Source organism: Vibrio cortegadensis (genome assembly GCF_024347395.1).
Classification (GTDB): Bacteria; Pseudomonadota; Gammaproteobacteria; order Enterobacterales; family Vibrionaceae; genus Vibrio; species Vibrio cortegadensis.
In genome coordinates this window covers 1,211,101-1,268,771 of record NZ_AP025473.1, presented here as the reverse complement: position 1 = coordinate 1,268,771, position 57,671 = coordinate 1,211,101, and the positions used below count along the sequence as shown (strand labels likewise).

Below are 57,671 nucleotides of genomic sequence, written 5' to 3'. Positions count from 1 at the left end.
ATCTTTGTCTACCGCGACTAGCCATTGACTGATGTTGGATTTTGAAGCGCTATGCTTAGCAATAGAAATCTCTTCAGCATCATTAATAGCCGATTTAGCAAGATCTCTTACAGGATTCGATAAGGTAGCTGAGAACAGTAAATTTTGGATATCTTGTGGTAAACGAGCGATGATTTTATTGATATCTTCAATAAAACCCATATCCAACATGCGATCTGCTTCATCAAGAACCAGAGTTTCTACTTCATCAAAATGAACCGCGCGCTGACCATAAAGATCGATCAAACGGCCTGGTGTTGAAACCAGAATATCGACACCTTCGATAAGACGCTGTTTCTGAGGTGCGTAGTCCACTCCGCCATACATCGCCATCGATTTAATATCTAAGTATTTACCGTACTCTTCGATATTTTTGCTAATCTGAATCGCTAATTCGCGAGTTGGGGTAAGAATAAGCGCTCGAATGCGTTTTGCTCTTACAGGTCCACGGTTACTTAGCATTTCAAGTAATGGCAATACAAAGCTCGCCGTCTTACCCGTACCCGTTTGGGCTGCTGCAATCAGGTTTTTTCCTGTTAGTACCGTTGGTATCGCTTTTTCTTGAATTGGCGTTGGGGTTTTATAGCCTAGTTCAGCTACTGCTTTTAAAATCGGATCGCTTAATCCAAGTTTGGAGAATGGCATTGTGAGTCTCAATAAATGGTGATTCAATAAATAGACGTTTAACTGCGGTGAGTGCTTATTGTTAAATTATCGTTTAACAATAAGCACTGCTTGTCTACAGTTATCGCCGAAATTGGCGGCATTCTAGCATGAAGAAGCATAGGCCGCTCAAAAAAAGCATGCGGTGAAATGGAATGGTTAACGAGTTCGACCATTACGCTCAATAATTTGTTCGAGTGTTGAATGTAAAATTGTTCTATATGGATATAAGAGATTGAAAAATAGAAATTTCTTTATACAATCAACAATGAAATTACGAATAGGATGTGCTTTCTAGTGAAGAACTTTGATGTGAATTTATTACGAGTATTAGCGGTACTACTAGAAGAGCGAAGTGTAACCGCTGCCGCTGCACGACTGTACCTTAGTCAGTCTGCGGTCAGTAAGCAGTTAGCAAAGCTAAGAGAAACCTTTAATGATCCCCTGTTTGAGCGGGTTGCTAAAGGTTTGCATCCCACACCGAAAGCATTAGCACTGCAACCCAGTATTCATGAAATTTTACGTCGTATTGATCAGCTTGCTATTCCAACTGAGTTTGAACCTGAAAAAAGCCAGCGAACTTTCAATTTTGATTTAGTTGAAAGTGCTTATGCCGCAACCTATTCCCGTTTTATGCCGAGTCTTCTTAAGCAAGCCCCAGGGATCAGCATTAATAGCCGAACTTGGAGTGACGAGAGTTTACATCGCTTATTGAGGTGCGAAATTGATTTTGCCATTGGAATTTACGAGTGGGATGAGCGCGCAAAATCTCACTACATGACGATTCCAGATGAACTTCGCTATGTTGAACTTGCTCGTGACTATTCTGTTTGTTTGATGCGAAAGGGGCATCCTGCACTAAATGAAGAGTGGAATATAGAAACGTTTTTGAAATATAGGCATTTAGAAGTGACTATCGGTGGTGTCAGTGGATGGCTGCTTAAAGAGGTGCTCGATCTTGAACGCAAGAAGCTAGATAGTGCGGTGAATGTGTCTGATCTTCAAAGCGCCATTGCTTTGTGTGAACAGAGTGATCTTTTGATGTGCTATCCGGCGTCTGCTGTGAAGATGTTAATCAAAAATAATAGTCTGGTGGCAAAACCTTTGCCGGTTCAATTAGAGCCGGGTGGTTATTCGCTGTTATGGCATCGACATTTTGATAATGATCCTAGCCACAAATGGCTACGTGAATTAATTATCGATTTGGCATCTGGTGATATTTCGTCATCAGATTGGGGGTTTTGATTCGATCAACGTCAGGCACAATAGAGCTTATTAAATATACAAATGGCCCTGAATTAGGGCCATTTGTATTTTGCTATGGAACTAAGCTCGTGCTGATTATTGAATCTCAAGCAGTTCAATATCGAAGATAAGTACCGTTGCTGGCGGAATTGGGCCAGAACCACTTTTTCCGTAGCCTAAGGTGCTTGGTACAAACAGGCGAATCTTTTCACCTTCAACCATATACTGCACACCCTCTGTCCAGCCTTTAATGACTTGATTAAGACCAAATGCGATTGGCTCATTTCGTTCTACAGAGCTATCAAAGACAGTACCATCCATTAGGGTGCCATGATAATGCACTTTCACGCGGCTTTTAGCTGTTGGGTGCTCAGTTCCAGTACCTTCTTGTAACACTTGGTATTGCAGGCCACTTTCCGTTGTGATTACCCCTTCTTTCTTTCCATTTTCTACCAAGAAATCTTGGCCAATTTGAAAGTTGATATCAGCAGCTTTGTGATTATTCCATGTGCGATAAATAAAGAATCCAGCAAGTAGGAAAATGATAATTGGGAATACAAACTTAGTCATAATGATGTCCTTAACTATTATGGTTGAGTCAGAAGGTAAGAGATGGTGTGAGAGATAGCTTCAATGTTGTCATGTCCAGCGGTCAATACTTGGTACTTTCCTTTAACAATAAAAGTTGGTACAGAATTGATTTCGCCAGCAACCGATACGTGTTGAGCTTTTTCTAAGTAAGTAAATAGCGTGGCCTGTTGCTCTTTATTTAGTTGGTAAGGGCTTACAAGATCACGAGTTTTGAAGGCATTTTCAATAGCGGCTTGACGCTCTGTATTTGTCGAACCTTCACCCATTTGTACGGCTGCAAAGAGTTCATCCATAAATGCGTGATCAGGTGTGGTGTCTAACTGCATAACGGCGGTGTAGTAGATCATTGCTGCAATTTGAGCATTCTCATTAAAAGTAACATGTAGCTTATCAACTTTTTGAGAAGTCAAAGATTCTATCTGAGGTATAAAGTTTTCCATTTTACGGCAGTGTCCGCAGGAAAGGGAGAATACTTCAGTTAAAGGGGCGACATCATAGCTGCTAACATCATTTGGAAGTCTTTGAAATTGAGAACCTTCTTGAGGGACACTGTTTTCTGAGCAGCCAAGTAATAATAAGCTAGCAAGAACAAGTGCTGACAATCTTGAGATTAATTTAAACATAGGATTCTTTTTAAAAAATATGATGCTTGGATTTTACCTACTAAGTCATTAGATCGATACTGGTTTTTTTGTAACTTGTTGCAAATGACGGCCTATTTTGTCATCTAAGAACGTTTGATTCGATCGGTTTAGAAACGTGATAAAAACGAACTAAGTAGCAAAAAAATGCTTAAAGTTTTACCGCTGTGGTCGATATATAAATAAGTCATTCATAGAGCTGAATTGGAATGTGGTGCATTATGAAATACATAGCTGTCTTTTTAGGTATTCTCTTATCAGGATGCAGTAGCATGCCAACCATGTATGGCGGATTACTGGATGCTGCGCCTCAACACGATGGAGAGTTGCTATACCCTGATCGGGGAGTGGTTTCGCCTACGAAAAAGAAACACACAGTAGGTGGCCCACAAGGTCAACAGCGTCCATCTGCCTACAGTTCATTAGAGAGCTTCTTAGCGACTCGTGGTATTGATTACGAAGTCCTTCCTGGTAACTACGTGATGGTTCGACTAAAAAACCGTATTCAGTTTGAATCGGGCTCTGCAACGGTTTCAAGTTACTCAGAGCAGTGGCTAAATGAGTTGGGAAGCTATTTAGCACGTCAACCAGGAATTGATATTGTTATTGATGGACATGCTGACAATACTGGGAGCAATAGATTAAACGATGGGCTTTCAGAGTCGCGAGCTAAGCAGGTGAAGCTGTCTTTGATGAAGCAAAAAGTCGCCATGAATTCAATTTACACCCGTGGCTATGGTGAATATGTACCAGCGTGCTCAAACCAATCTAAAGTGGGCAAAGCGTGTAATCGAAGAGTTGAATTGATGCTGATCGTTGCGAATTAGTAATGCTGATCCACTATTCCTTCCTAAAAAATATCCAAAAAAGCCAAAGAATTCAAAAAGCCCCTAAACGTCAGTCTAGGGGCTTTTTACTGAGTGGTTAATGAGTGTTTCGATTGAATGCTTTACTGTCTGCCGATGCACGAACTCTACGACTTAAGCAAACTCTTTCTCAAGGTAAGCAATGATGTCTGAAGATTCATACATCCATTGAGTTTCACCATTACTTTCAATACGAAGACAAGGCACTTTCACGCGGCCACCACCCTCTAACAACGCTTGCTTATGTGCATCATCATTCTTTGCATCACGAAGGTCAATATTGATAGATTGGCGTTTCATTGCACGACGAACTTTTACACAAAAAGGGCAAGCTTCAAATTGGTACAGTGATAACCCTTGAGCTTTGGCATCAAGTTGTTTTTGAGCTTCTGGATCTCGCTTCATTCCTTTTGGTGTGAAAACTAAATTGAGTACCAGAATAATTCTGCCTAGAAACCAACGGATAAACTTCATAATTACCTTTACCTAGTTTAAATACATATTGCATACAATTTGGCAACATTGTACCAGTCTTACTTTATCAACAAAACTATTTATATATGTTTCAGCATCATGATCTATAAACGTTCTATCTTGTGCGTTTTAGATAGGTTAAGCCCCAAACGTTTTGCGAGTCGGGTGAGGTTGGCTCGATCGGTTTGTAATTGTCTTGCTGCCTGTGCCCAGTTGTAATTGGCTTGCTCTAAAGCAGCGATGATAATGTGACGCTGAAACTCATCTGTCACCTCTCTCAATCCTTGTGATAAGTCTACTTCCGGCTGAGTGGGTGAGCTATCAACATGCGTCGGTTTGGTCATGACTTCATCAAAGTGACCACAATCATCGGCATTAATGACCGTTACTTTCTTGTTATAGTGCCTTGCTTTAGCTTTTAAAGCCGCTCGGTTTATGACGTGTTCAAGTTCACGCACGTTTCCGGGCCATGAATAACTCATAAGATGAGGCAGTACTGCGGGGCCAAATTTGATCTGCGCAATTCCAAGTTTTCGTCTCGCTTGCTCTAAAAAGAAACCAGCTAAAAGGGTAATATCACCATCGCGCTCACGAAGCGGGGGGATGGCAATAGGGTAGACACTTAAGCGATGGTATAAGTCCGCTCTAAATCGGCCTTGTTCGACCTCTTTCTTGAGATCTCGATTGGTGGCGGCAAGCACACGGACATCAATCGTTTGGATGTTATCTTGGCCAACCGGTTGGATCTCGTTATTTTGCAATGCTCGCAGAAGTTTGCTCTGTGCAGCAAGGGGCAGTTCACCTATTTCATCGAGGAAAAGAGTCCCGCCATCAGCTAATGCAAACTTTCCTTGGCGATTTTTGTCAGCCCCAGTAAATGCGCCACGGACATGGCCGAACAATTCACTTTCTACTAAATTTTCTGGCAAAGCTGCGCAGTTTACATAGACCAGAGGTTTGCGTTTTCTTTGTGACTGGTGATGAAGGGTTCTTGCGACAAGCTCTTTACCGACTCCCGTTTCACCATGGATCAAGATATTGAAATGGGAAGGCGCGACGACTTCGATATCATTTTTCAACGCCACCATACTTGAACTGTGGCCAATCATTTCACCGCCATCTCTTTCCCACGCTTCTTCGTTAAGCTCTTCTAGAAGTTGGCGAGATTGCTTTGCTTGTGTTTCAAGCTGGGAGAACGTGAAGGCCATTTTTACAGTTGAAGCGGCAATGGCAGAAAGGACTTCTAGACTGCGCGCAGGGATAGCATTGAAAACATCAGGAGTGAGGCTATCGAGAGTCAAAACGCCCAGCAGTTTATCACTGAAGATAAGCGGCAGTCCCATACACGCATGCATGGGAAGATCGCCGTCATGATCAATAAGAAGACCATCAAATGGATCGGGAAGTGGGCTGTCTGAATCAAAAATGATCGGTGTTTTTGATTCGCATATTTCATTAAAGCGAGGGTGTTCACTGATGGCAAAGTGGCGACCCAATGTGTCTCTGCTGAGGCCCTGCATGGCCAATGGGACGAGGTAATCACCTTGTAATGAAAGGAGAGCAACACAGTCACAATGAATTGTTTTACGTATAGCATCGATAAGCTTGTTAAACCTATCTTGATCATTTAAGCCGCTTGCTAAACCTATGGTCATTTCCATCAGCGTGGATGCTGTAATATCTTGCATGTTAATCATTCTCAAAAAGACATTTTGCTATAGTAGTGTCATTTCGACTCAAATGAAAGCGGTCATCTTGACTTGTTTTTCTTTAATTTGGCGGCTAAACACAAGTAGATAAAGGTTTTTTGTTATTGGCACTGAAAATGCAATGTGGGGATAACGAAGTGATAATGATTCTTCGTTAATAACAGAGTGAAGAAAATTCACCGTTAAGTGTTCACTAACACTAAATCTAAAGTCCGCCTCAAATCGAGTTCACATTGAACAATGTAACCGTTTTGGGCTTGTTTTAATTCTAACTTTCACTTGCTCAACAGGTGAAGTTCGGTGTGGCGAAGCCATATACCCCAAAGATGGAGCATTTCATGCTTAATGAACAACATATCAATATTATTAAGAGTACCATTCCACTGCTTGAAAACGCAGGACCTGCATTAACGCAACATTTCTATCAGCGCATGTTTTCTCACAACCCTGAGTTGAAAGATATTTTTAACATGACTCACCAAAAAACAGGCCGTCAAGGCGTCGCTCTGTTTGAAGCGATTGCGGCATACGCAAAAAATATCGATAACCTAGCGGCATTAACGTCTGCGGTAGAAAGAATCGCGCAAAAGCACACGAGTTTCAATATTCAGCCTGAGCACTATCAAATAGTAGGCCATCACTTAATTGAAACATTGCGAGAGCTAGCGACTGAGGCATTCACGCAAGAAGTCGAAGAGGCATGGACAGCTGCATACCTATTTTTGGCACAAATCTTTATTGATAGAGAAGGGGAGCTATACCTTCAGCGCAAACAAGCGATTGGCGGTTGGTCTGCTGCTCGTGAGTTTATTGTGAAAGATAAAACGATGGAATCACAGCTCGTGACCAGTTTTGTATTTGAGCCCAAAGATAACAACACAGTGTTGGATTTTCACCCTGGTCAATATATTGGTATTGAAGTGAAGCCAGAAAACGGTCATTACAAGGAAATACGCCAATATTCACTATCACAAAAACCGAACGGAAAGACCTACCGTATTTCAGTTAAGCGTGAAGGTGTTAACACTGACAATGTTGGATTAGTGTCTAATCATTTACACGATAACGTTGAAGTCGGAGATAGTGTAAAGCTTTATGCTCCAGCGGGTGATTTTTACTATGTGGAACGTGAGAAACCAGTCGTTTTGATTTCTGCTGGTGTAGGCGTGACGCCAATGCAGGCCATGCTACAGAGCTTATCTGGCGTTGAAGATAAACAAGTGACATATTTACATGCTTGTGAGACTCAAGAACAGCATTCCTTTATCGAAGAAGTGAATGATCTGATTTCAATCAATGGTTGGAATCAAAAGACATGGTACCGCTGTAGTCATGAGAAAATAGCCGCGAGTCACCAACATTTTGGTGAGATGAATCTTGACTCGATTACGAGTGAATTGCCGTTGGATAATGGTGATTTCTATGTCTGCGGCCCTGTACCATTTATGGATTTTGTTGTTAAGCAGCTTGATGAATTAAACGTGCCACGTGAGCGAGTACATTATGAAGTGTTTGGGCCTCATGCAAACTTGTAAATATGGGTTGAGTCTAACGCCTTATTGATAAACCAGTAATGAATAAATTGAGTCACATGAAAAGTTAAGCCGTGTGACTCACCTTCATTGGCGGCTCTTTATTTCTACTTTGCATCCAGCTGTAGATACCGCAAGTGAATGGATGTGACTGGTCCACACTAAAACCTTTGGGGCCGATTGAAGAGTTACTGCATACACTATGTAATATTAACTGTTAAATAACTTATTGATTAGTAAACTTTCATTACCACCTTCCTTTCTGTTGAATACGAGTAATTAATAGCCGAGTGGCAGCATTTTATAAGAAATAGGTTGCTAAAAGTTATAACTTATATACAAATACTATGATTCATTGAACAATGACGTAGGAGTTCAGCAGGATGCGGACGGCAAATTCAGAGTATTTATTAGCGGCGTTAAGAAGTGTGATTAAAGCGAAAGGGCGAACTTACCGTGATCTTGCCGATCGCGTTGGGGTTCCACTTTCAACATTTAAACGTCACTTATACAGCCCAAACATCACTCTGGATCGCTTGTTGGATTACTGTCGTGAAACGGACACTACGCTTGATGAATTGCAGAAAATTGCCGTTAAATTGCAGCATGATAACGAAAGTTTTTTTAATCATACGCAAGATGAAGTTTTCTATAAATTCCCACACTTATATGACTTTTATCGAGAGCTGAGACACATAAGGCATCGCGATAGCCATGATTATATGAAAGAGAAACATGGGCTAGATGTCGCTTCAACCTATGCTTACTCTCGTGCACTTGAAATGCTGGGTTTGGTGAAGCTAACCGATGAAAATAAGATTCAATTAAATGGCCCATTTTACTATCGCTTTTCTAACGACTCCAAATTGAGTGCGAAGTATAAAACCATTCTAAAATCTCAGGCGTTGGAAAGCCCTAACTGTGTTCGTGTTGGTTTTTCTCGGATGAATTTGAAAGAGCCTCAGATTGAAGCGTTGAACAAGCTTCTTACTCAAGAAGTACTAAAGTATCATTCTGAGAATATGAAGGAAGAGCAAGATGGTGAAATGCGCAATGTATTGTTGTGTGTCGCCCCTCATGAAACATTGAACTTTTCAGAAGGCATTCAGCCACTACCAAATACATTTCTAAAACAGATCAAAGATGAGATAGCTAAATTAGAAGGTTAACTGCGTTTTTTTAGAGTTCGCGCATCGTACACAGAGAAAACAAACATGCGGCTTCCCCTGTATACGCGTTGTTCTTCTGTTATATCGCTATTCTTTCGACTTCCAAATGACAAGCAACACTATGATTAGAAGATCTCACTTTGAGATCAGGGTAGTGCTCCAGACATTCAGGTGTTGAAAATCGGCATCTTGACGCAAAGTGGCAACCTTCTGGTGGTGAGATCGGAGAGGGGACATCGCCTTTTAAAAGCTCTCTCTTTCCCCTTAATTTCGGGTCTGGAAGTGGAATCGCTGAAATCAAAGCGCGTGTATAAGGGTGTTGTGGGTTAGCAAAGAGTGATTGTGTATCGCTCATTTCGACCACCTTTCCTAAGTACATCACAGCAATATTATCTGAAATATGACGAACAACAGAAAGATCATGTGCGATGAATACCAACGCTAGATTCATGGTTTTTTGTAGTTCTAATAACAAGTTAATAATTTGAGATTGAACAGAAACATCAAGTGCAGATACGGCTTCATCGCAAATAATTAATTTTGGATTGAGAGCGATGGCTCTTGCAATACCGATCCTTTGCCTTTGACCACCTGAAAACTCATGAGGGTAGCGACTCTCTGCGGATTCAGGTAACCCGACTTTAACCAATAGGTCTCGTACTTTTTGTTTCCGTTCTTGTTTGGTACCAATGTTATGTATTTCAAATGGTTCCTCTAAAATACTCCCCACTGTATGACGGCTATTTAAGCTTTCCATTGGGTCCTGGAAAATGATCTGCATTTCTTTACGAAGTGACACCATCTGTTTCTGAGTGAAGTGTGTTATATCCTGACCGCGATAGATTATTTGACCAGAAGTTGGTTCGTGTAGTTTAAGTAAAGATCGGCCGAGAGAGCTTTTCCCACAACCAGATTCACCAACTAATCCAAGGGTTTCTCCTGCTTTAACAGCAAAAGAAACACCATCAACCGCATATACGTACTGAGTTTTTGTGAATAACCCGCCTCGAAGCGCGTAATGCTGCTTTAAATTCAAGACTTCCAAAATAGTTTTAGCCACTATTTATCCTCCGAAATGAGAAAACAGCTGACAGCATGCTCGTCACTGACTGGTGTGAGAGTTGGCACTGATTCAGCACAACGTGATGTTTGGTATTGGCAGCGGTTTCTAAATCGACAGCCAGAAGGCATATCATTTAAACTCGGAACTGAACCTGGAATAGTGCCTAAAATGGATTTTGGGGTACCGTCTATTCTTGGGATGGACTGTAAGAGACCTTGTGTATAGGGGTGCTTCGGTGATTCAAATAGAGTGAATACGTCAGCCTTCTCCACCACATGCCCAGCATACATGACGACAACTTCATCACAGCTTTCGGCTACGACGCCCATATCGTGGGTAATAAGGATGATCGCCATGTTGCTCTGCTCTTGCATTTTTGCCATAAGGTCAAGAATTTGAGCTTGGACTGTGACATCGAGAGCGGTTGTCGGTTCATCGGCAATCAGTATTTCAGGCTCGCAGGCAAGGGCCATAGCTATCATGACTCGTTGACGCATCCCACCAGATAGTTCATGCGGATAAACATTAATGCGCTCTTCAGCCGCTGGGATACCAACTCGTTTCAGCATATCAATCGCGGCAGATTTTTGCTCAGAGGCTGAAAGGTCAGGGCGGTGAAGTTCATAGGCTTCGCACAGTTGCTTGCCAATCGTATGTACTGGATTTAATGCGGTCATTGGGTCTTGAAAGATCATTGAGATCTCATTGCCACGGGTTTTATACAGAGCTTCTGGTAACATTTTGACTAAGTCAGTACCTTTGTACTCAATTTGACCAGATGTGACTTTTCCGTAAGGGTGAGGCAGAAGTCCCATGATCGATGCCGCCGTCACGCTCTTTCCGCAACCCGATTCGCCGACAATACCAATGGTTTTTCCTCTGGTTATATCAAAGGAAATACCATCGAGTACTTTTACTTCTCCGTCATCGGTTGTGAACGTCGTTTCCAGATTTCTTACCGATAAAATACAATCGTTATTCATATTGCTAATACAGTCCGTTATTGGTTGGCGAAACGATTTTCGATGCGAGTCACTGGTGGGAATGACTGTCCCGATTTAAGCGCTTTTTTCGTCGCTTTTTTCTCTTCTAAATCAATCCAGAAGAGTCCATACTCCATGCTTTTGGCATCAAGAATATCGCGAGATAGTGCCGTACCAATTGATTTTGGAAGTTTGACGTAACGCCAATGTGCTGCTCTTGAGAATGGGACAGAGTAGGTTGGTATGACACAATCACAATCCGCTATTTTCTGCTGGATAAGACGCGAAAGAGCGGCTTTTTCTTTTACATCGAACTCAGAATCATATGCTTCAATTAATTTATCCATCTCAGGGTTTGAATAATTGGTGAAGTTGTTGGTTTGTGGTTTTGCATTACTTGAATGGAAGTATTGCCAATAAACAGGAGTTGAGGGTGCCCCCATTCCTAAGAATGCTGCTTGATGTTTCTTCTCTAGTAAAGATTTAAAACCAGTCGCGCCATCGACTAACTTGAGTTCAATTTCTAAACCCGTTTTTCGAGCTTCTTCTTTTAGGACAATAACGCGTGGAGAGTGCATTTTTGACAGATAAGTCAGAGTAATACTTAAGCGTTCACCTTTGTCATTCATACGGATTCCATCTTTGTCTAGAGATGAGTAGCCCGCCATATCGAAGTACTTATCTGCAAGTTCTACGTCGAAAGGTTTTGCTTTAATTTGTTTGTTATCGTACTCACCGAAACCAGAGCCGAACCCTTGCTGGTGGCTATAATCCCCACGTAGCGCGATCTCAATCATTTTAGGAACGTTGAGTGAGTGAGCAATACCGCGACGAAGGTTTTTGTTGTTCATTTTATCAGCCGCAAGGTTAAGCCAAACGCCTGCTGCACCTTGTGGTGATTCGTTGAAGAACCACTCTTTTTCAATAAAGCCGCGTTCGTAGAGTTCACCTTTTGCTTTGTCATGCCAAATTGATGGGAAAACCATGTAATACGCATCAAGTTCTCCTTTCTCAAAATATTTGATTGAAATATCTGAGTCGCGAATCACTTTTAGGAGAATATTGTCGACGTTGTAACGGTGTTGATAATATTTGTTGCCGTATCCCCACCAGTTATCAACTTTTGACAACTTAACAAATTTCCCTTTTTTGATTTTGGATACTTTGTACGGGCCTGTAACGGGTTCTGCTTTCCAGTTGTAACGCTTAACAAAATCTTTAGTGATCCCTTTTGGATAAAAATGAGCAGGTTTAGGCAAAATATTTAAGCGCATCAGCAGTTCATCATTGGCTAAAGCATCGGCAGAATGAAGTGCGAATGTGGTCTTATCAAAAATGGTAATACTGGCGATTTTGTTCGTGTAATAGTCCTTGTACCAAGGCGCTCTTGTGTTATCACTTTTCATATAATCGAAAACGAAGCGGAAGTCTTCGCTGGTGACTGGCTTTCCATCTGTCCACCGAGCGGACTCATCGAGTTTGAAGTAGATGGTTTTTTGATCTTGACCAAATGCCCATTGTTTCGCGAGTGCTGGAATGTATTGACGTGTGTTGGGGTGCTTTTGAAGGAGTGATGGGTTTCCATCCATAATGAAAGCACGAAAGCTACCATTAGAGTCTGGCCCAACGGTGCGCATAGTGAGTGGAAAACTCGATAGATGAAGGCGATAAGTTCCACCTTGCTTCGCATTGTCATCAGCAAAGAGAGGTTGATCGTTATTTGTGATCCAGTTGAGGTCCGTCGGCAGATCTTGGGCGATGGCAAAACTTTGATATAAAAAGCTGAAAATCAGCAATAGTGTCATTGATATTTTGTTCATTTTAGCTCCAAAGCTATTTGAATAGGAGCGCAGCCTTGCGCTCATAGCATGATTAAATGTACCGAGTGTATTTCTTTGGGTCGAATGCCTCGCGAACACCTTCACCGATAAATGTCACCATAGTTAAAACTGAAACAATGGCAAACACCACTGAACTGATGATCCAATACGCATCAAGGTTTGATTTTCCTTGCTGAAGGAGATCGCCCCAACTTGGTGTCGGTGGCATGAGCCCTAAGCCTAAGTAATCTAATGCTGTTAATGTTGTGATATTGGCGACGATGCCAAAAGGGGCCAGCGTGACAATCATCACCATTGTGTTTGGTAAAATGTGTTTAACGATCACCCGTAGCATTCCCGCTCCCTGAGCTCTTGCTGCGGCGACGTACTCTCTCGCCTTTTCTTTATAAGTCATCGTTCTCATATACCAAGTGATACTTATCCAACCGAAAAGAACGTTGATGAGAACAAATAGGAAAAAGCTCGGTTTAATGATTGAAACCATAATCATGATGACATACAAGAATGGAACCATAGACCAGACTTCGATAATGCGCTGCATGATCAAGTCAAATCGCCCTCCCATATACCCCATCAAAGAACCAACAAGGACACCTATCGTGTAAGAGATGGTAAGTGTGAGCATTGCGAACCAAATGGCGATTCTAAAACCATAGATAAGGCGAGCTAATACATCTCGGCCAGATTGGTCTGTGCCGAAATAGTGCTTGTCTGCTAATGATGGTGCTGTCGGTGGGTAGTTGACACCATCAAAATCTTGCTCATAAGGATCCCAAGGGATAATGGGTAAAAGCACCCAATTCCCTTTATCTTCTGTTTTAAAGATAGACTGCAGTTCCCGATAATTAGCTTCGTAATCATAATCTTGACCTAAGATTCTACCGCTTACGACTCGGCTGTAGGTTGGGAAATACCACTCGCCATCATAAGAGACCATTAAGGCTTTATTGTTGACAAAAATCTCAGCGATTGAAGATAAAAGTACCAAGGCAGTTAAAATGATAAATGAGTAATAACTGCGTTTTATTGAACGAAATCGTTTTATTTTTTTCTTTGTTAGCGGATCAATTTGCATACATTAACGTCCAAATTTCACTCTTGGGTCTACTGCCGCCACACATAAGTCTGAAAGAATATTGCCAAACATAAGCAGTAGAGATGAAATGGTAAGAATGCCCATTACAACAGGGTAGTCTCGTTCAACGATCGATTCGTACCCAAGTAAGCCGATACCATCAATGTTGAAAACAACCTCAATGAGAAAGGAGCCTGCGACAAATACAGAAACAACATTACCAAGATGGCTCGCGATAGGGATCAAGCTGTTGCGAAGTGCATGTCTTCTTACGGCTTTGCTAAAAGGTAAGCCTTTTGCGATTGCAGTTTTTACGTAATCAGCGGCTAAATTTTCGAGTAAGTTGTTCTTCATTGTCATGGTTAAAATTGCGAAGTCACCGATGATGTAGCAAATCAGAGGGAGGAAAGCGTGTGAGAAAACATCAGCGATTTGTTGCATCGATTCTAATTCATCAAATTCATCACTGACAAACCCTCCCATCGGGAACCAACCTAAATGGAAAGCGAAGAAGGATATTAAGAACACGCCAACGACATAATTAGGCAGCGCGTAGCCAAGAAACACCATGACAGAACTGACATTGTCGAATTTAGAACCGTGTTTGATGGCTTTAAGAATTCCAAGGGGAATAGAGACAAGATAGCTGATCACAAATGTCCAGAATCCATAAAACATGGAGACAGGAAGTCGCTCTTTGATCATATCCCATACAGGCTCGTAATAGCGTGTCGATTCTCCGAGATCAAATTGAACGAGCTTGAGTAACCACTCGTGATACGCTTCTAAAATGGGTTTGTCTAAACCATAGAATGCATTCAGTTCGGCTATTTGTTCTTCTGATAAGGATTGCGAGCCTTGCTGTCCAGAGCTGCCTCCATCAATCGATTGGCTCTGCATTTGGGAAATCATACGCTCTACAGGCCCACCGGGAACAAATCGTGTGAGTGCAAAAACGAGCAAGGTAACCCCGATGAAGGTCGGAATAATTAAAAGCAATCGCCGGCTAAAATAGGCTAACAATTCAAACTCCTTTATTGAATTCTTATCGTACGGAACGAAGAGAAGACTGGCTCAAATCGAACCAGTCTTTGTCACATTACAGTTGGTTAACTACTTATAGAACAGGCAGTTGTTCTAGTGCGTAACGGTACTGAATGTAATCTCTTGATTGCCATAACCAGATTGTCTCAGGGTCAATATCGTAAAGTTCTGAGGTTTCTGGTGCTCTCTGTATTTCATTTTCAACAATGGTCGTGTATTGGGTTGCCCAGTCGAGCAGCGCTGGTAAATACGCGTCATCATCTTCATTAGCTTGGAGAGATTTCCATGCGGCATGAAGGTTGTCTTTACTGTTACAGCGTGTTGGTGTCTCTGTCACGGTAAAACACTTATTATCTTTATCTTCCGTGAACTTCGCCGGAACTCGAACAGGGAACCCTGACGCTCTGAATAAAGATTCAAAGTAAGAGGCATCTTTCAATAGTTGCACTGCCGCTGGATCTCTTAGCATAACGAGTGTGAAATCGTTAAGCGTTCTCACACCATTGGCTTTAAGGTTCCTTTTCGTTGAGTAATTAGTGTCATCAAGTTTAATTAAATCATCCTGTTTGCCATTAATTAGAAGGGCCTTTTCAGCCATGTTCTTAGCTAAACCGTTACGACGTGTCACGACATAGTTTCGAGTTTTTAGGCTGAACTCAACACTGCCGACGCTATCAACAGAAGAGCCTGGATCCGTTAGGGAAATATCATCAAGAAGATCTTGTGAACTATCCGCTAGACCGTACTCTTCTGCATCTCCAAATGCGACGAAGTTGTTTAAGAGTGCCGAGAATAGAGGAGTAACCGTATTATCTGAAAGCTGGAAGAACGATTTCAAATTGTATAAATACGGAGCTACATCGACAGCTCGTTTAATGTCAGGTCGGTAAGGCGTTACCGTTGTTGCTCTTTCACCATCTTTGTTCACGAAGATTGGATCTGGGAAAGAATCCATACCGTAGCCTAAGTAACCTAAGTATGTTTTGATTTTTTGTGGTGTGCCTTGAGTGCCACTTTGGATGCTTGAAACATCGAGTAGAGCGATATTCGACTTATCACGAGCACGACTATAATCACTACGTTTAACAAGCATCTGTGCTGCGACGAGTTTGTCTGCCCAAATACCGAACTGATCAACAGCAGTTGAAGAGTTGTTGTATGGGTTATTTGCTCGCATGTTCGCGTATGGGCGACCATCTCGAGTCTCAGATAAGACATCTATATTATCGCGGCTAGATTTCATGATATTGACGAGATCTTCATCGAAGCATGATTCAGGTAACGTCGTTTTATCCGGAATACTTGGGCCATAAGAGCTCCATAAATCGGATAGTGGTACGAAGCGGCTAATAACACCTGAGTTCGTTGATACATTGATTTCACAGACTTTATCTGGTGTGCTCATTACTTTAACTAAAAAGTCTGCTGCTAGCAGTGACGCATCAAATGTGTCACAAACCATTTTCGCACCTTCCGGAAGGTTTCGGCGAATGTAGCTGCGAGTACAGTTGTCGGTATAGTAGTTAGCAACGCTCTTACCATAACTGTCTTCTGAGCCGCTGAGTTTCGACAGTTGGTAATCGATATCACCTAATTCATCTACAACAGAACGGATTTGGTTGAACTCATACCATCGAGAATAAGCGTAGCGTTGGATTTCGTATTCATAAAACTGCTCTCGACCATCACGTTTGTTGACGAGATCATAGCTGTCCCAGTATTTCTGAATGCGGAATTCTGTTTGCTCAAGAATGTTTGAACCTTCATCGAAGCGGTTACAAGTGGTTGTGCTTCTCACGTTTTCATCAGTACAGAAATCAAATGTTTTCATTACGGCATTGGCGTCTGCCGTGGTTAAGTTCTCTTTAAACTGGTGAACAGAACCAAGCAGATAGGCATGCTCATCTTTTTCTAACTCGGTATCAATGGCATCTAGGCTGCCATATTTAGTCACTCTTACCTCAGAGACCGCACCAGTATCCGGATCGGTGACTTGCTCTTTGGTTGAATAAGCGAGCTCACGCCCATAGCCGAACCTAAGAGCGGCAATATCGTATTTTCCGTAGGTTGGGAGTTCATCAAAAATGGATGCACCATAATCCATCACTGAGCTGTGTGCTGGAACTTTGTCATAACCAAAGGCCGCCACTTCATCCTCTTGATAGAAGTTCTCTTTATCCACTGAACCCATGAAGTTGTGGCGTAGACCTAAGTTATGACCAAGTTCATGTACAAGGGTTGATTTGTACATGTGTTTTGAAATTTGATTTGTCACAATTTCTTGTTGATCAGAAGAGAGTTGGCTCCACTTCTTCAGTTTAGTATTAACTTTATTGGCATAATCAGCATCACTAGGCTCTAAATCTGAGTTATCGAAATAGCCGCCTTCAAGGTAGTCGATGCCTTTAATTAAGCCTTTAGACTTAGTACTAACCCACATGAACTCTTCTGAGTACATGTTTTGTTCAGCCATTTTTTCTAAATTAAACTGATGTTTTGCAATGTTTTTGCTAAAACTCGCCGCTGGCTGCTGGTTGGGTGTTAGCCATTGTGTGCGGCCATTGGAAAATTTCGGTTCGCTCTCTACTGCAATAGGAAGTGCAGTCGTTAGGGCCGTCGTTTGTTTTGCGACTAAGCTATCTTCAATACCAGCAAAGCCAGTGCTGATGGTTGAACTTGCGTCGACAGGAGCATCAGTTGCAGGTGGAACTGGAATGAAAGCATCAGGTCGGTCAATTTCACCACGGTTGTAGTGCATGGTTAACTGATTCCACATTCTACGAGAAGATGCACGGATCACGCCTGCATACTGATTGACATGAGCATGGACAATTTCACCGGTTAATGGGTTAGTCGCAGAAGGTCCATAACCTAATAAGCCGCTATCAACAGGGTCTGTAATCAGGTTGAAAACATTGTAACGAAGATCACCTGTATGGATACCCGCGGGTTCGTTTTCGTTCACGATTTTAATTGTTGGAACGCCGGTGTCTTTAAGTACTGTATTGATTTCATGGATCGTTTCAATGGTCGTTTGACGGAACATTTCGCTGCCGTTTTCAAAGTAGCTATCACTTAGATAGTACTCAATCTCCTTATTTGGGTTAAAACGGTTTAACAGGCGGAATTTTTGACCTTGTAAATTGTTTTCACCTGTTGCTGAACGTTCAACTTTTTCGTCATTAAAAAAGCCATAGCGTAGTGAATCACGTCCAGGGTATTGAACGGTTTTGTAGTCTTTACTTGAAAGAGTATCTAGCTTCACAAGGGAATAGAAAAAGCGAGTTTTGAATGAAAGGTTTTCTAGCTGGTTACCAAATTCGTAGATGTCATCAGCACTTGCAGTGAAAGTCCGTTCAACTTCAACATTGATTACGCCCGTTTCAGGATCATACTCCCAATGAGTAAGCTGTGGATCGGCAGTCTCTTCGACATCTGTTGAGGTGTACGCCGCATCCACAACGTCTACCGCGAGAGATTTGATATTGGCGTAATCAGGTGTGAAGTGAGACGCCTTTTTCCAATCAGTGTCGGCATCTTCGTTCAGCTCTTCTTTGTTAGTACACTCATCGAAATTATTTTCAGCACAACGATATTGTTCAAATGTACCTGGAATTTTTAGTACAGGTGCTTGGTTGATAACGTTCGTGTAGCGAGAGTCCACACCTTCGCGAATGGTATCGCGATCAACCTCTTCGGCAATGATACCGTTGGTTTTGTCAAAACGAAGTTTAACAAGCTTAGGAGTACCTTGGAAAAATCCTCTTTGGCTGGTCGCATAACGCGGAGTCGCGCCAGTAGAAGGCATGTAGAGCCAAAGGGCTTCAGTATCGAGTGATTGTGTTGTGATTTGCTCTTGAGCGCGAGGCACTGCTTCATAGCTACGCTCTTCTGCGCCACAACCATAGAGAGCGATGCTCACCATAGATGCGATGGCCAGTTTCTTAAACATATTAATTCCCTGTATATGGTTAATAGTTATAATTTAATGTGACGTAATAGGTTGGGTTTTTTAGATCAAACAACGTGTTGAGTGGGCTTGGTCCTCTATCCGGATCGTAATAAGTTGCGCTATTAGTCATACCAAGAGCGGAACTAAAGTTATCCGTGAATTGATAGCCGATCTCTTCTGCATGAGTTAACTTTGGCGAATAGGATGTGCCTCGGTAACTCCAAGAAGTTGAGCTAACAAAATTGACATTGAAGAACCAATCATTTACCGAGTAATCAATTGATAAAGCATTGCTCAATCGATATTCCTCTAATGGTAAACTTCCTACAGTTGTATATTTATGAAAGTTCTTTCGTAAACGAACTGCATCGCTTATTTGAAGTCCATCTAAAATATTATCTAAGGCAAATGTAAATTTAATATTGCCCCGGATTGCTGTTTGTAGATCGGTGTTTTTTGATAAGTCAGAAACTGGAATAAGAATACGAGAACCAACAGACATTGCTAAATAATCGGTTGGGTTCCATAAGTTATTCTTATTTACAGTTAACCAAATATCATCCCAATAATCACCGCGCGCACCATCATAACTGTGGTATCCAGAGAAATTAGCTGTAAAAGAAATATCTGGATTATAGTTATAGATGATGGACGCATTTGCAGATAGGTTACGATCAGCAAGGTGGTGGCTATCTTTGTAACCATTCTTGCTGTAATCAAGACCCACAGACAGCTCCCAAGTTTGTTCTTGTTCTTTTGTCTGCTCTGGTATTTGTGATTCTTCGGCATGAAGGACTGCTGAGGTTAAAGCAGATGCAATAACGCAACAGAGTATATTGAATCTCATGATTGCCCGTTCCCTGTGTAGATCTTCCTACTCGCTTACGCTTCATGCGTTGCGAAGTTGATTTATTGTTGCTTTTATTAATGACTGTGAATAATAGTCGAGCTTATTCATGCAACAAAACCATATTTATAAAGTATCACCAGACTGCATCATCGAGCTTATATAGTGAAACCATTAAATAGTGCAATAGTTTGACTTCTGCGGCAGTTTCTCGTCAATGTTGAAGCTTTCGGCTGGTTTGGTGTTAAATGTTGGGGTTTATAACTGTTATAGGGCTTTTGGCTGGTGTTTGAATCTGTAAGCCTGTTTGTATCAGTAAATGATACACAGAGTTCGCACTGAGGCAGACTATGTTGGAATGAAATTAGGCTAACAGTAATCTTGCAGCCTAATTAAATAAGATACACCAATGTAATTCTATTTTTAATATTAACACTTACTGATATAAGTAAGGAGATCGTCGAACTTGCGCTTTAATTAAAAAAGAATGTGAGCTAAATTTTTCTATAGTTCGTTATATATGCAAATAATATTATAATGCATATTTAATCACTTCTGTTGCCATTATATATACGACTGACGAAGGACTTAATTGAATGAAAAACGCTCCTACTTGGGTTGTAATGCTTATGTTGCTGTAAACCTTGATAGAACGTCTCCATAAACTGGCACCTTAGCCCTTCAATTGGTTTATATACGAGTGGGCTAAGAAGATTTGAAGTTTGCAATGCATGATCATTCGCATAGCTAAAATCCATATTTAGCCTTCCGAGTAGATAGATCCAAAGGTGAGTGATGAGCAATAATTCTTGCCCTTCTTTTGACGAAAACTTTTGAAGATGCTCAGAGCCCACAGTACTGCTAATTGCTTCAAGCATTGCAGAACTGGCAGAAGATTGAGTTTGAAGGCGTGAAGTCGCTTCAATTTGAGCTTTCGTTAAGACACCAAGGGCATGCTGAAGGGGTGAAGTTTCAGGTTTCCTCTCACAAACTTTTGTAAAAAGAGACTCATTGGCTTCACAAAGTAGCTGCAGCTCTTTTATTTGCGCAGATATGTTGCTGACGTTTAGTGCGCCAGCATTATCCAGTTCAGAGAGTAGGCTACTCATTATCTTGAAGATCTTCCCATGTTACTTCGGCCGCGCCTTTATCACTGTTAATAAATGCTGAATTTCCAGAAAGCATGACGGAAATGTCTAATGTGCGTTCAATCATTTTTGCCATATCAACGATACCAGCATTGTCAAAACGAGTAACATTAGCATCATATTGTGAAATCTTGCCTTTGTTCTGTTCCCACCAAACATTAGATTTTGTATTAAAGCTATATATTTTTACTGCTTTGGCTTGGCGAGTTGATTTCTTGATGCGTTCAGGATCGGGTTCGCCTACGTCAATCCATACGGCGGTTTGGCCGTCGAGTGTTTTCTCCCATAAATCAGGCTCCTCAACGCTTGATAATCCTTTAGTAAACTGTAGATCAGGAGATGCATTGAGGCAAAACGCAAGAACTCGTGCCATCATTCGCTCATCATTTTCAGATGGATGCTGAGCTATGGTCATGTTGAGCGAGTCGTAGTAGTCACGGTTCATATCGGTGAGTGATACGCGGAATTTGTAAATCGTCGGTTTTAGCGCCATGTGTTTGTCTTAATGAGAGAATAGAAGGGGATAGTACATGAAATCAGTGTTTAGCGGGCAAAAAAATAGCCAGCATATAGCCAGCTATTTAGAATAATTAGAGTACGAATTAAAGTACTTTAATGCTGTCAGCTTGAGGGCCTTTTTGACCTTGAGATACAGTGAACTCAACTTTCTGACCTTCGATTAGCGTTTTGAAACCGTCGCCAGTGATTGCAGAGAAGTGAGCGAAAACGTCTGGGCCGTTTTCTTGTTGAATGAAGCCGAAGCCTTTAGTTTCGTTGAACCATTTTACTGTACCAGTAACTGTGTTAGACATAGTTAAATCCTAAATATATTTATGTGTTTGGCCGATTATGGCGCCGATAGCGTGGAAAAGTAGCTGCTATTGCGTATAACACGGAGGTTGAGTTACAAGTAATCCAACGAAATGTATATAAACAAAAAACTTTCTTTCTAGCCGAGTCAAAGTCTAAATCAATTTACCTCTAAGTCAACGAAATAGTCTGGTTTTGAGTCGAGTTTTTTATCGTTACTTGCTCTTTGTCTCGTTTAGATTCATCTACTTATCTCAATGTTGCAATGGAATGACTGTTTTGTGACAAGCCAAAGTTTTTATTATATCGAGTTGAAATTTTGAGTTTGACACTTGCGTCTTTTTTAAGCAAAATTCGAACCGAAATATGACCGATGGAGGTTCATTTTGAAAAAGAAAAAAAGAGCGGAATTATATAACAGGCAGCAAGCGGTGATAGACCCTTCAAATCTTGAGGTTGAACATCAGCGAGGTGTTGTGAAAGACAATGCATTAAAAGCAATCGTAACGAGTAAATTGTTTACTGTAAGAGTTGTGAAAGCCAAAAAAGGGAAAGGCAGTTTTGTCAGGAAGGCTAAACATAGTGGCAAAGAGCCCTATTCAAAAGTAGCGTAATGTTATTTTCGAATAGGGCTTTTTTATTGAAGTTGATCGACTGTAATTACTTATTTGATCGTGTCTATAAAATAAAAAGGTGTTTTTGGCTTCGGCTACCGTTCTATTTTTGGTGAATATATAGAGTAAGCTGTGATTTGTCCGGCAACAATGGCAGAGAACATAAACAGTGCAGAGAGTCCGATACTTGGAATTGGCAGGATAGACTGCTCAAATACAGATTGACTTGCGCTCACCAAAACTCGGCTACCAGGGACAAGTATAATAATGCCTTGAACGATATAAATAGAACCTGTGAGGTCCATTTTTTTAGCAATCCAAGTGCCATATAGGGTGATCAATACTGTTGTAACCCAAGTTCCGACAATCCAACCGCTATCAAACCCTAAATAGAATGGCCCCCACATTCCTAGCACGGCCACTGGGAGTCCAAGAACAATATCTTTGGTTCTCGCATTAAAAATAATGCCAATACATATCGAAATAATCGGCAATCCTAAGACGTGCAACCAAGTTGGAACCGCATTGGTATAAGAGATTGATACGGCTTGTCCCCATATTGCTTCACCAATGTTTAGCCCCATGACGATACCAACAAACAATTTAATCAAGGAAAGCGCGCACTGTCCGAGCAAGCTGGTGCCAGATACTAAATCATTAAAAGCTAAACACTCTAAAGCATTGGCGATTGAAAGACCGGGAACAAACAGTACAACAGATGCAATACATAAAGCCCAAATGGGAATGGGTAAGCCTGTACTTGCCAAAAAGGCGACAAAAATCCCCGTCACTAGCGCGGCAATAAACTCAGCTGCAATAGCTCTTCTGGAGTGGCATATTTGCTGGCAAAGCCATACTAAGAAGCCCAGTACGATAGAAAAAGCTACGGCTTCCATCGTGCTACCTATTAGAAGTAAATAAGCAGGGGGGATCCCCATGTTAGCAAGTGCAATAATCCATTTAGGATAGCCTGTGGGTTCAGGAAGCGGCTCGTTACTTGGTGTATTGATCCGAATGATCGTATTTGCTAACAAACTCAAATTGATAGATGCAGGCTTTAGTCGTTTGAGAACCACGGCATTATTGTCATCTGGAAACTGGTAATTAATCGTTGTAGGTGTCGCCTGTATCATTACATCAACACCATGTTTTTTCGCATAATGCTGAGTGTATTTTTCTACCTTATAAGAGGCACAACCACTGCGGTGAAGTGTGTCGCCAATCTCCACGATTTTATTGATTCGATATTGGGAGGGCATGGTCATTTATGAGCTGGATAACAATGGCGCAAATGTAACAGAGCTAAAGCGTTAAAACGAGGAGTAGAATGATGCCCATGTCTAATTTTTGACTTTCAATATCAGAATTTGTCTAATGAGAGTATATTTAGCCGGATAAATAAATGGCGACTTGGATATTTTCAGTGATGTTATGGAAGATAACCATCTGATGTGCAAAACAATAAACAATAAACAATAAACAATAAACAATAATCCGTACTGTTAAATGACAAGGCATCAATAATATTATGAATAACACGACATGCCGATTCATCTTTTGGGCTATTTCAGGCATATTCTTTTCGTTTTCATCCGCAATCTATGCGCATGATCCTTCACAATCGGATTTACCTCCCCTTACTGTCAGTAACTCTAAAGCTTGGAAACCATTTTCATATTTAGACTCTAACGGAGACCCAAAAGGTATTCTTATTGATTTTTGGAAAGCCTATTCAAATAAAACAGGACGTCGAGTAGAGTTCGTTTTGACTGATTGGAGTCGATCTATCGAGCTGGTCAAAAATGGAGAGGTGGATATTCATGGCGGCCTTGCTTGGTCTGAACCAAGAGACAAATTCCTTGATTATGGCGATGAGTTTTTAACGGTTAACAGTCAAATCTTTCTTAAGCAAAGCTTATTGAAGCAAGGCGTTGATGCTTTTCTTGAAAACGGAGGCGGTAGAGGTGTCGGCGTTGTACGGGATGGCTTTTATGGCTATTACGTATCCCAACAATTTCCACAACTTAAATTAGTCGAATTTGATACAAACAGAGATTTGATGTACGCAGCTTTTGACGAAGAGGTCGATGCATTTATCACTGATCTTCAGGTGGCAAGTTTCTACACACATACCGCCAGCATGCCTTCAAAATATGCACCCGTGATGCACATACACTCAGTTCAACTTCGTCCTGCGGTTGCCGAAGGGAATCTTGAATTACTCGAATCGATAAACAACTCATATGGCTTATTAGGCATTGAAACAAAAGAGCAAATATTAAATCATTGGATGCATATAGAAACCGTTTATCCTCCTTATCTTTTTCCAGGTATTGCGGTGTTTATCATCGTGATGTCGAGTGTTTATATTGTTCAACTTCGAAAAACAGTTAGGGCTAGGACAGCCGAATTGGAATCCGCGAATGAGAACTTGTTAAGGATGACATATACAGATTCACTAACAGGAATCAGTAACCGCAGATATTTTATGCAACAGTTAGAGCAAATCGATAATACGGGTCAAAGTGCTGTGGTGATGGTTTTCGATATTGATAACTTTAAAGTGATTAATGATTCTTATGGCCATATGTGCGGTGATGAGGTGATAAAAGAAGTTGCAAGACGGAGCGGTAGCGGATTACCTGAAGGTACGTTATTTGCGAGAATCGGAGGAGAGGAGTTTGCCTTATACCTGAGGGGGATTGCGTGCAGTGACGCTGAAATAGTCGCTGACGCTTTGTGTCACAACGTTTTTCATATGCCGATCGAGGTTGAGAATGAAAACCTCAACATTAGTATCAGCGTTGGTTGTGCTTTCTATTCTTGTGCGCCGAAGGTAATTAATATCGATGCTGCTGATAAGTTGATGTATCAAGCGAAGCAAGAAGGGAAGAATCGCTACGTTCTAGAAATACGTAATCAAAGAAATAGTTACTATTTTGTCTAAAAAAACGACGTTACGAATAACAAATGCGCACTTAAACATAAATGTGAAAAAAAAGGTTTTCTTTTCAGTTAGATGTGGCATTATCTATCTCGTTCCAACGCGATGTGCGTGCATCGTATAATGGCTATTACCTCAGCCTTCCAAGCTGATGATGCGGGTTCGATTCCCGCTGCACGCTCCAATTGCTCCCTTCTGTTTTACAATCCAAAAAACCTTTCAAAAGAAACGCTTAGCTGCGTGTTTTTGTGTGTCTGGCGTATTATTTTTCCAATTTTTTCTTTTGTAAAAATCATCGGTGGCCATCTTGTGGCCAAAACGGTGGCTACTTTTGTTTTTGGTTAATATTGTGCTTAATGGAGCTGAAAACCCAAAATTCTCAGCCCAATATGAGAAAAACTAATCTGTTTCAATTTTTTGCCTTTCCAGTAACTCTCCAACTTCTATATTCAAGTACTCACAAAGACTATCTATTACATCAAGTTCTACACGTGTTGCAGTTTCATTATATAAGCGTGTAATTGTCCCTCTATTCACACCAGTATCCCTAGCAACATCCGCAATTTTAAGCCGCTTTTCTCCCATTATTTTAGAAAGGTGGCACTTCAACATGTTCTTCTCCTGCTTAAAATGTTCTGCTGTAGGTAAAAAATGGTTGTAAAAGGTCATTTTTATGCTACATTGTAATCTACAGGAGAACATTTAGTTCATTGGTAAGTTAATAATGTATATAGGAGATTGTACGATGGATAATACCTATCTGACAACCGCAGAACTTTCTGTGCGAATAAAATATGACGCGCGAGTTATTAGGGAACAACTTAAAGATTCTGTTTTATTTGAGGGGATTCATTACATTCGTCCATTTGGAGGAAGAAAAATTCTCTTTATATGGGAACGAGTCGAAGAAGAAATGCTAGTTGGCATTTCTAGCCAGTCATTGATCTTAGGGCAATAGGAGCTTGTTATGGGTGTACTCAATGTGCGAAATGGGAAATTAGTTTTGCAATTCAGATATAAAGGTCAGCGTTGTCGTGAACATACTCAATTGGTTAATAATGCGGTAAATACTAAGCGTTTAGAAAACTTACTTAAGCGCATTGAGGCAGAAATTGTACTTGATTCGTTCGACTATAAAAAATACTTCCCACAAAGTAAGGCCGCGAAACGATTTGAAGAGATAAAGCATCGTGAGGGTAGTGCTAAAGCTTACTTCGATGCCCCTGATTCTCCAAGGTTTGAAGAATTTGCTCAAACTTGGTTAGCTGAAATGAAAGTGGAATGGAGTAAAGGGCATTATGAAGATGTAGAAGGTGTTCTGAATAAGTATTTGCTCCCTACATTCGGGAATAAGAAGATCAGCGCCATCAATAAGGGGCAGATACTGCAATTTCGTTCCATCCTCGCCAAAGTACCGGGACGAAAAGGTAGCTTTCTTAGCCCATCACGCATTAATCACATCATGACACCCCTAAGGGTATTGCTTAATGAAGCCGCCGATCGGTATGACTTTACCTCACCGTGGAAGAATATCAAAGCCTTAAAAGTAGGGCGTACAGAAGTGGACCCATTTTCGGTTGCGGAAGTGAATCATTTCTTGAGCGAAGTCCCTGATAATTTTCGCAGCTATTACATTACCCGATTTTTTACAGGTCTTCGTACAGGTGAAATTGATGGGTTGATGTGGGATGACGTTGATTTGACCAACAAAACCATCACTGTTCGTCAAAGCTTAGTTAGGGGGGAATTGTCGGGATTAAAAACGGAGGGCTCATACCGAGTGATCAACCTGACTGATAGTGTGGTTGAGGCTTTAAAGATACACAAAAAAACGGCTTATTTAAAAGACAAATATGTGTTTACCAATGCGAAACGTAAACCATTGAATTATGCCGTCGTTTCACGGACCGTTTGGTATCCGACGCTTAAGAAAGCTAAATTGAGAAGCCGAAACCCATATCAAACACGGCATACGTTCGCCACACTCTTGCTGGCCTCTGGAGAATCACCAGAATGGATTGCGAATCAAATGGGGCATACGACAACTACCATGCTGTTTCGAGTGTACTCCCGTTATGTTCCGAACCTGACAAGGCAAGATGGAAGTGCATTTGCCGCATTTTTGAATAATGGAGGACAGTTATGAAGTATTCACCATTAGCCATTCACTGCACCAGTTTGTGTTTTGATGTGATGCAGCGTTCATCATTTAAAACCTTAACTCATCGCGATATTGACGAGTTCAAAGAGGATGTCTATGCACTGATATGTGAGAGAGCCAAGCTCATGCCGACTAAGCAGCAAAGAGAGCACCAGTTTGCTTCCCACGTTGCAGATGGTGTGATTAGTGTGCTCCATCAATGTTTAAATAATCCGTCGGCTCGCGACTCAATTTGGATCCTCGCTGCACTTGAATCTCGTATCGACACGTCGATTAAAACCATCATCCACTAATGCCCCAATAAACGGTGCGTACAACCCATGGCTTTGTGCGCACACTTTCCCCGCCATTCATTCTAAGTGTGCGCCCATGCAAAAAATCATCATTGTTTTGAATACAAACACCAATAGAAAGTCGATCAAGAAAAACATCCGGTTTGAACACGAACTTGTAGATGAGATAGAAGGGGTAAAGCCAAAAAATGTCAGTTTTTCAAGTTGGGTGAAACAAGCATGTCGCGAGAGAGTAGCTAATGAGACTATCGATGGTGATGTGTGCGCACAGCTTGAAAACGATGCGCGGCTAGATGTGCGCACACGAGCGAGTAATAATTCAAAATCCATTGATAGGATGAGTTCGTTTGAACTGATTAAACTCTGGGATGAGAAGGGCTTATTCCATCAACAAATTGCTGAAAAGTTGAATGAACTTGGGCGAGAGAGCCCAAATAGTAAAACATGGACTAGGGCGCTAGTGAGGCTGATACTTCATGATTGTTAAGTTAATCAATACTATTATTTGGTGTACTTATTTAATTTCATTTTTTGCTATTTCGGTTTGTTGCTGAAGAAGACGTTGCTTTAAATATAGTTGTTGTTCTAATTCGGATTTTTTACTATTTAATTCAGATACACTTCTTACCGTTCCTGAACCATTTTTATCAAGTGAACCATAGAATATCTTAAGCTGTTCTTTTGACATTTCTTGCAGCGATTCTGTCAACTCAATTTCACTTTCAAGTAATTCAATTTTAGCTTCAATTACTTTAACTTCAACACGAGTTGAAGATGTTTGTTTTTGCATGTGGTTGGCAGCTCGAACCGCTTTTTCCATCTCAGTGGCTACATTATTTATTTCTGAAAAGAAGGAACTGATTGCTTTGAATTGCATATGTTAGGCCTGATTTTAAAGGGTGTTGTTCTTTATGTTGTTGGGTGGGAATGACTTTGTAAAGGAACTATTGGATTTGTGAAGGATAGAGCGATAATCCAACATTAACCCGCTATTATGTGGCAATTTTATTGGTTTTTTTTCTTTTATGCGTTTCCGCAGTTTCGTTCTGAGCAGTTTCTACTTTAGGTGGTGTGTTATTTTTACTTTAACTGTATGGTGATCCTTTATTTTGTTGTAGAATGCACGTTTCGTACCCACCTATATGATTTGAGATTATGACCAATTTCCTTGCTTCTTTTATCGCATCGTTTTCAGCTGAAACCATATCTAATGCATTTATCTATTTGATTCTAGCCTTGCTAATTGTCTCAATTGCCTTAGCTATTTGGGGGAAAGCAGCACGATTTACGGCAAGTACAACTAATATTCTTACCTCTTTGGGTATCCTAGGTACATTTGCCGGGATTGTGGTTGGTCTAATGGACTTTGATCCTCAAAATATTGATGGCAGCATCGAATCTTTACTTGGGGGACTAAAAACGGCGTTCTTGACAAGTTTGGCTGGCATGGCGGGTTCGATATTCTATAAAGCGGCTTTGGGTATCATTCCTCAAAGAAAGGTTAATGAAGATAAATCGGTAGGGCCGGAAGAAATTTTCTCAGTGATGTCTCAGCAGCTAAAAGCGTCGACAGAACAACTTCATGCTTCTAATGAGCTTTTATCTGCAATTAAAGGGGATGAGGATTCGTCTCTTACTTCTCAAATCAAAAACTTAAGAACAGATATCAATGATGGTCAACGAAAGTTAAATGAGCAGTTTAACCTTACGACTGAACGTAATAGTGAGTTTCAGAAAACACTTTGGCAGAAGATGGATGAGTTTGGCGAACTACTGTCTAAATCGGCAACAGAACAAGTCATTAATGCATTAAAAGAAGTAATTGTTGATTTCAACGAAAAGCTGACTGAACAGTTTGGTGAGAACTTTAAACGTTTAGATGAATCGGTAAAGAAACTTGTCGATTGGCAAGAGAACTACCGTCAGCAACTTGAAGACATGGGTATAAAGTATCAGCTCGGTGTTGATGCCATTTCTTCAACTGAAAAATCAGTCGCGAGCATTAATGAGAGAGCTGAAGCTATCCCGACGACAATGGAAAAACTGCACCAAGTAATGGAGGTTGGTCATGGTCAAGTGACGGAGCTTGAACACCGCTTGGAAGCATTTAAAGACTTGCGTGATAAAGCGGTTGAAGCGATGCCACAAATCCGTGAGCAAATGGATACTACAATGAATGTTATCGGTGATTCCGTTAAAGCGGCTTCTACACATTATGAATCAATGCTCAATGAATCACAGACGATCATCGACAACTTTAGTTCTACCGCAAACCAGAGTGTTGATGTTATGCGCACCAACTTGGAAGAGGGCGCAACTAAACTAGCTCAGGAACTCACAACAAGTGCAGAGAAAATTAGTACCCAATTGGCAGATGCTAGCGAAGACTTCACTCAGGTAACTGAAGAAGGCGTTGAAGATATTAAAGAGAGCTTTGAAGCAGGCGTGAAGCAAATTACTGAAGACCTAGATACAACAACAAAGGAAATCTCAACGACATTGAGTGCTTCTTCTCAGCAATTTACGACGACGACAGAAGAAAGCATGAATACGATGAGAAGTAACCTAGAGTCGGGAGCTCAAGATATTTCTATTCAGTTAAGAGAAAGTGCTCAAGATATCGGCGGTAAACTTGCTGAAGCTTCATCTGACATTCAAGAGCAAGTAGGGACAGCAACGGGTGGCTTAAGTAATGTGACTAACCACCTTAGTGATACAACTGAACAAATTCGCGTACACCTTGAAGACTCAATTACGGAATTGAATGGCCAGTTACGTGGATTGGTCGCCGATATCAAAGATGACTCTAAAGAAACAGGGCGAGTACTTAAAGAGGCAAACCAAGAGCTTCTTTCTAGCACGCGAGAAATTCAAACTGAAACTACCTCTGCTATTTCGAAGCTACATGACCGTCTAGAAACGACATTAGAAGATGTATTCCAGGTACAGGCTCAAGCAGTAAGACGTACGTTCGATAGCTTAGAAGATCAAATTACAGAATCAGTGGGTAAAACGGGAAGCGCAGTGGAGAAGCAAGTAGAAGTGCTTGATCACCAAATGCAGCAAGAAATTAACCGTACAATGAATGAAATGGGTGAAGCATTAGCAACAGTTACACAGCAGTTTACCCGTGATTACGAGAAACTCGTTCGTGAAATGAATAACGTAGTTAGCAGTCGAGTCGCGTAATTATGGAAAAGCTATTTGGTTCTTCAAAACGCCCTAGTGATAGCGGTGAACATTGGATGTCAGTGTCAGATTTGATGGCTGGCTTAATGATGGTATTTCTGTTTATTTCCGTAGCGCTCATGCGAGACGCAATGGTTGAAAGAGACAAGATTAAAGAAGTCGCAGAGACCTATCAGCAAACTCAAGAAGCTATTTATGTAGCATTATTTAAAGAGTTTGAAGTGGATTTAGAAAAGTGGGGTGCCGAAATTGATCGCGATACTCTAAGTGTCAATTTTACTGCTCCAGATGTGTTGTTCGCAAATGGAAAGGCGAACTTAACCGATAAATTTCAGATTATTTTAGACGATTTTTTCCCTCGATATTTGAAAGTGTTAGACAGCTACAAACCTATTATTCAAGAAATTAAGATTGAAGGACATACGTCGAGTAAATGGAATCATGACTCAACGGACTATGAGGCATATTTTAACAATATGCGTTTGTCACAATCTAGAACTCGGGCGGTATTGGGCTATGTGATGATGCTACCTAATGTCGTGGAACAGCATTATAGCTGGGTGAAGGGTAATGTCGCGGCGGTTGGCTACTCATCGTCGAAATTGGAACTTAAAGATAACGGCCTTGAAGATGAAAATAGGTCTCGACGAGTATCATTTCGCGTTATAACGAATGCAGAAGAACAGATCCGTAAAATTCTGGGTGCGTCATGAAGCTGAGTGTCTCTTTTAAAAACCTAAAAGCCGCTGTCAGTGTGATGGGGCCAGAGGAGAAAGGGCTGTTCAATCTTGCTTATCAAGAGACAAGCATTGAAAAACTCGATCTAGAATTAGCCATTGGTAAAGACGTTGAGTTAAAAGATGTTGATGTAGATTCAGGCCTTCTTAGTTATAAAGGTAGGAATGTATCGTTATACATCAAAGCGAATGGTACTAGTGCCCGTTTCCATATTGCTGATTGTAAGACACTGCAAAGCATGAGAGCGAATGGACGCTTCGAGCGGTATGTTGTGACCAATGATACCTCCGGTGAATTTGTTGTATCATCAAGTTATGGTGAAACTAAAGCAAAACTTAAAGTTTGTCAGAATTGTCTGAGGCAGTTGAATTATAAAGGCTGCAATACTGGAACACCAATTAGTTCCGTTGTACAACAATTTGACATGGCTGAATTCTTCGCAACATATAGTTCGTTCTTTCCTCACCTTCCATCCAGAAAAGCAGAAACGGCCGAAACAGGTTACACGGAAGATTGGGCTAAAGTTTCGTCTCATTATAGAGTCGAGAAAAATTTTGAATGCGAGCAGTGTAATGTCAATCTGCGTTCAAATAGAAGCTTACTTCATGTACATCATATCAGTGGTGTGAAATCTAATAACAAAGCCAGTAACTTGAAAGCATTATGTATAGATTGCCATAGCAAGCAGCCTATGCATTCACATATGGCACTGAGTCACTCGGAAAGACAGTTGATTAATCAACTGCGCCAAGCGCAAGGTTTGTTAGGTGATTTAAGCGGCTGGCAAGAGATATTCGATTACTCAGATCCGGGTATACATGGTGTTTTGCATGCCTGCAAACAATTTGGCACGACTCTTCCAGAAGTTGCCTTTTATATTGCTGATTCATTCGGTGACATAACTGCAAAGGTTGAACTTGCTTGGCCTAAACATAAGTTTGGTATTGCTATTTCATCCAATGATATTGAAGACGCTAATAGTGAAGGTTGGCATGTGGTCACGGCCAATGACTTTTTAGCAGACTATCGATCTCAAGCGGGGAATTTACGTTGGTAGGTTATGTATTAGGAGAGACGACGTGAGAATACGTTTTGATGAGATTCTCGAAAGAATAATTACCATCAACCATGCATGGAAATTGTCTCGTGATGAGTTTGGAAACGATTTTGTTGCTACAAAATCGTTTCGCGATACAAAGTCATCTCTGCAAGCTACTTTGCTTCGTGAGTTTCCTGAAGATGTCTATCTAAAGGTAGCAACCGACAGCGAAGATCATGGTGAGGGTATGTATAGCGTCAGGATCAAGACCCCTATACGAATTAATGACACGTTACGTACAGATGCTGAACACCTTCCGGTGAGAATCGCCGAAGAACTGTTCACTCCCCAAGAATTACAAAACTTACTAAATCAATAAGGCTTACCATGTTTCAATTTATTTTGAATTTATTCAGCGAACCTGTGACTGCAGTGATCATTGGTTCAACTATCGTGTGCTTTATTTGTTTTCTATACAGAGCATTGAAGGTCAACTCTGATGAGAAAAGCAGGCTATCTGCTATAGCGTCACTTAGAGAAAGATTCAGTGATGGTCAGCTACCAATCGCTAAATTGAGTAAGGATGAATTAGTTTGGGTCGCAGACCACTTGGTGTATGACGCTGAAGGTGAGTCTCTTTCGGTAGAATCTAAACAAGGCAAATGGTTATCAAAATCTCCGATAACGCAGATGCTGCCAAGCTTTGACGCAAGTCGATACAAATTGGTACCAGCTCTGTTAACGAGTTTAGGTATCACAGGTACATTTTTAGGTATCACGTTAGGCCTAAGTGAGTTCTCCATGACTGGTGAATCTCAAGCACTTTTAAAATCAGCCGCGCTATTATTAGAAGGCATGAAAACAGCCTTTTACACATCTTTAGTTGGCTTGTCGCTATCTGCAGTGTTCATGGTTGTCATGAAAGCGTCGTCAAGTTGGATGGCTAAAAAACAAAGTGATTTCATCGCTTCTATTGCTAGCCAATATCTAGAAGCTAGCCCAATCATGTATTTGAAAAACATCTCCAATGAAAACCAGCAAGAAGTGATTGATGCTCAGCTAAACTCTGCGCTTGTAATGGAGAAACTGGGTGGGAGCATGGACTCAGTTGTTACTCAATTGTCTGCTTTAGGGCAATCATTTAATGGTGAAATCATAGCGAATACGATTTCAGCAGCAGTGACAGAGTCAATCGAAAAACAGATGTCACCTGCTTTAGAAGGAATCAAAAATGAGCTTTCATTGCTTAAAGAAATCAAAGAGCAAAATCAGAAAGAGTTGATGGATCTTATGATCGGTGAAATGAAGACTCAGCTAATTGAACCTGTTGTAGCTGAACTAGAGAAAACGTCGAGTGCAGTAGAGAAAAACAATGAAGTATCTGAACTGCTAAACCGTAACGTTGAACAAGTAATGACGCGCACAGCTGAAACAGTAGAAACAATCGATAAATTCCAACAAGAAACCATGGTTAAACTTCAAGGTTTTGCTGAGTCGCTTAAAGAGATCTTAAGTAGCTTTAAAGACGACACCCAAGGTGCCATGGGTGCAATTGCTAACGAAGTTCAGCTAATGTTGAATAGCGCAGCAGAAGGAATGGATAAACAGCGTGTTGCTTTTGAACATAGCTCAGAAACTGCTGCATCTGCTTTTGAAGGCATTAAAGATTCAATGGATAAAGCGCTCTCTGAACGACAAAGTGCAGAGCAAGCTCTATTCAATAATGTTGAAAGTCGAATTGCTTCTTTGCTGAAAGAATCGCAAGACATTTTTGATAACCAAACCAAAGTACTGGAAACGGTAGGTGAAGAGGCGAGCGGTCTGATGTCATCTGCAAAAGATGAGTTGATTTCAGGGCTTGGTGATATTGATAAGAAAGTTATCTCAATGTCACAAACAGTACAAACTGAACTAGAAGCATTCCGTGAGCAGTATCAGCAAAACTTAACCGGTTACTTTACCCAGCAAAACACATTACTTGAAGATAGTCTTGGCAAGCAACGTGATGGTTTAAATGGTGTAGTTGATAATTTCCGTAAAGTCTTTGAAAGTGAGTATCAGACTCGTCACAACCTACTGCAAGAACTAACTGCCCAACACACTGAACTACAAAAGTCAGCGAAAACGATCGAGCAAGTAGCTAAGGCCATTGGCTTAAATGAAGCTTCGAAAATGGCTGAGCTGCAAGATGCAGCGCGTACCATGGGCCGAGAGATTGGACAGCTTAAATTAGAATATTCAAAAGCTGCTGCTACGTTTAACGACGTTACCGAAAACCTACCTAAAGCGATGGATGAATATTTCACAAGGGCGAACCAAAGCTTTGAAAGCTTCTTTGGTGATTTTGATACAGCTGCAAGTTCTATTCATAACAAGTTATCGCAAGCTGCAGGTTACTTGATTAACTCTCAAGTACAGCGTCGAGAGTTTGAAGCAGACGAGCGAGCTGTTGCTAAGGCGGAAGCGTAATGCGCGGGTTGAGAACAAGCCCGAGAACAGCCGACGCTGAAGAATCTGGGGTTTGGTTGTCGATTGGCGACTTGATGTCCGTACTCTTGATGATCTTTGCATTGTTATTGATTAGTGCGTTAGTTCAGATCTCGGAAGTTCATGAAAATAGCCAAACGACTCGAGTTGTGATCATCAAAGGCATTAATGACGCTTTAAAGGGGGCGGGTATTGAAGTTCAAGCTAACTCTGAAACTGGTGACATCTCAATTTTAGATTCAATTCTATTTGATAGAAACGAGTACCGCTTGAAGCCGTCTGGTAAAGAGTTTCTCGATCAGTTTGTTCCTATTTATTCCGACGTGATATTCCAATCTAAGCAAACGTCTGACGAAGTAAGCCGTATCGTGATTGAGGGGCATTCAAGTTCAGAAGGCTCATTTGACCGTAATATGGAACTTAGTGTCTTAAGAGCGAATAGTGTGGCGAAGTACATAAACAGCATGGATTTTGCGCACAAGCTACCGTTTTTTGACAAAGCGATGATCTCAGGCCGTGGGCCAATAGAGGCGAACCAAGAAGCGACAGAACCAGCAGACCGCAAAGTGAAATTCAGATTCCAGTTTAAAGACGATGAGTTTTTAGGTTATTTTTCTGAGGTGACATCAGTTGAGTAATAAAGGTTTTACTTTTAATCAGCCTGTCGTCCCTGGAGTAAACAGTCTCGACAGAATGTCATTTGACGATTTCTACAACATGGGTGATCTAGAGGGTAACTTACCGAGCTTCCCTCCCAAAACGATAAAACAGATCATCCAACTTGTTGACCAAGGAAAGAGTGATCAAATTTCAATCTTGGAATGGCTAGATGCTGTAGAAAATCATAGTCAGTGGAATGATCTCGAAGCAAGTGAGGTTAACGATGCTTGCCGTGCTATTTGGTATGCAATGTGTACCAATGTCGCATTGGGAGACATTGCGTTCTTTAAAGTAGCATTAGCGCTTGACGGTAAGCCAACGTCTATTATCCCCGATTTGATTCAAAGTATGGACATTGTTCAAGGCGTATCTGAACTTGCAGACTTAGAACGGAAAAAGATCGACTGGCTTCAAGCGATAAGAAGCCAAAGTTATCAATCAATGAGTCAATATTGCTTTGACAACAATAGAACGCCGAAGAGTTACGTAAAATACTTACGCCTGCCAAAAGCCAATTCTTACGAACGTAATTTATCAACTGAATTAGTTAAAGTCGCTCCTAAACCACTTACTAGCGTAGCGGACTTATGGCTACAAGAATGTTTTCGTAGCCTAAAAACGACCAATAATAAGCTAGCTTTTTGCGATACCGTAATCACTCACTTTAAAAACTTTGATTATGGCTATCACGTAAAAGACATTCTCGAAGAAAAATGCTTACCAACGAGCGATGACTCCTTTTGGTACTCCTTGTCTGAGCAAAGTAAAAGCATACTCAAAAAGAAATTTAACATTTCAAGTTATTACGAACTTAAGAGTATATCTAGATTATTAACATCAGATCACGGGAGAGAATACTTAGAGCTTGAGGAGCATGAAGCGAGGCAAATTCACAGCCGAACCATGTTTTGGTCTAACTATAGCTCCCGCTTTAATCGCATTAGAGCTTTGTTACCTAAGTTAACTTTTCAATACCTCACTAGCCAAGGATACTCATCTTCAAGGCAAGTAGAGGTTTTGTCTGAAAAGTCGATCTATCAATGTGAAGTGCTGATTTTTGAGTTAGACAAAGTTATTGCCGTCGAGTTTTTGAGAGGGGATCTGAGCGAAACACGCTTTTTCAAAAATACGGAATGGAATGCTAAGCGCCTGTTTGAATCAAAAAACCTTACTATCGAAGCTATCCGTGAGATGTCACAGCTTGATGTCCATGACCACCTGACATCGTGGCAGTACTTCTGTGAAAAACTTTTGCGAACCAAATTTAAGCTGTTACCAAATTCCAATATTCCTCATTTCAAAGGTTTACCTCCTGCTATCAATAGTTACAGTGAAACTCGTGGCTTGCCAAGGCCTGAACAAAGCTATCTGGATGAAAGGGAAAGGAAACTAGAGCGTTGGGTGGAACATTTTTGGGAAACTGAATTTAAGACTTCTAAATATGGAGAACAGTCTGGACTGCAGCAGAAGAGTAATGTCTATTTGTCTAAAGCATATGTTGCTAAGCAACTGGGCAAAGATGAAGATCATGAGCTTTACATTAAAAAATCTGCGAATCAGGGTAACTCTGAGGCTATGAACCAGCTGGGTCAAATATTACTGCGAAACAGTGATGCAAGCTTACGTCGCCATGGTGAACGTTGGTTAGCGAAGGCTGCAGTAACTGGACATGAGAATGCTCAAACCTTTGTTGAAAAGTTCAAAATTCAAGTTGACCGTGCAGGCTATTTTACTCAGCGTTTGAGTGCTCATAAAGATCGGATACAACATAGCGATTATAAATTTGATGCAACGATGATGAGTAATTCTCTGAAAGATCTAAGTATTAATAATTTAACAGCCAGATATAGTTTCGCCCAGCATAATGCTGGTGATCTAATTATAATTTTGAAAGAACTTGAATCACGTAATAGTAAGGACGCAACTGAACTTAAAAAGGTGGTAATCGGTCGGCTTGAGGATATTTGTAAGCTATTTAACTAGCTCTCAAAAGCTTAGAAATTCAATGCGGTTAGCGTAGAGCGTGAATGAAAACATGATAAAATCCAATGAGATAAAGCAGTGAAGAACAAAACGATAACAGCACTTTCAGAAAAGTTGGGCGTGCCAACGCGAGAAACGAAAAAAGCATTGGCATGGGATATTACCTCAGGCTTTGGTGTTGTTGTGCAAATCGATCAGCCTAGCACCAGTGAACATGCATTGGTTTGGCTGCCTCACAACGCGGATGCATTGGAAGAGCTTTCTTGTGAAAAAGTTGTCTACCCAGAAGAAAAAGGCAGACACAGTAACACGTACGCTTCCCCGGGTTTAAAGCGTGGTGATGCGGCTATCCGTGCCAAGATAAAAACAGAACAAGAACTTAATGAGCTGTTGAGCTTCTTATTCGACCCATTTTTCTAGGCTTTGAGATGTTTGGAGATGTGGACGTTATTGCACGCTAGCCTGAGCGCTAACTGTGCAATTGCGTGAATAAATGGATGTTATGTGAGCAATGGTCACATCTTGTAAAAACTAATAGGTCGTGTGCGGCCTATTTCACCGTTTTATATAAGGTTTTTATTGTAAGATACGGTTTATTCAATAAAAATTACATTCTAAATTACGACGAGTCGGTTGGTATTTAATGCAAAAATCAAACTTCGAATTCCTCAAAGGCGTCAACGATTTCTTGTTCGCCATTGCTCGAGCAGCAGAGAGAAATTACCCAGATGATCCAAATACCACACTGGTTAAACTGCGTATCTTTGGTGAAGCGACAGCCAAACACTTAGCGAAGCTGTTAGATATCGAAGTTCCTGAAAACCAACATGAACTCCTACGTGAACTCGGCAAAATTCCTTTTGTTGATGACAGCATTCTCAACGTCTTCCATAAGCTACGTAAAATAGGCAACCAAGCCGTACATGAATATCATGATGATCTTCAAGATGCAGAAATGTGTCTGCGCTTTGCTTTCCGCTTAGCGGTTTGGTACTACCGACTTGTTACCAAAAACTATGACTTTCCTGTCCCTCAGTTTGTTTTACCAAGCTCAGATAGCGGTGAACAGTTTGAACAAGAAGTGTTGTCGCTGAAACATGAATTGGCATTAGCTCGCCAAAGTGAAAGCCAAGCGAAAGAACAGTCGAAAGCAGAACTAGATGCGCAACAGGCGAAACTCACCGCGCTGAATGGCTACATCTCCGTTTTAGAGAGTAAGCAGGAAGAAACACACGAGCAGTCTCAAGCTCGAATTAGCGCACTAGAAGCAAAACTTAAAGAGCAAGAAACAGAGCTTTCTAAGAAGACTGAAGTAGAGCGTAAAGCTTATAAGAAACAAATTATCGAAGAGGCCAAGTCGCGCCCTCTAAATCTAAGCGAAGATGAAACCCGCTATCTAATTGATAACCAGCTGCGCAAGGCCGGCTGGGATGCAGACACCAAAAAGCTAAATTTTGCCAACGGCACGAGGCCACAAGTCGGTCGCAATATTGCCATCGCAGAGTGGCCAACAGGCAAAGATGAAACCGGTAAAACAGGCTTCGCTGATTACGTATTATTTGTCGGCTTAAAGCCGATGGGCGTCATTGAAGCGAAGAAGAACAACAAAGATGTTTCAGCGAAGCTGACAGAGGCTTACCGTTACAGTAAGTATTTTGATAATGATTTTCTACGTTCAGAATTACAGCAAGCCGCGAACGGCCAAGATGAACTCGATCAAGTAGCTGAAGCTTTACCTACTTATTTGCCTTCGTGGGCGGATTCGCACGGCTCCTCAACTCTTAAAATGCAAGAGTTCAAAATCCCATTCTGTTTTTCTGCCAATGGTCGTGGCTATAAAGCGGCAGCGAAAACTAAAAGTGGTATCTGGTATCGTGACGTTCGCCATGCCACCAATATGCCCAAAGCATTGCCTGAATGGCACCGACCTGAAGAGTTAGTTGCCAAGCTAGAAAGCGATGACCAGTTAACCAACAACTGGTTTAGCCGAAATGCAGACATGAGTGACCTCGGTTTACGTTACTATCAAGAAGAAGCGGTGCAAGCGTCCGAGCAAGCCATTGTTAATGGTCAGCAAGATATCTTGTTAGCCATGGCGACAGGTACTGGTAAAACACGTACTGCGATTGCTTTAATGTATCGCCTTATTCAGTCTCAGCGATTTAAGCGCGTTCTGTTCTTGGTCGATCGTACCTCACTTGGCAAGCAGGCACTTGATTCATTTGAAGACACCAATATCAACGGGGATACCTTTAACTCTATATTCAATGTAAAAGGGTTAACTGACCGCTTCCCTGAAGATAGCACCAAGATCCACGTTGCCACTGTTCAGTCTCTCGTTAAGCGCACGCTACAAAGTGATGAAGTCATGCCAGTAGGGCGTTACGACTGCATTATTGTCGATGAAGCCCATCGTGGTTACATTCTCGATAAAGAGCAAACAGAAGGGGAAGAGAAGTTCAGAAGCGAACAAGACTTTATTTCTTCTTATCGCCGTATCATCGATCACTTCGATGCGGTAAAAATCGCGTTAACGGCAACACCTGCGCTACACACCATTGATATCTTTGGTGGTGAGCAGAAGAAACCTGTTTACCGCTATAGCTACCGAAAAGCAGTTATCGACGGTTACTTAACCGATCAAGAACCGCCAATCCGAATCATTACTAAGCTCAGTGAGTCTGGGTTGTATTTATCTCAAGGTAGCGAGGTTCAGAGGCTATCTAACCAAGGTGAGTTAATCAACGACACCTTAGATGACGAACAAGGCTTTGAAGTTGCGGATTTCAACCGTGCGCTCATTGCTTCAAACTTCAACAAAGTGGTGTGTGAAGAACTGGTTAATCATATTGATCCAACCAGCCCACAAAAAACGCTCGTATTCTGCGTGAACAACACTCATGCCGACTCTGTGGTCGAAGAGTTGCGTACTGCGTTTAAAGCCAAATACCCGCAGCTTGAGCATGATGCGATCATTAAAATTACTGGTGACTCAGATAAAGACTCCACCAAAGTACAATCGATGATCACTCGCTTTAAAAAAGAGCGCTTACCTAACATCGTGGTTACGGTAGACCTACTTACAACCGGTATCGACATACCAAGCATCTGTAACTTGGTGTTCATGCGTAAGGTACGCAGCCGTATCTTATACGAGCAAATGAAAGGCCGGGCGACACGCTTATGCCCGGCAGCAGGTAAAACCTCATTTAAAATCTTCGATGCCGTTGACCTGTACTCCACACTGCAAAGCGTCGATACCATGCGTCCAGTAGTGGTTCGTCCAAAAGTAGAGTTGCAAACCTTAGTCAACGAAATTACCGATTCAGAAACCTATAAAGCAATTGAGGCGGATGGTCGAAGCTTTGCGGAGCACAGCCATGAACAATTGGTTGCCAAGCTACAACGCATCTCAAGTCATGCGGAGTTTAGCCGCCTTAAATCACGTGAGATAGACAGCCAAATCAAACGCTTTGATGAACTTTGCCAAGACTCAGCAGGTTGTAACTTTGCGAGCCTTGCTAAAACACTCAAGCAGAAAGGCCCGAAATGGTCGGCAGAAGTGTTCAACAAGGTGACCAATATGGTTGGTCGTTTAGAGCAGCTAAAGCAAGAGATTAACGACTTACGTGACATGCCAATCTTTACCGATGTGGATGATTCACTGCTGCGAGTAGAAACCGTGTATGGCGAGCATGAAACCGCACAAGATTTCTTAGAAGCCTTTGATGCGCTGGTGGACAAATCATCCAACCAACAAGAAGCGTTAGATGTGGTCATCAACCGCCCAAGAGGCTTAACCCGTAAAGGACTGCTAGAACTGCAAGAGTGGTTCGATGCACAAAACTTTAATGAGCCAACGCTGAAAAAAGCGTGGAAAGAGACCAAAAACCAAGATGTAGCAGCGCGCTTAATTGGTCATATTCGACAAGCGGCGATTGGTGATGCATTACTACCATTCGAAGATCGAGTGGATCAAGCATTAGAAAAAATCAAAGCGCAAAAAGAGTGGAGTGACGAGCAGTTCAACTGGCTCGATCGCCTAGCGTCATCCATTAAAGACAAAGTAGTACTTGACGATGACACCTTTAAAACGGGCAACTACAAGCGTAAAGGTGGCAAACGTAAGCTTATGAACATCTTTAATGATGAATTAGACAGCATACTCACCCAATTCAACGAGTTTATGTGGGACGAGCCCGCTTAAGATTGTAGTATTCAAACCAAATGAGATGACGAAATATGACCACAGAAAACCTTGAATATCTGCTCGAGAAATTGATAGCAGTTAATGAGCAAATACTCGAAACTGTCTCGGATATCAAAACAGAAGTTCAAGATATAAACAAAGAGCTGAACTGGGTTGAAGAGCACTCTTACGCCAAGGTGGTGTATGACAGCTTAAACACCATTGAAAGCAAATTAGATTCTATTGATTCTGGTATTTCAAATATCGACATCAATACAACAGGGCTTTAATCAGCCACTACTAAACATATTTTTGCAGTCAACGAATAGACTTAGCTGTAAGAACAAACAAGAGAGCAAGCATGAACAATAATGATCTGGTCGCCAAACTGTGGAAGCTGTGTGACAACCTACGTGACGGCGGTGTGTCTTACCAAAACTACGTAAATGAATTGGCGTCGCTACTGTTTCTTAAAATGTGTGAAGAGACAGGCCAAGAAGATGACTCGTTACCACAAGGGTTTCGCTGGGCGGATCTAAAAGCCAAGCTAGGGCAAGAGCAGCACCAGTTCTACCGTAACATGCTAGTTCAGCTTGGTGCTGACGACCATGCCATTGTTCGTGCCATCTTCCAAAACGTAAATACCACTATTACTCAACCTGCCCAACTGACCGAGCTGGTGGATAACATGGACAAGCTAGAATGGTTCGATGGTGACACGGGCAAAAGCCGTGATGACTTTGGTGACATGTACGAAGGTCTATTGCAAAAGAACGCGAACGAGACGAAATCGGGCGCGGGCCAGTACTTTACGCCACGTTCACTTATCAACACTATCATTAAAGTAATGCAGCCTCAGCCACGTGAAGTGATCCAAGATCCAGCAGCGGGTACCGCAGGTTTCTTAATCGAGGCGGATAAGTACATCAAATCACAAACTAACGATTTAGATGACCTAGACGATGATGATCAAGAGTTCCAAATGACCAAAGCCTTTGTTGGTTTGGAGTTGGTACCAGAAACACGCCGTTTAGCTCTGATGAACTGCCTACTGCACGATATTGAAGGCGATGCAGAAGAGGGCGCTATTCGGCTTGGCAACACATTAGGCAGTGCAGGTGAAACGCTTCCTCAAGCAAACGTGATTTTGACCAACCCTCCGTTTGGCAGCGCATCAAGCACCAACATCACTCGTACCTTTGTTCACCCAACAGGCAACAAACAGCTCTGTTTTATGCAGCATATTTATGATGCGCTAGAACCAGGCGGCCGTGCAGCGGTGGTGATTCCAGATAATGTGTTATTCGAAGGAGGCAAGGGTACTGATATTCGTCGTGACTTAATGGACAAATGTAACTTGCACACCATCTTGCGTTTGCCTACTGGTATTTTCTACGCCGCAGGGGTAAAGACTAACGTACTCTTCTTCCAAAAAGGCACGCCAGAGAACAAGAACCAAGACAAAGGCTGTACTAAAGAGACATGGGTGTTCGATATGCGTACCAACATGAACACTTTTGGTAAACGTCGTCCACTGACTGAAAAGCACTTTGAAGCTTTCATCAATGCTTATGGCACAGACAAAAATGGTCAGTCACCTCGTGAAGAGGGCGTTTATGAGACGTTGGGCAACATCTTTGCTGAGGGTGATGATTCGGTAGAAAACCTAATCGAGAACGCTCGTTTCCGCAAATTCAGCCGTGACTACATTCGCGATCAAAAAGGCGATAGCTTAGATATTTCATGGCTTAAAGACCTAGAAGCCACTAGCGCAGAAAACCTACCAGAGCCAGAAGTACTAGCAGGTGAAGCAATGGCAGAGCTAACCGAAGCCATGTCTGAAATTTACCAACTGATGCAAGCATTAGGTGCTGACGATGTAGCTGAAGGGCAAAAACAACTTGTGGCAGAAGCCTTTGGCTTGGCAGAAAAGCCGGAGGCAGAGTAATGAGTGAGTTGCCGAAAGGTTGGGTAGATTCAAGGTTAGAAGAGTCTATTTATCTTAATCAAAAATTCACAAACATAGACGACGATAGCGAATGCGGTTTCGTGCCTATGGCTATGGTGCCAACTAAGTATGGTGCGCCAATTGAATTCGAGATGAGAACATGGGGTAAGTGCAAGAAGGGATATACTCAGTTTCAGAATGACGATATTTTACTAGCTAAAATTACTCCTTGCTTTGAAAACGGTAAGGGCGCTCTTGTTTCAGGTCTTCCAAATGGTATTGGTGCAGGGAGCACAGAATACTTTGTTTTAAGAAGCGTTAGTAACCTAGTTGAGCCCAAATATCTTCATGCGTTTGTGAAGACTAGAGACTTTCTGATTAACTGTGAAACAAATATGAGTGGATCGGTTGGTCATAGACGAGTACCTAAAGATTATTTGCTTAACTATTCGATGCCACTAGCCCCACTAGCCGAACAAAAACGCATCGTTGAAAAACTCGATGAGGTATTGGTACAGGTCGACACCATCAAAGCCCGCCTAGATGGAATCCCAGATTTGCTAAAACGCTTCCGCCAATCGGTACTCGCTTCTGCGGTGTCGGGTAAGCTGACGGAAGAGTGGCGAGAAGGAAACGGTGAACAAGACGTTTGGGATGCAAACTTTGATGTAAAACTGCTAACTGAACATGTAGAACCATATGTTTTACCAGAAAGTTGGAGTTGGGATAATCTGGGTAATTTAGTAGCGGTATTGAATAGTAAACGTAAGCCTATTAAGCAGGCAGATAGAAATAAGCGCCAAGGCGAATACCCGTATTATGGCGCTTTTGGCATCATAGATCATATTGACGACTACGTGTTTGATGGAGAATATATCCTATTAGCTGAAGATGGTAAGAACTTAGAGCAACGTTCACGACCTATCGCTCTTGTTGCTAATGGAAAGTACTGGGTAAATAATCATGCTCATGTTCTAGAAGTGAAGCCACAAATTGACATTAAATACTTGTGTTATTTTTTGAATTCACCTCACTTGGTTATTGACGAATTCCTTACTGGACAAGACCAAGTAAAACTCAACAAAGTAGCGATGGTGAAGTTGCCCATTCCGGTTCCGTCGTACACAGAGCAAAAAGAAATCGTTCGCCTAGTCGATCAATACTTCGCTTTCGCTGACACCATAGAAGCGCAAGTGAAAAAAGCACAGGCGAGGGTAGATAACCTAACCCAAAGCATCTTGGCAAAAGCCTTCCGTGGTGAGCTGGTGGCACAAGATCCAAAGGATGAGCCAGCCGATAAACTGCTAGAGCGCATCGCCGAGGCTCGCAAAGAGGCCGAAGCCTTAGCCAAGGCAGCCAAAAAAGCTGAAGCGACTAAGAAAAGAGCCGCGAAGAAATCTACATAATTTTCCCTGTATTTAAGGCAGCTATTACGCTGCCTTATTTTTTAGGTTTATAAAATGACAAAAATTACTGTTCAACGAGCAATCGAAATTGTTAAGTCTCAAACATACGATGACTCTCAGTTCTATCAGTTTGTAGAAGTTGAAGGTCATCGGTTACCAGCGAAACGCTTTTACTCAGCTCTATTTGATGTGCTATATCAAGACATAAATACTCATAAAGCTGAAAGAGAGTTGCGTAAAGCAGGGTATGAAATTATTAGTACTCGACCAACTGCAGAACTGCCTACCATTTGGAAAGTATCTCATGGTCCTAAATTTGTATATGGTTCAAATAAAAATTGGTTGCTAGATAACCATTATCTAGCCGTACATGAGAATACGGGCAATGGTGGTGGTGAAAACTTTTTAGAAAAAATCCAAGTCGGAGACATTGTGTCACTCGGTTATGGAAACTCCGTAGCAAAGTTGGTCATTGTTACCTCTGATATTATTAAAGACTCAAATAATCCATTTGAGTCAGGGTGGCAGCTTAGAAAGTATGCTGAAATTGTATCTCTTTCAGAAACTAAGCCTTATGAAGGTATCGATAAAATATGGTCTCCTCGTAGACCTAACACCTGTGCAGCCGTGCCAAAGCATGATCTGAACTTGTTTGAAGCTCAAATCTTGACTGAGTACTACCAAATGAGTTTGGAAGAGTTACAAACTCTTTATGCTAGCTTCCATGATAGTGAACAGCCTTTTAAGAAAACCAATAAGGAAAGTGTAATGAACTCACCGAGCCTTAATCAAATCCTTTATGGACCTCCAGGCACAGGTAAAACCTATCATACGATTGAGGCTGCAGTAAAAGCCGCTGAACCTGAGTTTTATCATAATTTAGGCATTGATTCTGCATCTGGTGCAACACTGGAACAACGCCAAGCGTTGCAAACCAAGTTTAAAGAACTGTCAGATTCTAAACGCATTAGATTCGTAACTTTTCACCAAAGCTATGGCTATGAAGAGTTTGTTGAAGGGTTGAGTGCATCTACCACAGACAATGATCAAGTCAAATACGCCGTTAAAGATGGTGTATTCAAAGAGATAGCAGATGATGCCAGAAAAAATCTAGAAGATAGTCAAAGGGATCAACAGTCTCTCGATCGCGAACAAAAATTTGATCTTGCATTGGAGGCGTTCAAACTGTCGATATTTGAAGAGTCTGATAGCTTTTCACTGACTGACGCAGTTTCGATTATCAGCATTGAAGAAGAGGGTTTTCGTTATTGTGGGGAGTGGAAATCCTCTCAGATAATGAAGTTTGTTGACTTGAAGTCTTTGTATCTTGCAGAAGTCGAAACGAGGCAAGATGTTAAACGTGTTGAGTCTGTCTCTGGTTTAGCTAAACAGCATGCTACGTATTTTTTTAAAGCACTGAAGCAGATAGAAACATTTGTATCTAATGAATTGCCTCCTTCCCAACGATTGGAAAAGCACAACTACGTTTTGGTGATTGATGAAATCAACCGAGGCAATATATCTAAGATTTTTGGTGAGTTAATAACCCTTATCGAACCTTCAAAACGTAAGGGTTCAGATGAGTTTATTGAACTGACACTTCCTCAATCTAAGAAACCTTTCTCTGTGCCGAATAATCTGTACTTGATTGGCACCATGAATACCGCTGACCGCTCGCTCGCCATGATGGACACCGCACTTCGTCGTCGTTTCGACTTTGTGGAAATGATGCCTAAGCCTTCGTTACTCAAAGATTGTGTTGTAAAAAATGGTGACGTTGAAATCAACCTGTCAGAACTTTTAATTAAGTTAAATGAGCGGATTGAAATTCTCTATGATCGTGAACACACCCTAGGTCATGCGTTCTTTATGCCCGTAAAAGCTTTGGTGGACGCAGGTGAGCAAGATAAAGCATTTAGATCTTTAGTTTCTGTTTTCAAAAATAAGATCATTCCACTTCTTGAAGAATACTTCTTTGAGGATTGGAGCAAGATTCGTCTGGTTTTAGCTGACAATCAAAAGCCAGAACACTTGCAGTTTGTTGAGGAGAAAGAACAAAAGGCTGAGGCTTTGAGAAGTCTTTTTGGAAAGGGACACAACCTAGATCAATACGGACAATCAGTGGTGAAATACACGCTTGCTGCGGATAATGCTGCCGTTTGGAATAACGTAAAAGCTTATATCGGTGTTTACCAAACGAATGTAAAGCAATCAACTCAATCCTCTGAGGTTCAAGCTGAATCGGGCGCAGAGTAATTGCCATGCATACTACGGTTTTTGAATATGGTTATTTAACGTGTGACCAAGCAGCATGCGATGAGTTTAGTGCCAAGCTCATTTCTAAAAACGACTTTAACTATTTAAAAGAAGTGAGTTTAAGTGCCGACGAGTCTGAAACGAACAAGTGTTTAGGCTTAACGAAACGTTATGGTTATGAGCTTATTCAAGTGAAAAACTATGTTGGTGTACTGTTTACACCGACTGGTGAACACATTGAAGTTTTGCCAAAAACAGGACGGAAAGCTGAAAACTCTCAACAGGCGATTGTAGAATCTCGTCAAATGCTTCTTATGATGTTGCAGCATTTAGGCTCGTTTCGCTACGTAGCTTCTAATCAGGCTAGTATTGCTACAAAGCAGATGCCGTTGCTTGAGGTGTTTATAAGCCAGTTTTTACAGTCGGTGAATGCCTTGGTGAAACGAGGGTTAAAAAGTGACTATGTCACGCAAGAGGATAGCCTTCATTTTCAAAAGGGCAAACTTAAAGTCTCTCAGCAAATTAGATACAACGTGGTTAACAAACACAAATTTTATGTGGAATACGACGAGTATCTGATAAACCGCCCTGCAAACCGACTGATTAAAACGGCTCTGTTGAAGTTAAGCAATTACACAAGGCTAGCGACCAACCAGAAGTTGTTGCGTGAGCTACAGTTTGCTTTTGCAGATGTCCCAAGTTGTAAGTCGGTTAAACAAGATATCAGCGCCCTTAAGTTAGATAGGGGGATGGTGGACTATCATTCGCCGATTGCGTGGGCAAAATTGATACTTGATGGCTTCTCTCCACTGAGTATGAAAGGTGACAACAGCGCGCTATCTTTATTGTTCCCAATGGAAGCTGTATTCGAGAGTTATGTTGCTTCGGTACTGAGAAGTCAGCTAGCGGACGATGCAGAACTCACCACGCAAGCGTCTTCAAAATACCTTGTGACTCATAACGGACGACGCCAGTTTCAGCTCAAGCCTGATCTATTGCTAACCCTAACGGATAACTCCAAATTAGTTCTCGATACTAAATGGAAGCTACTCGACTTAGAAGATCATAATTATGGGCTTTCTCAATCTGATCTCTATCAAATGTTCGCTTATGGCCATAAATATTTAAATGGTACGGGTGACCTTTTATTGATCTATCCCGCCCATAGCGGTTTTGAAAAGCCTATAGAATTTAGTTTTGATTATAGTGAATCGTTAAGGCTTTGGGTTGTACCGTTTGTGTCTGACTTGCAAGGTGATAGTTATCTCATCTGGCCTGAGGGATTTTCGTTCAATGCATTAATTTCATAAGCATACGCACCTCACCTATCGATTGAATAACGTACATTACTTATTATAAAAATAAGCTTGAAGCGAGCGAAGCTAAAGGCTCAATTACACCTCAAGGTTCACCATGCAAACATACAGAAATGTCCTCTCTTCAATTCTTAATACGAGAGAGTTGACCAAACCAAATGCCCAACCTGTTTATAGCTACAAAGTGACAGCTTTGGAGTTTGAGTCACTTAAGCAGTCGTTGATTTCCAGCGTCGAAAGTAATGGCATTCACACCTATTCGAATAAGCCAACAAGGGAATGGGCAGGGTGTTTTGTATTGTATGCGGCGGAGTGGTGGCGCACGTCTTTTCAAGGCGGCGTTTGGGCTTGGGAACCTGTATTAGAGTCTCTCGGCTTACAGGCCAACGCAATTTCATCAACTCAAAGAAGTGAGATTGTTGTTAAGGGGTTAAGCTTTTGGGGACGAAAGGTGCTAAGTAACACTAAGGGACGCATGTTACTTGGCACTGTGGCGGTTGAAGGTGGTTTACCACAAACACTTATCCAAGACCCAAATAGCAGGCTTGCCCATTACTTCGAACAAGTGATTCAAGATTATGGGCAATTTGCTAACTCACGGTTAAGCGCGGTATCTGTTGCTAAAGCACACGCGCACTATATTGCTGCATCATATCGTGATGAAACGGTTTATAGCATTGTCGCCCAAGTTGCTGAATCCATTTATTATCTGGTCGATAAACACGGGCTAGATGAGCAAAGCGACCCGCTTCATTACTTGAATACGGTCGATGCAAATTGGTCGCAAGGTTTACCATTGAATATGGAACCTGAAGCTGCGCGAACTTTATTAGGTAATGCGCTTGGTCTTGCTGTTGAAGTTCAACGCCGTTTACCAAACTCTATTAAGATTCTTCGTTCTCTACGTAAATCATATTCTCATTATGCCTCAATGATGGATATGTCGGCATCGGATGACGATTATCAATGGCAGAACCAAATTGATATCACACTAAAGTCTCGTCTTAATGCCAAGTTCTTACAGCAACTGTTTAGTAGCGTGAATTTGCCAGACAACATAAACCTGTTTGCGGTTGGCGGTAAGAGCCTTTTATTGGCAAAGGCATTTAAACGTGGTGCGGACTCTGAGCACTATTTACTAGATGTTTATACTAAGTCTCTTCCTGCAGAGTGGTTCGACTGCGATATACAATTGAAAGCAACGGATGACGCTGGTAATGAGTGGCACGCTCCGGTGCTTGGTGGTGCGGGAGTTGGTGCCAATGAACCTTGGGTATTCACTCAATATAATGATGAGTGGCTACTTAAAGGTGGTGGAAGTGTCGAATGTGCAGAAGCGAACGCTTTAGTTTCAGTGCCAGAGCACTTGTCACATCCCACACTTGCTACGGTAGGTCACATCAATGGGCGCGTTCTTTATGATGTTAATACTCAAATAGAGACGGAATTTTATTTTGACGCCTATTGTGTGTCACTTGACCGAGAAGGTGTGCAACCTCTTGAATTCAATTTGGTTGGTCAGCCAGTTCCTTATCAAACCAATCCAAGTAAGTGCTTTATTGGTGTTCCTAGCTTAGTCGCCATTGATGAAAATGGTCAGCAATCAGAAATTCCAAATACTCAGCTTCGTTGGCGCAATACAATGCTTGAACAATGGCAGTCAATGAATACGGTACCTTTTGGTAAGGTCGATATCGCTTTGTTTGAGAATAACAAACCTGTTAAGCGTTTTACTGTAGGTTTGTTACCGGACGATTTTTCTATTGAACTGCAACCGAGCCACACGGTACAAATTGGTCAGATCGGCTTTTATTCTAATAAACCACTACCATCTATTGCGTTAAAGGGCGCAGAACAACTCGATGTTCTGCCGAGCTCGGTTCTATCTCATTTTCAGCAAGATCTGAATGAACCTAAACGCACTTTGGATATACTCAGTCATCAAGCTCACCCACCAGCACAAGTTAACGTAGCGATATGGTGGCAAGATCAAGCGAAGTCGTTGTCGATAACATTGCCATTCCCCGCTAAAGGTATTTGTCTGATTAGCTCAGGTGGAGAAGCGGTTCGTAATGCTGAAGCGATTTTAGTCGATACGCTTAATCGTTATGAGTTATTCGGCTATGGCGTCAGTGATTCGCTAGAGGTGGAATTCAAGCTTCTCGCTAGAGATATTTACGGCGCTTTTTCGAAGTCGGCTTACGTGAGGCGAACTTTGCCAAAAGGCGATGTTTTATCTACCGGATTTTCCTTAGCTACGTTTAAAGAGGATATTGAGTCTCTGCTAGCTCTATCATCTTCATTAGATGCAGCCGTTAAGATATCGGTGTTGGACAGTGCACATACCATTTTCAATTTCAGTGTTAATGCATACAGCAATGCGCTTATTCCAAACAGAGCACAAGGCACGATTGAAATCGAGGGCGATAGCGTTATGGGCACACTTTCGATGGTGCCTTTGGATAACCCAACTTATGCACCGATTACTTTAATCAAGAATGACGAACAGTGGTATTTCCCTGAAGAAGACGCTTCGCCTGGTGCTTGGCTTATCTATGCTGACGAAGCCGAACAGGGTGTAAGACCTTTGATGTGGAGTAAAGACCTTGAGTTGTTGTCGTCGCCGAGTAATCGACTAGAAGAAGCGGCATCTATTGGGGCTCGTAAAGATCGTCTAGATAAGTTCTCGGTGGTTTGCGGTCAGTTGGCGACAGAATTTAGTGCGCCTGAATGGAAGTACATTAAAGCCTTGTTGGCCTTTGATAGTGTTCCACTAACTACGTTTGATCTGTGGCGAGGTGCAATTAATAAGCCTGAATTTATGCTTGCGATGCTGTTAAGCGCAAATAAGAAAGAAGCCGAGCGTATTTGGCAGTTCAGTCAACAGTTCCCTTTTTCATGGCACTCCATTAAAGCTCGAGATGCGATCGCGGTAGTGAGTGCTTTCTATGCTTCGCGTATCGAAGTGTATGGCAACGATTTTTCTGACATTATTTGTGAACAGATAGAATCGAAATTAAACGAATTAGTGACGAGATACCACGGCTTACAAAGCCTCAAGAATCTGCTTATGCACAAAATTGATGCCAATCGAGAGAAACCTTCGCTTAATCCTGCCGCTTACATTCAGCAATTGTTTGACCTGCGAAATGCATTGAATAACCAATACAACGAATCTCAGTGGCCTTGCGAATTTTCAGATCACATATTCAAGAGTTCAATTAGGGCTGTCGACCAGCAGTTAGCTGGAGTGTGTTTCACGACTAAGGACCTGTACCGCAATAACGTGATGAATGCGCCAGTACTGCTTGCTTTGTCTACTTGTGGTTCTGCACCTCTGAGAATGTCACCAGAGGTAGTACATGCGATGAGAGAATACAACAGCTTTGACCCTGAGTACTTTGAGCAAGTGTTCGCTCTTACACATAAAATGATTTTCGGCCTAGTGAATAGCTAAAAAAGGTAAACCAACCATGCAATATTTTGAGTCTTTAGTTGACCAACTGACTAAACGTGCAGCGCGCGCTACTTTAGGGCAATTTGGTTTGCGATCTAAGCCGTTACGTGAGTTCTTGTGGCAGTCGTTTTCTCAATCCCCAGGTAAAGAGGGGGCGTTTCTTGCTGATCCTGTATTTGAAGCCACCTTTGGCTGGAAACCGCATACTCAAAGCATGCGAGACCTATCGGGTGGGTTGTTAAACAGCTCGATTGTCAATGCAATGGCAAACCCACCGAATGAGCTGAAAGAAGACTACCTTTTTGATAGCAGTTGGTACCCGTATTCCCATCAACATGAAGCATGGTCTCATCTATTGGAGCCATCTCCTAAGTCGGTAATTGTCAGTAGTGGTACAGGTTCTGGTAAGACAGAGTGTTTCTTAGTGCCAATTCTGAATGACATTGTTGAACGTAACAGTAAGCCAGATGGCGTTGAGGCTTTGTTCTTATATCCACTCAATGCATTAATTAACAGCCAGAGAGAGCGTTTAACGGCATGGACTCACCAATTAGGAGATCAAGTTAAATTCAGCCTGTTTAATGGCGATACGCCCGAATCAGTAAGTGTGGCAGAACGAAAAAAGCACCCAAATGAACAGCTTTCTCGTAAGGAGCTGAGAGAAAACCCAGCTCAAATACTTGTGACCAACTCTACGATGTTGGAGTACATGTTGGTTCGCCAAAAAGACGCGAATATTTTGAACCGTTCTAAAGGCAAACTGCGTTGGATCGTTTTAGATGAAGCTCACACCTATATCGGTTCTCAAGCTGCTGAATTGTCGTTGCTGCTTCGACGAGTAATGCACGGGTTCGGTGTCACGCCAGATCAAGTGAGATTTGTCGCTACATCTGCCACGATTGGCGGAAAGGACTCTGACGCTGATCTAAAAGCCTTTTTGGCTGACGTCGCTGGTGTCGATATCACTCAAGTTCATTTAGTAAAAGGCGAGCGTGAAATCAAACCGCTGATGGAACTGGAGCAAATCAAGGCGATGAACCTTGATAGTGTTTTAAGCATAACGAACGAAATAGAACGTTACGATGTATTACAAAGCTTACCGCCGTTAAGAACGTTAAGGCAGCACCTGAGTTCAACCGATAACAGAATGACGTTGAGCGAAATAGGGAAGCTATTATCTGCAACTGAGGAACCGTTATTAGAACAGGACTCACTTCAATGGCTTGATATCTGTGCTTCGACAAAGAACGCAGATGGAGATGCATTTATTCCGTTTAGACTACATTTGTTTCACAGGGTTGCTGGTGGGCTTTGGGCTTGCTCCAATTCAGATTGTTCGGCAAAGGTAGGTACGCCTTTAGAGTCGATTGATTGGCGATTTGGTATGGTTCATATGTCACGTCGTGAAAAGTGCTCGTGTGGTTCACCGATATTTGAAATGGTTAGTTGTAATGGGTGTGGTACTAGCTTATTGGCTGCGACTGCAAAAACGGATTCAGAAACGAGTCATACTCAGCTCCACTTAACGAAACCAGATTCATCGATTGATGACTTTGCCTTGGACCTTGTTGGAGAAGAAGATCTAATCATCGAAGATGATGAAGAAACTTCTGAAGAGTATGACCGCTTTGCTCTCATCTCGCCGTTAAGTTTTGAAGAAACCGGTGAATATTGGATTAATAACCAGAGAGATGTAAAAAATGCTAAAGTACCGGGCGCGCATTTAATACATCGAGTCGAAGGGTATCATAAAAGTGACGGTGCTTTGTCTGTGCGCTGTCCATGTTGCCAGCATACTAAAATCAAGAATTTCGAGTTCTACCGTCACTTCAGAAATGGCGCACCATTTATGCTGTCGACGGTTATTCCTACATTACTCGAGTATTGCCAAGATGGTAAGAAAGAGCAGTTGAAAGGTCCTTGGAACGGCCGCCGTATGATTACTTTCACTGATAGTCGCCAAGGTACAGCTCGTTTTTCTGCCAAGTCACAGCAAGACTCTGAAAGGCAGTTTTTGCGTTCAACTATCTATCATTTGATCTTGGATAAAGCGCTGAGAACGAGCGAAATGACTCCTGAGGATGAAAAGAAGCTCAACCGACTCCAACGAATGCTTAAGATCGCAATAAGTATGGATGAGCCAGAGGATATTGAGGCTATCGAGTGTGAAATTGCCGAATTAACAACAGGTAATAATCCTGTCATGGTGACTTGGCAAGAAGTCGAAGAATTCTTAGCAGAACAGAAAGAAGTAAAACTGTGGATTAAAAAGTTCTACGAGCACTTCGATGACCGTATGGATATGGTTTCTAATCCAAAATTACTTGCTCGTTTACTGTTGTTACGAGAGTTTAATAGCCGCCCCAAAAGACAGAACACACTCGAAACCATGGGCTTAGTCTGCATGGAATATCCAGTTTTAGCCAAAAAGGAGAGTTCAGCTCCTAGTGAATGGTTGAGGCATTTTGATAGTGCTGAAAAAGCGCGTGAAGAGTGGGTTAATTTCCTAACTGTTTGTGTGAATTTTCATGTACGAAGCATGAAAGCCGTGAGATTGACGGATGAGCAAATTAACTGGATTGGGGCTAAATATTCGCCAGCTTTCTTAGTAGGACAAGATGAACCTAGCCATATTTGGAATGTGGATGCATGGCCGAAAATCAGGCGTAATGGGCCACGACAACCAAGGTTAGCTAGGTTGCTTGCTACGGCTCTGAATCTAGAGTTAGAGGATGCGGACTCACGTGCAGATATTAACGAAATTTTACGCCAAGCGTGGATGGCTCTACAGTCTTCTGTGTTGACACCTAGTGGTGATGGCTATCGCTTAGAGCTTGAGCAACAAGTGAGTTTCTCATTAGTTGCAGATAAGCATCAATGTCCTCATACCCAAAAAATCATAGATAAACCATTGCTAGGAGTGACTCCATATCTGAATTTATCTGGGGACCGTACCGAGCATTTATGTAAACAGATCTCTACCCCAAGTTATCCGTACCCATTTGGCCGCGATCCTAAAAGCGGAGAAACCGTTGATCTAAACAAAGTTAGGGATTGGCAAGAGCAACCAGAGTTAATTGATGTACGCAAAGAAAATGCGTGGTCAGATATTGCTGACCGTGTTGTAGAGCGTACGCCTTATTTTAGAGTCGCAGAGCACTCTGCACAGTTAAAGGCAAGCCAGCTACGTGAGTATGAAAAAGAATTCAAAGAAGGGAAAATAAACGTTTTAAGCTGTTCTACGACGATGGAAATGGGTGTAGATATTGGTGGTATATCGGTAGTGGCGATGAATAATGCTCCACCTAACCCTGCGAACTACTTGCAACGTGCAGGTCGTGCAGGTCGTCGTGGAGAAACCAAATCGATTGCGCTTACGTTATGTAAATTTACTCCGCATGGAGAGCATATTTTCTCGAATACTCGCTGGGCGTTTGATACGGAAATTAAAGTACCGAACGTATCGTTATCAAGTGACTACATTGTTCGTCGCCATGTGAATTCGTTACTACTTTCAACGTTTTTAAATAATGTAGTGAAGTCAGAGAACTCGTTGAAATTGAATTGCGGCAACTTCTTCAAATCTGATCACGAATCGGCGGCTTCTCAAGCTGACCAATTTGTTGACTGGTGTGTAAATGGAGCATTAGATTTTGTACAAAACGGGTTGGATACGTTGTTACGTCGAACCTCTCTTGATGCAACATCACGTATCGAAATTCTAGATACGTCCGCTAAGCATATGAAGCGTATTGTCGAGCGTTGGTCCGTCGAGCATCAATTGCTAAAAGAACAATCTAAAAGCTTAGAAGAGAACCCTAACTCGTTATCAACAGCGCAAGCTGCAGTAGAAAGCCAAATTCAACGCTTAGAGGGGGAGTTCTTACTTTCCGAGTTAGCACGTAAAGGCTTCTTACCCGGATATGGGTTCCCTACTGATGTGGTGTCTTTAAATACAGATCATGTCAAAGTGATCGAAAGGCGAAAACGCTACATCAAGATGAAACAAGACCAAATCAACGATAAAACATCTCGTAAAGATAACCTATATAGCGCTGCTGGCTTTCCGTCTCGAGATCTTTCAGTCGCTATTCGTGATTATGCACCGGGTAATGATGTTGTGATTGATGGACGTGTTTATCAGTCGAAAGGCGTTTTGTTGAACTGGCACAGTCCTGCAACTGTTGATCAAGTAAAAGAGATACAAGCGTTAAGGTGGGCATGGCGTTGTGACAAGTGTGGTGCAAGTAATACTTCGTTGTTAAGACCAGAACAGTGTGAATGTTGTGGTAATGAGTTCAATTTTAGTGACGAGAAAACAAAAGATCGTATTCACCCTTACATTCAGCCAGCGAGTTTTGCGGTCGATATTAGAGACGAACCTCATAACGATATCTCGCGTCTGAATCATGTACCTTTCAATGACCCTTGGGTGACGGTAGATGGTTCCGAGTGGCATGAAGTGAGTGTAAACCCTGGATCATCATACCGTTCAAGCCATAATGGCCATGTTTATTATTACAGTGCAGGCCCCGTCAACCAAGGGTATGCGCTTTGCTTAGAATGTGGTCGTATGGAAGCTATGCCCGAAGGTGGAGATAAGTCACCAAAAGAAGTGTTGATGGGGCACACTCGTTTACGAGGTGGTAAGGGCCACTTAACCAGCTCAAGCGAAGTTTTGTGTGGCGGTAACGACAGGGAGTTCACTGTAAAAGGTCCGCTAAAGTTGGGGCATAGCACCTATACGGACGTGTTCGAGTTATTGTTATTTGATGAGCTGGGTAAACCGCTAGTAGAGAGAAGTATTGCTCGTTCGGTCGCGGTGCTGATGCGAAACCAGTTAGCTGAGAAGCTAGGTATAAATAATGATGAAATTGGCTGTACAACCAAGCCAGTGAATTATGAGGGACGAGAAGTACAAGCTATCGTGCTGTTTGACAATGCAGCTGGTGGTGCAGGTTTTTCAATTCAAGCTTCTGAGTATGTTGTTGAGTTACTGAAAGGAGCAAAGCAGGTTGCATCTAGCTGTCACTGTGACAAGGCATGCCATCGTTGCTTAGTGGATTATTCGACTCAACATGTCCTTGATTTACTTGATAGAAGGAAAGTAGCGACCTATTTGAGCAACGGTTTTTTTAACAACCTTAGCTTACCAGTGGAATATGAATTGTTCGACCATCACAATAGGCGTGAACTACGTCCGCTAATGATCGCAATAGAAAAAACGTTGGCTAAACATGAGGACTCAGACCTGTATGTTGAGCTCCCTATAAGTCAATTAAGCGATTTAGGCGATTGG

44 protein-coding genes and 1 tRNA gene (2 of these 45 only partly in view) are annotated in these 57,671 nt (G+C 41.8%); 27 read left to right on the top strand and 18 right to left on the bottom strand.

Translation table 11 applies throughout. From position 1 onward, the window contains the following. Window positions 1–684, bottom strand: the 5' portion of a protein-coding gene (locus OCV39_RS19690; protein ID WP_261889789.1) for a DEAD/DEAH box helicase. 546 nt of this gene lie to the left of the window's left edge; the window shows 684 of its 1,230 coding nt (coding positions 1–684); its start codon is at window positions 682–684; its stop codon lies off the left edge, out of view. Window positions 685–999: 315 nt separating this feature from the next. Between OCV39_RS19690 and OCV39_RS19685 the strand changes: the two genes are divergently transcribed. Continuing rightward, entirely contained in the window at window positions 1,000–1,947 is a 948-nt protein-coding gene (locus OCV39_RS19685; protein WP_261889788.1) for a LysR family transcriptional regulator, read from the top strand. 96 nt (window positions 1,948–2,043) lie between these two features. Here OCV39_RS19685 and OCV39_RS19680 read toward each other — a convergent pair whose 3' ends face one another. Both OCV39_RS19680 and OCV39_RS19675 read right to left on the bottom strand, forming a co-directional pair. Further along, complete coding sequence (locus tag OCV39_RS19680) at window positions 2,044–2,517, bottom strand: FKBP-type peptidyl-prolyl cis-trans isomerase (protein WP_113797924.1); 474 nt, start codon at window positions 2,515–2,517, stop codon at window positions 2,044–2,046. Window positions 2,518–2,534: 17 nt separating this feature from the next. Continuing rightward, window positions 2,535–3,161 (bottom strand): thioredoxin domain-containing protein, encoded by a 627-nt coding sequence (locus OCV39_RS19675; protein WP_261889787.1) that lies wholly within the window; start codon window positions 3,159–3,161, stop codon window positions 2,535–2,537. Window positions 3,162–3,400: 239 nt separating this feature from the next. Here OCV39_RS19675 and OCV39_RS19670 point away from each other — a divergent pair, with 239 nt between their 5' ends. Beyond that, window positions 3,401–4,006 (top strand): OmpA family protein, encoded by a 606-nt coding sequence (locus tag OCV39_RS19670; RefSeq protein WP_029203285.1) that lies wholly within the window; start codon window positions 3,401–3,403, stop codon window positions 4,004–4,006. A 153-nt stretch (window positions 4,007–4,159) separates the two neighbouring features. Here OCV39_RS19670 and OCV39_RS19665 read toward each other — a convergent pair whose 3' ends face one another. Then, entirely contained in the window at window positions 4,160–4,519 is a 360-nt protein-coding gene (locus tag OCV39_RS19665) for a glutaredoxin family protein (RefSeq protein WP_261889786.1), read from the bottom strand. A gap of 104 nt (window positions 4,520–4,623) precedes the next feature. Further along, complete coding sequence (norR, locus tag OCV39_RS19660; protein WP_017051858.1) at window positions 4,624–6,207, bottom strand: nitric oxide reductase transcriptional regulator NorR; 1,584 nt, start codon at window positions 6,205–6,207, stop codon at window positions 4,624–4,626. Between the two features lie 359 nt (window positions 6,208–6,566). On the opposite strand from norR, the gene hmpA reads away from it, so the two are divergent. Both hmpA and OCV39_RS19650 read left to right on the top strand, forming a co-directional pair. After that, the gene (gene hmpA / locus OCV39_RS19655; protein ID WP_261889785.1) at window positions 6,567–7,763 is read left to right on the top strand and encodes an NO-inducible flavohemoprotein; all 1,197 of its coding nucleotides are present in this window, start codon (window positions 6,567–6,569) and stop codon (window positions 7,761–7,763) included. A gap of 380 nt (window positions 7,764–8,143) precedes the next feature. After that, on the top strand, window positions 8,144–8,929 hold the full coding sequence (locus tag OCV39_RS19650) for a helix-turn-helix domain-containing protein (protein WP_113799681.1): 786 nt from the start codon (window positions 8,144–8,146) through the stop codon (window positions 8,927–8,929). 79 nt (window positions 8,930–9,008) lie between these two features. Here OCV39_RS19650 and OCV39_RS19645 read toward each other — a convergent pair whose 3' ends face one another. The 10 genes from OCV39_RS19645 to OCV39_RS19600 form a co-directional block, all read right to left on the bottom strand. Further along, window positions 9,009–9,989: an ABC transporter ATP-binding protein gene (locus tag OCV39_RS19645; protein ID WP_113799679.1), complete on the bottom strand. Its 981-nt coding sequence runs from the start codon at window positions 9,987–9,989 to the stop codon at window positions 9,009–9,011. Further along, on the bottom strand, window positions 9,989–10,975 hold the full coding sequence (locus tag OCV39_RS19640) for an ABC transporter ATP-binding protein (protein ID WP_261889784.1): 987 nt from the start codon (window positions 10,973–10,975) through the stop codon (window positions 9,989–9,991). Before OCV39_RS19640 ends, OCV39_RS19645 begins: the two co-directional genes overlap by 1 nt. Before the next feature lie 17 nt (window positions 10,976–10,992). Continuing rightward, window positions 10,993–12,795, bottom strand: coding sequence for an extracellular solute-binding protein (locus tag OCV39_RS19635; protein WP_261889783.1), 1,803 nt, complete (start codon window positions 12,793–12,795; stop codon window positions 10,993–10,995). Between the two features lie 52 nt (window positions 12,796–12,847). Beyond that, window positions 12,848–13,891: an ABC transporter permease gene (locus tag OCV39_RS19630; RefSeq protein WP_261889782.1), complete on the bottom strand. Its 1,044-nt coding sequence runs from the start codon at window positions 13,889–13,891 to the stop codon at window positions 12,848–12,850. A gap of 3 nt (window positions 13,892–13,894) precedes the next feature. Beyond that, window positions 13,895–14,914, bottom strand: coding sequence for an ABC transporter permease subunit (locus tag OCV39_RS19625; protein ID WP_029203283.1), 1,020 nt, complete (start codon window positions 14,912–14,914; stop codon window positions 13,895–13,897). 94 nt (window positions 14,915–15,008) lie between these two features. Beyond that, window positions 15,009–18,887: a zinc-dependent metalloprotease gene (locus OCV39_RS19620; protein WP_136995699.1), complete on the bottom strand. Its 3,879-nt coding sequence runs from the start codon at window positions 18,885–18,887 to the stop codon at window positions 15,009–15,011. A gap of 19 nt (window positions 18,888–18,906) precedes the next feature. Beyond that, on the bottom strand, window positions 18,907–19,734 hold the full coding sequence (locus OCV39_RS19615; RefSeq protein ID WP_017051849.1) for a hypothetical protein: 828 nt from the start codon (window positions 19,732–19,734) through the stop codon (window positions 18,907–18,909). Window positions 19,735–20,279: 545 nt separating this feature from the next. Next, window positions 20,280–20,843: a hypothetical protein gene (locus OCV39_RS19610; RefSeq protein ID WP_017051848.1), complete on the bottom strand. Its 564-nt coding sequence runs from the start codon at window positions 20,841–20,843 to the stop codon at window positions 20,280–20,282. Further along, entirely contained in the window at window positions 20,836–21,375 is a 540-nt protein-coding gene (locus OCV39_RS19605) for a YaeQ family protein (protein WP_171757412.1), read from the bottom strand. The genes OCV39_RS19610 and OCV39_RS19605 overlap by 8 nt, the downstream gene beginning before the upstream one ends. Before the next feature lie 109 nt (window positions 21,376–21,484). Continuing rightward, entirely contained in the window at window positions 21,485–21,694 is a 210-nt protein-coding gene (locus tag OCV39_RS19600) for a cold-shock protein (RefSeq protein ID WP_017051846.1), read from the bottom strand. Window positions 21,695–22,078: 384 nt separating this feature from the next. Here OCV39_RS19600 and OCV39_RS19595 point away from each other — a divergent pair, with 384 nt between their 5' ends. After that, complete coding sequence (locus tag OCV39_RS19595) at window positions 22,079–22,306, top strand: alternative ribosome-rescue factor A (protein ID WP_017051845.1); 228 nt, start codon at window positions 22,079–22,081, stop codon at window positions 22,304–22,306. Between the two features lie 95 nt (window positions 22,307–22,401). Here OCV39_RS19595 and OCV39_RS19590 read toward each other — a convergent pair whose 3' ends face one another. Further along, window positions 22,402–23,565: a threonine/serine exporter family protein gene (locus OCV39_RS19590; RefSeq protein WP_029203281.1), complete on the bottom strand. Its 1,164-nt coding sequence runs from the start codon at window positions 23,563–23,565 to the stop codon at window positions 22,402–22,404. A 269-nt stretch (window positions 23,566–23,834) separates the two neighbouring features. On the opposite strand from OCV39_RS19590, the gene OCV39_RS19585 reads away from it, so the two are divergent. Beyond that, the gene (locus OCV39_RS19585) at window positions 23,835–25,253 is read left to right on the top strand and encodes a transporter substrate-binding domain-containing diguanylate cyclase (protein ID WP_261889781.1); all 1,419 of its coding nucleotides are present in this window, start codon (window positions 23,835–23,837) and stop codon (window positions 25,251–25,253) included. A 106-nt stretch (window positions 25,254–25,359) separates the two neighbouring features. Then, window positions 25,360–25,434 (top strand) — tRNA-Gly (locus OCV39_RS19580). 215 nt (window positions 25,435–25,649) lie between these two features. Here OCV39_RS19580 and OCV39_RS19575 read toward each other — a convergent pair. Continuing rightward, the gene (locus OCV39_RS19575; RefSeq protein ID WP_390903259.1) at window positions 25,650–25,919 is read right to left on the bottom strand and encodes a helix-turn-helix domain-containing protein; all 270 of its coding nucleotides are present in this window, start codon (window positions 25,917–25,919) and stop codon (window positions 25,650–25,652) included. 76 nt (window positions 25,920–25,995) lie between these two features. On the opposite strand from OCV39_RS19575, the gene OCV39_RS19570 reads away from it, so the two are divergent. The 4 genes from OCV39_RS19570 (at window position 25,996) to OCV39_RS19555 (ending at window position 28,191) form a co-directional block, all read left to right on the top strand. Beyond that, on the top strand, window positions 25,996–26,208 hold the full coding sequence (locus OCV39_RS19570; protein WP_017051841.1) for a hypothetical protein: 213 nt from the start codon (window positions 25,996–25,998) through the stop codon (window positions 26,206–26,208). 9 nt (window positions 26,209–26,217) lie between these two features. Beyond that, window positions 26,218–27,396, top strand: coding sequence for a site-specific integrase (locus OCV39_RS19565; protein ID WP_261889780.1), 1,179 nt, complete (start codon window positions 26,218–26,220; stop codon window positions 27,394–27,396). Next, window positions 27,393–27,704 (top strand): hypothetical protein, encoded by a 312-nt coding sequence (locus OCV39_RS19560; RefSeq protein WP_136996008.1) that lies wholly within the window; start codon window positions 27,393–27,395, stop codon window positions 27,702–27,704. The genes OCV39_RS19565 and OCV39_RS19560 overlap by 4 nt, the downstream gene beginning before the upstream one ends. 76 nt (window positions 27,705–27,780) lie before the next feature. Next, on the top strand, window positions 27,781–28,191 hold the full coding sequence (locus tag OCV39_RS19555) for a recombinase family protein (protein WP_261889779.1): 411 nt from the start codon (window positions 27,781–27,783) through the stop codon (window positions 28,189–28,191). Between the two features lie 27 nt (window positions 28,192–28,218). Here OCV39_RS19555 and OCV39_RS19550 read toward each other — a convergent pair whose 3' ends face one another. Next, a complete protein-coding gene (locus tag OCV39_RS19550) occupies window positions 28,219–28,581 on the bottom strand; it encodes a hypothetical protein (RefSeq protein ID WP_261889778.1) in 363 nt (120 codons plus the stop codon). Between the two features lie 278 nt (window positions 28,582–28,859). Here OCV39_RS19550 and OCV39_RS19545 point away from each other — a divergent pair, with 278 nt between their 5' ends. The 16 genes from OCV39_RS19545 to OCV39_RS19470 form a co-directional block, all read left to right on the top strand. Next, window positions 28,860–30,893, top strand: a complete 2,034-nt coding sequence (locus OCV39_RS19545) for a hypothetical protein (RefSeq protein ID WP_261889777.1) — start codon at window positions 28,860–28,862, stop codon at window positions 30,891–30,893. Between the two features lie 2 nt (window positions 30,894–30,895). After that, window positions 30,896–31,606, top strand: a complete 711-nt coding sequence (locus tag OCV39_RS19540) for an OmpA family protein (RefSeq protein WP_065205347.1) — start codon at window positions 30,896–30,898, stop codon at window positions 31,604–31,606. After that, a complete protein-coding gene (locus tag OCV39_RS19535; RefSeq protein WP_261889776.1) occupies window positions 31,603–32,688 on the top strand; it encodes an HNH endonuclease in 1,086 nt (361 codons plus the stop codon). The genes OCV39_RS19540 and OCV39_RS19535 overlap by 4 nt, the downstream gene beginning before the upstream one ends. Window positions 32,689–32,710: 22 nt before the next feature. After that, window positions 32,711–33,049, top strand: a complete 339-nt coding sequence (locus OCV39_RS19530; RefSeq protein ID WP_261889775.1) for a hypothetical protein — start codon at window positions 32,711–32,713, stop codon at window positions 33,047–33,049. Between the two features lie 8 nt (window positions 33,050–33,057). After that, window positions 33,058–35,139, top strand: a complete 2,082-nt coding sequence (locus OCV39_RS19525; protein WP_261889774.1) for a chemotaxis protein — start codon at window positions 33,058–33,060, stop codon at window positions 35,137–35,139. Continuing rightward, the gene (locus OCV39_RS19520) at window positions 35,139–35,795 is read left to right on the top strand and encodes an OmpA/MotB family protein (RefSeq protein ID WP_261889773.1); all 657 of its coding nucleotides are present in this window, start codon (window positions 35,139–35,141) and stop codon (window positions 35,793–35,795) included. Before OCV39_RS19525 ends, OCV39_RS19520 begins: the two co-directional genes overlap by 1 nt. After that, window positions 35,788–37,800: an EH signature domain-containing protein gene (locus OCV39_RS19515; RefSeq protein ID WP_261889772.1), complete on the top strand. Its 2,013-nt coding sequence runs from the start codon at window positions 35,788–35,790 to the stop codon at window positions 37,798–37,800. Before OCV39_RS19520 ends, OCV39_RS19515 begins: the two co-directional genes overlap by 8 nt. Before the next feature lie 78 nt (window positions 37,801–37,878). After that, window positions 37,879–38,220, top strand: a complete 342-nt coding sequence (locus tag OCV39_RS19510) for a hypothetical protein (protein ID WP_261889771.1) — start codon at window positions 37,879–37,881, stop codon at window positions 38,218–38,220. Between the two features lie 223 nt (window positions 38,221–38,443). Next, entirely contained in the window at window positions 38,444–42,007 is a 3,564-nt protein-coding gene (hsdR, locus tag OCV39_RS19505; RefSeq protein WP_261889770.1) for a type I restriction-modification system endonuclease, read from the top strand. Window positions 42,008–42,042: 35 nt separating this feature from the next. Then, window positions 42,043–42,279, top strand: coding sequence for a hypothetical protein (locus OCV39_RS19500; protein WP_261889769.1), 237 nt, complete (start codon window positions 42,043–42,045; stop codon window positions 42,277–42,279). A 71-nt stretch (window positions 42,280–42,350) separates the two neighbouring features. Next, entirely contained in the window at window positions 42,351–43,937 is a 1,587-nt protein-coding gene (locus OCV39_RS19495) for a type I restriction-modification system subunit M (protein ID WP_261889768.1), read from the top strand. Beyond that, a complete protein-coding gene (locus tag OCV39_RS19490) occupies window positions 43,937–45,343 on the top strand; it encodes a restriction endonuclease subunit S (protein WP_261889767.1) in 1,407 nt (468 codons plus the stop codon). The genes OCV39_RS19495 and OCV39_RS19490 overlap by 1 nt, the downstream gene beginning before the upstream one ends. Window positions 45,344–45,397: 54 nt before the next feature. Beyond that, entirely contained in the window at window positions 45,398–47,599 is a 2,202-nt protein-coding gene (locus OCV39_RS19485; RefSeq protein WP_261889766.1) for an McrB family protein, read from the top strand. Window positions 47,600–47,604: 5 nt separating this feature from the next. Beyond that, the gene (locus tag OCV39_RS19480) at window positions 47,605–48,909 is read left to right on the top strand and encodes an McrC family protein (protein WP_261889765.1); all 1,305 of its coding nucleotides are present in this window, start codon (window positions 47,605–47,607) and stop codon (window positions 48,907–48,909) included. A 103-nt stretch (window positions 48,910–49,012) separates the two neighbouring features. Then, entirely contained in the window at window positions 49,013–52,372 is a 3,360-nt protein-coding gene (locus tag OCV39_RS19475; RefSeq protein ID WP_261889764.1) for an STY4851/ECs_5259 family protein, read from the top strand. A 16-nt stretch (window positions 52,373–52,388) separates the two neighbouring features. After that, window positions 52,389–57,671, top strand: partial view of a DEAD/DEAH box helicase gene (locus tag OCV39_RS19470; RefSeq protein WP_261889763.1) — the 5' portion only. 915 nt of this gene lie beyond the right edge of the window; 5,283 of the gene's 6,198 nt are visible here — the first part of the coding sequence; it begins with the start codon at window positions 52,389–52,391; the stop codon falls past the right edge of the window.

What these genes read in the sequence shown, in the direction of transcription:
- OCV39_RS19680 (WP_113797924.1), bottom strand. Translation starts at nt 2,517, where the DNA reads ATGACTAAGTTTGTATTCCCAATTATCATTTTCCTACTTGCTGGATTC.
- OCV39_RS19675 (WP_261889787.1), bottom strand. Translation starts at nt 3,161, where the DNA reads ATGTTTAAATTAATCTCAAGATTGTCAGCACTTGTTCTTGCTAGCTTA.
- OCV39_RS19670 (WP_029203285.1), top strand. Translation starts at nt 3,401, where the DNA reads ATGAAATACATAGCTGTCTTTTTAGGTATTCTCTTATCAGGATGCAGT.
- OCV39_RS19665 (WP_261889786.1), bottom strand. Translation starts at nt 4,519, where the DNA reads ATGAAGTTTATCCGTTGGTTTCTAGGCAGAATTATTCTGGTACTCAAT.
- norR (WP_017051858.1), bottom strand. Translation starts at nt 6,207, where the DNA reads ATGCAAGATATTACAGCATCCACGCTGATGGAAATGACCATAGGTTTA.
- hmpA (WP_261889785.1), top strand. Translation starts at nt 6,567, where the DNA reads ATGCTTAATGAACAACATATCAATATTATTAAGAGTACCATTCCACTG.
- OCV39_RS19650 (WP_113799681.1), top strand. Translation starts at nt 8,144, where the DNA reads ATGCGGACGGCAAATTCAGAGTATTTATTAGCGGCGTTAAGAAGTGTG.
- OCV39_RS19640 (WP_261889784.1), bottom strand. Translation starts at nt 10,975, where the DNA reads ATGAATAACGATTGTATTTTATCGGTAAGAAATCTGGAAACGACGTTC.
- OCV39_RS19635 (WP_261889783.1), bottom strand. Translation starts at nt 12,795, where the DNA reads ATGAACAAAATATCAATGACACTATTGCTGATTTTCAGCTTTTTATAT.
- OCV39_RS19630 (WP_261889782.1), bottom strand. Translation starts at nt 13,891, where the DNA reads ATGCAAATTGATCCGCTAACAAAGAAAAAAATAAAACGATTTCGTTCA.
- OCV39_RS19620 (WP_136995699.1), bottom strand. Translation starts at nt 18,887, where the DNA reads ATGTTTAAGAAACTGGCCATCGCATCTATGGTGAGCATCGCTCTCTAT.
- OCV39_RS19615 (WP_017051849.1), bottom strand. Translation starts at nt 19,734, where the DNA reads ATGAGATTCAATATACTCTGTTGCGTTATTGCATCTGCTTTAACCTCA.
- OCV39_RS19610 (WP_017051848.1), bottom strand. Translation starts at nt 20,843, where the DNA reads ATGAGTAGCCTACTCTCTGAACTGGATAATGCTGGCGCACTAAACGTC.
- OCV39_RS19605 (WP_171757412.1), bottom strand. Translation starts at nt 21,375, where the DNA reads ATGGCGCTAAAACCGACGATTTACAAATTCCGCGTATCACTCACCGAT.
- OCV39_RS19600 (WP_017051846.1), bottom strand. Translation starts at nt 21,694, where the DNA reads ATGTCTAACACAGTTACTGGTACAGTAAAATGGTTCAACGAAACTAAA.
- OCV39_RS19590 (WP_029203281.1), bottom strand. Translation starts at nt 23,565, where the DNA reads ATGCCCTCCCAATATCGAATCAATAAAATCGTGGAGATTGGCGACACA.
- OCV39_RS19585 (WP_261889781.1), top strand. Translation starts at nt 23,835, where the DNA reads ATGAATAACACGACATGCCGATTCATCTTTTGGGCTATTTCAGGCATA.
- OCV39_RS19575 (WP_390903259.1), bottom strand. Translation starts at nt 25,919, where the DNA reads ATGACCTTTTACAACCATTTTTTACCTACAGCAGAACATTTTAAGCAG.
- OCV39_RS19570 (WP_017051841.1), top strand. Translation starts at nt 25,996, where the DNA reads ATGGATAATACCTATCTGACAACCGCAGAACTTTCTGTGCGAATAAAA.
- OCV39_RS19565 (WP_261889780.1), top strand. Translation starts at nt 26,218, where the DNA reads ATGGGTGTACTCAATGTGCGAAATGGGAAATTAGTTTTGCAATTCAGA.
- OCV39_RS19560 (WP_136996008.1), top strand. Translation starts at nt 27,393, where the DNA reads ATGAAGTATTCACCATTAGCCATTCACTGCACCAGTTTGTGTTTTGAT.
- OCV39_RS19555 (WP_261889779.1), top strand. Translation starts at nt 27,781, where the DNA reads ATGCAAAAAATCATCATTGTTTTGAATACAAACACCAATAGAAAGTCG.
- OCV39_RS19550 (WP_261889778.1), bottom strand. Translation starts at nt 28,581, where the DNA reads ATGCAATTCAAAGCAATCAGTTCCTTCTTTTCAGAAATAAATAATGTA.
- OCV39_RS19545 (WP_261889777.1), top strand. Translation starts at nt 28,860, where the DNA reads ATGACCAATTTCCTTGCTTCTTTTATCGCATCGTTTTCAGCTGAAACC.
- OCV39_RS19540 (WP_065205347.1), top strand. Translation starts at nt 30,896, where the DNA reads ATGGAAAAGCTATTTGGTTCTTCAAAACGCCCTAGTGATAGCGGTGAA.
- OCV39_RS19535 (WP_261889776.1), top strand. Translation starts at nt 31,603, where the DNA reads ATGAAGCTGAGTGTCTCTTTTAAAAACCTAAAAGCCGCTGTCAGTGTG.
- OCV39_RS19525 (WP_261889774.1), top strand. Translation starts at nt 33,058, where the DNA reads ATGTTTCAATTTATTTTGAATTTATTCAGCGAACCTGTGACTGCAGTG.
- OCV39_RS19520 (WP_261889773.1), top strand. Translation starts at nt 35,139, where the DNA reads ATGCGCGGGTTGAGAACAAGCCCGAGAACAGCCGACGCTGAAGAATCT.
- hsdR (WP_261889770.1), top strand. Translation starts at nt 38,444, where the DNA reads ATGCAAAAATCAAACTTCGAATTCCTCAAAGGCGTCAACGATTTCTTG.
- OCV39_RS19500 (WP_261889769.1), top strand. Translation starts at nt 42,043, where the DNA reads ATGACCACAGAAAACCTTGAATATCTGCTCGAGAAATTGATAGCAGTT.
- OCV39_RS19495 (WP_261889768.1), top strand. Translation starts at nt 42,351, where the DNA reads ATGAACAATAATGATCTGGTCGCCAAACTGTGGAAGCTGTGTGACAAC.
- OCV39_RS19490 (WP_261889767.1), top strand. Translation starts at nt 43,937, where the DNA reads ATGAGTGAGTTGCCGAAAGGTTGGGTAGATTCAAGGTTAGAAGAGTCT.
- OCV39_RS19485 (WP_261889766.1), top strand. Translation starts at nt 45,398, where the DNA reads ATGACAAAAATTACTGTTCAACGAGCAATCGAAATTGTTAAGTCTCAA.
- OCV39_RS19480 (WP_261889765.1), top strand. Translation starts at nt 47,605, where the DNA reads ATGCATACTACGGTTTTTGAATATGGTTATTTAACGTGTGACCAAGCA.
- OCV39_RS19475 (WP_261889764.1), top strand. Translation starts at nt 49,013, where the DNA reads ATGCAAACATACAGAAATGTCCTCTCTTCAATTCTTAATACGAGAGAG.